50 protein-coding genes and 4 pseudogenes (2 of these 54 running past the window's edge) are annotated in these 57671 nt (G+C 66.3%); 28 read left to right on the top strand and 26 right to left on the bottom strand.

Annotated features, from left to right (window positions below; all coding sequences use genetic code 11):
* The 12 genes and pseudogenes from HWX03_RS20750 to HWX03_RS37355 all read right to left on the bottom strand — a co-directional run.
* A protein-coding gene (locus HWX03_RS20750) for an AMP-binding protein (protein ID WP_175872500.1) crosses the window boundary here: on the bottom strand, window positions 1-1541 show its 5' portion. Its footprint begins 13 nt before the window's first position; only the first 1541 of its 1554 coding nucleotides appear in the window; its start codon is at window positions 1539-1541; its stop codon lies off the left edge, out of view.
* Window positions 1542-1583: 42 nt separating this feature from the next.
* The gene (locus tag HWX03_RS20745) at window positions 1584-2714 is read right to left on the bottom strand and encodes a DUF5938 domain-containing protein (protein WP_175872499.1); all 1131 of its coding nucleotides are present in this window, start codon (window positions 2712-2714) and stop codon (window positions 1584-1586) included.
* A 173-nt stretch (window positions 2715-2887) separates the two neighbouring features.
* Window positions 2888-3565: a c-type cytochrome gene (locus tag HWX03_RS20740; RefSeq protein ID WP_175872498.1), complete on the bottom strand. Its 678-nt coding sequence runs from the start codon at window positions 3563-3565 to the stop codon at window positions 2888-2890.
* On the bottom strand, window positions 3566-5047 hold the full coding sequence (locus tag HWX03_RS20735; RefSeq protein WP_175872497.1) for an FAD-dependent oxidoreductase: 1482 nt from the start codon (window positions 5045-5047) through the stop codon (window positions 3566-3568).
* 43 nt (window positions 5048-5090) lie between these two features.
* On the bottom strand, window positions 5091-6059 hold the full coding sequence (locus HWX03_RS20730) for a YCF48-related protein (protein ID WP_175872496.1): 969 nt from the start codon (window positions 6057-6059) through the stop codon (window positions 5091-5093).
* A 30-nt stretch (window positions 6060-6089) separates the two neighbouring features.
* Window positions 6090-6386: a hypothetical protein gene (locus HWX03_RS20725; RefSeq protein WP_175872495.1), complete on the bottom strand. Its 297-nt coding sequence runs from the start codon at window positions 6384-6386 to the stop codon at window positions 6090-6092.
* Window positions 6387-6417: 31 nt separating this feature from the next.
* Window positions 6418-8778, bottom strand: a complete 2361-nt coding sequence (locus HWX03_RS20720) for an efflux RND transporter permease subunit (RefSeq protein ID WP_175872494.1) — start codon at window positions 8776-8778, stop codon at window positions 6418-6420.
* A 62-nt stretch (window positions 8779-8840) separates the two neighbouring features.
* On the bottom strand, window positions 8841-10685 hold the full coding sequence (locus HWX03_RS20715; protein WP_175872493.1) for a DUF1302 domain-containing protein: 1845 nt from the start codon (window positions 10683-10685) through the stop codon (window positions 8841-8843).
* 78 nt (window positions 10686-10763) lie between these two features.
* Window positions 10764-11951: pseudogene (locus HWX03_RS20710) on the bottom strand (DUF1329 domain-containing protein); the annotation flags it as partial.
* A 1-nt stretch (window position 11952) separates the two neighbouring features.
* Window positions 11953-12111, bottom strand: a pseudogene (locus HWX03_RS36975) (RidA family protein); the annotation flags it as partial.
* A gap of 643 nt (window positions 12112-12754) precedes the next feature.
* A complete protein-coding gene (locus tag HWX03_RS20705) occupies window positions 12755-13585 on the bottom strand; it encodes a phytanoyl-CoA dioxygenase family protein (protein ID WP_175872492.1) in 831 nt (276 codons plus the stop codon).
* 220 nt (window positions 13586-13805) lie between these two features.
* Window positions 13806-13937: a hypothetical protein gene (locus HWX03_RS37355; RefSeq protein ID WP_347879531.1), complete on the bottom strand. Its 132-nt coding sequence runs from the start codon at window positions 13935-13937 to the stop codon at window positions 13806-13808.
* Window positions 13938-14779: 842 nt separating this feature from the next.
* Between HWX03_RS37355 and HWX03_RS20700 the strand changes: the two are divergent.
* A pseudogene (locus tag HWX03_RS20700) lies at window positions 14780-15229 on the top strand (transposase); the annotation flags it as partial.
* 108 nt (window positions 15230-15337) lie between these two features.
* On the opposite strand, the gene HWX03_RS20695 reads toward HWX03_RS20700, so the two are convergent.
* Window positions 15338-16066, bottom strand: a complete 729-nt coding sequence (locus HWX03_RS20695) for a TetR/AcrR family transcriptional regulator (RefSeq protein ID WP_244132731.1) — start codon at window positions 16064-16066, stop codon at window positions 15338-15340.
* Window positions 16067-16597: 531 nt separating this feature from the next.
* Between HWX03_RS20695 and HWX03_RS20690 the strand changes: the two genes are divergently transcribed.
* From HWX03_RS20690 to HWX03_RS20660, 7 genes are all read left to right on the top strand, one after another.
* On the top strand, window positions 16598-17608 hold the full coding sequence (locus tag HWX03_RS20690) for an efflux RND transporter periplasmic adaptor subunit (protein ID WP_347879530.1): 1011 nt from the start codon (window positions 16598-16600) through the stop codon (window positions 17606-17608).
* Window positions 17605-20772 carry an efflux RND transporter permease subunit gene (locus HWX03_RS20685; RefSeq protein ID WP_175872491.1) on the top strand — a complete coding sequence of 1056 codons (3168 nt, stop codon included), beginning with the start codon at window positions 17605-17607 and terminating at the stop codon, window positions 20770-20772. Before HWX03_RS20690 ends, HWX03_RS20685 begins: the two co-directional genes overlap by 4 nt.
* Window positions 20772-22238, top strand: coding sequence for an efflux transporter outer membrane subunit (locus HWX03_RS20680; protein WP_175872490.1), 1467 nt, complete (start codon window positions 20772-20774; stop codon window positions 22236-22238). Before HWX03_RS20685 ends, HWX03_RS20680 begins: the two co-directional genes overlap by 1 nt.
* A 134-nt stretch (window positions 22239-22372) precedes the next feature.
* Window positions 22373-23722: a PqiA/YebS family transporter subunit gene (locus HWX03_RS20675; RefSeq protein ID WP_175872489.1), complete on the top strand. Its 1350-nt coding sequence runs from the start codon at window positions 22373-22375 to the stop codon at window positions 23720-23722.
* 40 nt (window positions 23723-23762) lie between these two features.
* Window positions 23763-25358, top strand: coding sequence for an MlaD family protein (locus HWX03_RS20670; protein WP_175872488.1), 1596 nt, complete (start codon window positions 23763-23765; stop codon window positions 25356-25358).
* Entirely contained in the window at window positions 25355-26053 is a 699-nt protein-coding gene (locus HWX03_RS20665; protein WP_175872487.1) for a PqiC family protein, read from the top strand. The genes HWX03_RS20670 and HWX03_RS20665 overlap by 4 nt, the downstream gene beginning before the upstream one ends.
* Window positions 26054-26251: 198 nt before the next feature.
* Entirely contained in the window at window positions 26252-26773 is a 522-nt protein-coding gene (locus HWX03_RS20660) for a TetR family transcriptional regulator (protein WP_175872486.1), read from the top strand.
* Between the two features lie 143 nt (window positions 26774-26916).
* Here the strand turns inward: HWX03_RS20660 and HWX03_RS20655 are convergent, their stop codons facing one another.
* The gene (locus HWX03_RS20655; protein ID WP_175872485.1) at window positions 26917-27666 is read right to left on the bottom strand and encodes a TetR/AcrR family transcriptional regulator; all 750 of its coding nucleotides are present in this window, start codon (window positions 27664-27666) and stop codon (window positions 26917-26919) included.
* 135 nt (window positions 27667-27801) lie between these two features.
* Here HWX03_RS20655 and HWX03_RS20650 point away from each other — a divergent pair, with 135 nt between their 5' ends.
* The 7 genes from HWX03_RS20650 to HWX03_RS20620 all read left to right on the top strand — a co-directional run bounded on the left by HWX03_RS20650 (window position 27802) and on the right by HWX03_RS20620 (window position 37042).
* Window positions 27802-28212 carry a hypothetical protein gene (locus tag HWX03_RS20650; protein WP_244132705.1) on the top strand — a complete coding sequence of 137 codons (411 nt, stop codon included), beginning with the start codon at window positions 27802-27804 and terminating at the stop codon, window positions 28210-28212.
* Window positions 28213-28224: 12 nt separating this feature from the next.
* On the top strand, window positions 28225-29295 hold the full coding sequence (locus HWX03_RS20645) for a VOC family protein (protein ID WP_175872484.1): 1071 nt from the start codon (window positions 28225-28227) through the stop codon (window positions 29293-29295).
* A 37-nt stretch (window positions 29296-29332) separates the two neighbouring features.
* A complete protein-coding gene (locus HWX03_RS20640; protein WP_175823794.1) occupies window positions 29333-30289 on the top strand; it encodes a fumarylacetoacetate hydrolase family protein in 957 nt (318 codons plus the stop codon).
* A complete protein-coding gene (locus HWX03_RS20635; protein WP_175872483.1) occupies window positions 30286-32259 on the top strand; it encodes an acyl-CoA synthetase in 1974 nt (657 codons plus the stop codon). The genes HWX03_RS20640 and HWX03_RS20635 overlap by 4 nt, the downstream gene beginning before the upstream one ends.
* Before the next feature lie 135 nt (window positions 32260-32394).
* Window positions 32395-33132, top strand: coding sequence for an OmpW family outer membrane protein (locus HWX03_RS20630; RefSeq protein WP_175872482.1), 738 nt, complete (start codon window positions 32395-32397; stop codon window positions 33130-33132).
* A gap of 54 nt (window positions 33133-33186) precedes the next feature.
* Window positions 33187-36165, top strand: coding sequence for a molybdopterin-dependent oxidoreductase (locus HWX03_RS20625; protein WP_175872481.1), 2979 nt, complete (start codon window positions 33187-33189; stop codon window positions 36163-36165).
* Window positions 36166-36175: 10 nt separating this feature from the next.
* Window positions 36176-37042, top strand: a complete 867-nt coding sequence (locus HWX03_RS20620) for a 4Fe-4S dicluster domain-containing protein (protein WP_175872480.1) — start codon at window positions 36176-36178, stop codon at window positions 37040-37042.
* A 332-nt stretch (window positions 37043-37374) separates the two neighbouring features.
* Here HWX03_RS20620 and HWX03_RS20615 read toward each other — a convergent pair whose 3' ends face one another.
* Entirely contained in the window at window positions 37375-37773 is a 399-nt protein-coding gene (locus tag HWX03_RS20615; RefSeq protein WP_174433227.1) for a RidA family protein, read from the bottom strand.
* Window positions 37774-37883: 110 nt separating this feature from the next.
* Here HWX03_RS20615 and HWX03_RS20610 point away from each other — a divergent pair, with 110 nt between their 5' ends.
* A complete protein-coding gene (locus tag HWX03_RS20610; protein ID WP_175872479.1) occupies window positions 37884-38843 on the top strand; it encodes a LysR substrate-binding domain-containing protein in 960 nt (319 codons plus the stop codon).
* A gap of 38 nt (window positions 38844-38881) precedes the next feature.
* On the opposite strand, the gene HWX03_RS20605 is transcribed toward HWX03_RS20610, so the two are convergent.
* Entirely contained in the window at window positions 38882-39679 is a 798-nt protein-coding gene (locus tag HWX03_RS20605) for a hypothetical protein (protein WP_175872315.1), read from the bottom strand.
* 78 nt (window positions 39680-39757) lie between these two features.
* Window positions 39758-39934, bottom strand: coding sequence for a hypothetical protein (locus tag HWX03_RS20600; RefSeq protein ID WP_279612236.1), 177 nt, complete (start codon window positions 39932-39934; stop codon window positions 39758-39760).
* Window positions 39935-40094: 160 nt separating this feature from the next.
* On the opposite strand from HWX03_RS20600, the gene HWX03_RS20595 reads away from it, so the two are divergent.
* The 3 genes and pseudogenes from HWX03_RS20595 to HWX03_RS20585 form a co-directional block, all read left to right on the top strand.
* Window positions 40095-40490 (top strand): hypothetical protein, encoded by a 396-nt coding sequence (locus HWX03_RS20595; RefSeq protein ID WP_175872478.1) that lies wholly within the window; start codon window positions 40095-40097, stop codon window positions 40488-40490.
* 60 nt (window positions 40491-40550) lie between these two features.
* The gene (locus HWX03_RS20590) at window positions 40551-41420 is read left to right on the top strand and encodes an LD-carboxypeptidase (protein WP_175872477.1); all 870 of its coding nucleotides are present in this window, start codon (window positions 40551-40553) and stop codon (window positions 41418-41420) included.
* A 29-nt stretch (window positions 41421-41449) separates the two neighbouring features.
* Window positions 41450-41734, top strand: a pseudogene (locus tag HWX03_RS20585) (DDE-type integrase/transposase/recombinase); the annotation flags it as partial.
* A 79-nt stretch (window positions 41735-41813) separates the two neighbouring features.
* On the opposite strand, the gene HWX03_RS20580 reads toward HWX03_RS20585, so the two are convergent.
* The 9 genes from HWX03_RS20580 to HWX03_RS20540 all read right to left on the bottom strand — a co-directional run bounded on the left by HWX03_RS20580 (window position 41814) and on the right by HWX03_RS20540 (window position 49081).
* On the bottom strand, window positions 41814-42779 hold the full coding sequence (locus tag HWX03_RS20580) for an alpha/beta hydrolase (RefSeq protein WP_175872590.1): 966 nt from the start codon (window positions 42777-42779) through the stop codon (window positions 41814-41816).
* Window positions 42780-42849: 70 nt separating this feature from the next.
* Window positions 42850-43659 (bottom strand): type III secretion system export apparatus subunit SctT, encoded by an 810-nt coding sequence (sctT, locus tag HWX03_RS20575; RefSeq protein WP_175872476.1) that lies wholly within the window; start codon window positions 43657-43659, stop codon window positions 42850-42852.
* On the bottom strand, window positions 43656-44192 hold the full coding sequence (locus HWX03_RS20570; protein WP_175872475.1) for a hypothetical protein: 537 nt from the start codon (window positions 44190-44192) through the stop codon (window positions 43656-43658). The genes sctT and HWX03_RS20570 overlap by 4 nt, the downstream gene beginning before the upstream one ends.
* Window positions 44193-44229: 37 nt before the next feature.
* Complete coding sequence (sctN, locus tag HWX03_RS20565) at window positions 44230-45579, bottom strand: type III secretion system ATPase SctN (RefSeq protein WP_175872474.1); 1350 nt, start codon at window positions 45577-45579, stop codon at window positions 44230-44232.
* Window positions 45576-46445, bottom strand: a complete 870-nt coding sequence (sctL, locus tag HWX03_RS20560) for a type III secretion system stator protein SctL (protein WP_175872473.1) — start codon at window positions 46443-46445, stop codon at window positions 45576-45578. The genes sctN and sctL overlap by 4 nt, the downstream gene beginning before the upstream one ends.
* Window positions 46442-47131 (bottom strand): type III secretion protein HrpB4, encoded by a 690-nt coding sequence (locus tag HWX03_RS20555; RefSeq protein WP_175872472.1) that lies wholly within the window; start codon window positions 47129-47131, stop codon window positions 46442-46444. Before HWX03_RS20555 ends, sctL begins: the two co-directional genes overlap by 4 nt.
* Window positions 47132-47157: 26 nt before the next feature.
* Window positions 47158-48012: a type III secretion inner membrane ring lipoprotein SctJ gene (gene sctJ / locus HWX03_RS20550; protein WP_175872471.1), complete on the bottom strand. Its 855-nt coding sequence runs from the start codon at window positions 48010-48012 to the stop codon at window positions 47158-47160.
* A 2-nt stretch (window positions 48013-48014) separates the two neighbouring features.
* On the bottom strand, window positions 48015-48440 hold the full coding sequence (locus HWX03_RS20545; RefSeq protein ID WP_175872470.1) for a hypothetical protein: 426 nt from the start codon (window positions 48438-48440) through the stop codon (window positions 48015-48017).
* A 35-nt stretch (window positions 48441-48475) separates the two neighbouring features.
* Complete coding sequence (locus HWX03_RS20540; RefSeq protein WP_175872469.1) at window positions 48476-49081, bottom strand: HrpB1 family type III secretion system apparatus protein; 606 nt, start codon at window positions 49079-49081, stop codon at window positions 48476-48478.
* A 260-nt stretch (window positions 49082-49341) separates the two neighbouring features.
* Between HWX03_RS20540 and sctU the strand changes: the two genes are divergently transcribed.
* The 9 genes from sctU to HWX03_RS20495 form a co-directional block, all read left to right on the top strand.
* Complete coding sequence (gene sctU / locus HWX03_RS20535) at window positions 49342-50415, top strand: type III secretion system export apparatus subunit SctU (RefSeq protein WP_175872468.1); 1074 nt, start codon at window positions 49342-49344, stop codon at window positions 50413-50415.
* Between the two features lie 19 nt (window positions 50416-50434).
* Window positions 50435-52489 (top strand): type III secretion system export apparatus subunit SctV, encoded by a 2055-nt coding sequence (gene sctV / locus HWX03_RS20530; RefSeq protein ID WP_175872467.1) that lies wholly within the window; start codon window positions 50435-50437, stop codon window positions 52487-52489.
* 21 nt (window positions 52490-52510) lie between these two features.
* Window positions 52511-53194 carry a type III secretion system protein SctP gene (gene sctP, locus HWX03_RS20525; RefSeq protein WP_175872466.1) on the top strand — a complete coding sequence of 228 codons (684 nt, stop codon included), beginning with the start codon at window positions 52511-52513 and terminating at the stop codon, window positions 53192-53194.
* A gap of 70 nt (window positions 53195-53264) precedes the next feature.
* Entirely contained in the window at window positions 53265-54359 is a 1095-nt protein-coding gene (sctQ, locus tag HWX03_RS20520; protein ID WP_175872465.1) for a type III secretion system cytoplasmic ring protein SctQ, read from the top strand.
* The gene (gene sctR / locus HWX03_RS20515; RefSeq protein ID WP_174433243.1) at window positions 54346-54996 is read left to right on the top strand and encodes a type III secretion system export apparatus subunit SctR; all 651 of its coding nucleotides are present in this window, start codon (window positions 54346-54348) and stop codon (window positions 54994-54996) included. The genes sctQ and sctR overlap by 14 nt, the downstream gene beginning before the upstream one ends.
* A 15-nt stretch (window positions 54997-55011) precedes the next feature.
* A complete protein-coding gene (gene sctS / locus HWX03_RS20510) occupies window positions 55012-55275 on the top strand; it encodes a type III secretion system export apparatus subunit SctS (protein WP_012339994.1) in 264 nt (87 codons plus the stop codon).
* Complete coding sequence (locus HWX03_RS20505) at window positions 55272-56201, top strand: hypothetical protein (RefSeq protein ID WP_175872464.1); 930 nt, start codon at window positions 55272-55274, stop codon at window positions 56199-56201. The genes sctS and HWX03_RS20505 overlap by 4 nt, the downstream gene beginning before the upstream one ends.
* Window positions 56202-56359: 158 nt before the next feature.
* On the top strand, window positions 56360-57382 hold the full coding sequence (gene hrpD5, locus HWX03_RS20500) for an HrpD5 family protein (protein ID WP_175872463.1): 1023 nt from the start codon (window positions 56360-56362) through the stop codon (window positions 57380-57382).
* Between the two features lie 44 nt (window positions 57383-57426).
* Window positions 57427-57671 carry the 5' portion of a type III secretion system protein gene (locus HWX03_RS20495; RefSeq protein WP_174433246.1) on the top strand. Its footprint extends 19 nt past the window's final position, so 245 of the gene's 264 nt are visible here — the first part of the coding sequence; its start codon is at window positions 57427-57429; the stop codon falls past the right edge of the window.

The following is a 57671-nucleotide window of genomic DNA, read 5'->3' as shown; positions in this document are numbered from 1 at the left end:
TGCTGGCCTTGCCAGTACTGTTCGCGCAGGTCCTTCTTCAGCACCTTGCCGGCCGTGCTGCGCGGCAGCGCGGCGACGAAGTCCACGCTCTTGGGCGCCTTCACCGAGCCGAGCTTCTCCTTGCACAGCGCGACGAGCTCTTCCGCGCTCACCTGCTGCCCGGCATTCAGCTCGACGACCGCCTTCACGGCCTCGCCCCATTTGTCGTCGGGCACGCCGATCACCGCGCAGTCCTGCACGGCCGAATGCGCCCAGATTACCTGCTCGACTTCGCTCGGATAGACGTTGAAGCCGCCGCTGATGATCATGTCCTTCTTGCGGTCGGTGATGTGCAGATAGCCGTCGCGATCGAGATGGCCGATGTCGCCGGTGTGCAGCCAGCCGTCGACGATCGTCTCGGCCGTCTTGTCCGGCGCGCGGTAGTAGCCCTTCATCACGAGATCGCCGCGTACGCAGATCTCGCCGGTCTCGCCCTGCTTCAACACGTCGCCGCGCTCGCCGACGATCTCGACGCGCACCAGCGGGTTCGGGCGGCCGACCGACGCGAGCCGCGTGTCGGATGCCAGCTTGCCGTCGACGAAATGCTCGGCCGGCGTCAGGTACGAGATCGACGCGGGCGCCTCGGTCTGCCCGTAGCCGCCCGTCATCACCGGGCCGAACACGTCGATCGCGCGCTTGAGCTTCTCGACCGACATCGGCGCGGCGCCGTACAGGAAGTAGCGCAGCGACGAAAAATCGACCTGCTCGATGCCGGGGATGTCGAGCAACCGGTAGATCACGGTCGGCGGCAGGAAGAACTCGGTCACGCGGTGCTTGACGATCGCGCCGAGCAGCAACGCGGGGTCGGGCTTCGGCAGCACGACCACCGTGCCGCCGCGCGCGGTGCACGGCAGCGACAGCATGCCGGCCGTGTGCGTCATCGGCGCAGCAGCCAGATTCACCGGACGCGCACCGTCGTACGTCATCGCGATCATGAATTGCGCGAAGTACGTCTGCAGCGAACGGTGCGTGTTCATCACGCCCTTCGGCGCGCCCGTCGTGCCGCCGGTGGCCGACAGCGCGACGACGTCGTCCATCGCGTAATCGACGACCGGCGGCGTCGCCGGCTGGCGCTCGCTCCATGAAGCCAGCGACGGCGCCCACGGCAGGTCGGCGTCGAGGCACACCCACAGCCGGATCTTCGGCAGGCTCGGCCGCAGCGCGTCGATCGCGGCCGCGAACGCCTGATGGAAAAACAGCACTTCGCAGTCGAACGCATCGAGCACGTACTGGTTCTCGGCCACCGCGTTGCGGCCGTTCACCGGGATGTACGCGAGCCCGGCGCGCCACATCCCGAGCGCGCAGCTCCAGCCGATCACGTCGTTGTCGGCCCACACCGCCGCCTTCGCCTCCTTCGCGAAGCCGGCGGCGAGCAAGCCGTTGGCGATGCGGCACGACAGCTCGCCGATCTCCTGGAACGTGTAGTTGCGATCGCCCTGGATGTAGGCGATGCCGTCGGGATTGAGGCGCCACCCGCGGTCGTAGAAATCGATAATGGCCATGTCACAAGTTCCGTTGGGTCTGGTCCGGTGCGGCGGCGGCCGTCACAGTTGCGTGACCGTGGCGCGCGCGAGCCCGCGCTGTTCGAGGAAGCCGAGCAGGTAGCGATGGCCGAATGCCTTCGAGCCCGACGCGAAGCCCGTGCGCGCGATATCGCCGTCGAGCAGCTTGAGCACGCCGGCCGCGTGAATCGCGCCCGTCGAGATGTACGGCGTGACGCCGTGCACGGTCGCACGCACCGACGCGAGCTGGCCGCGGCCGATCGCGAAATCGACGCTGCGCTGGATCGTCGTGCGCTCGCGCGGCGGCATCGTCGGCGTGGTCGATGCGACGACCTGCTTCAGCACTTCGTCCTGCTGCTCGCGCGGCAGGTGCTTGTATTCGGCTTCCCACTTCTGCCCGAACTGGTGCACCAGCTTCATCACGTTGTTGTCGTAAAAGCCCACGCACGAGATGCAGCTGCGCACGCGCGAATCGTGCTCGAAGTAGACCGGCAGCGACGTGCCGCCCCACGGCAGGCAGAACACCGGCTGCATCAGCTCGGGCGTCGCGACGGTGAACGATGCGTCCGCGGCGTGCGGCACGAGCGCCTTCTCCCACAGGTAGCAGGACTCGTGGCGCGCGCCGTCGAAGATCGTCGCGGTCGAGCCGATGCTCACGCCGGCCGCGTTGCGCGGGCCGCGCGTCAGCGTGGCCGTCTCCAGCGCGTCGATGCCCGGCGTTTCGAGCGCGAGCTCGGCGGCGATCTCGGCGAACGTGTACATGTACGCGTTCGACGACGACACCAGCAGGCCGGCCTGGCGGTACTGCTCGCCGAACTGGTCGCGCACTGCGCGGATATACGACTGTTCGCCGGTCGTATCGAGGTGGTGACAGCCGGCCTTCAGCGCGGCCTCGACGCCGACGAGCCCGAAGCTGGAGAACGGCCCGACCGTGTTGCACACCACCTTCGCACCGCTGAACGCCTTCACGAGCGCATCGACGTCGTGCTCCGCTTCGATGATTTCGTATTGCGCCGATTCGAGGCGCACGACGCGCTGCGCCATCATTTCCTTCGCGCGGCCCGCGTTGCGCGCGACCGCCGTGAACGGGATGTTCTGGTCGATCAGCCAGTCCATGATCAACATGCCGGTGTAACCGCTTGCGCCATAAACGACGACGGGGTGCTTAGCCATGGTTGTCTCCTGAAACGTGAATTGTCGAGAACCGGTTCGGTTCACAGTCGGGTACTGCTGCTTCGTATCCGGTGCGCTCTTTTGTAGAACACATTACCAATCTTAGGTCACTATGACAAAGTAAAGCGTAAAGAAAAAGGCAGGGTATTCCCGGGCCTGACGCATTGCGCGCATCATTTCGCTGCGCCGTCCGGCGACAGGCCGGCCAGATAGTGCGCAACGGCACGCGTGTCGTCGCCCGACAACGTCGCGGCCAACGCGTTCATCGCACCGGTCGGATCGTGCCGCTCGCCCGAGCGGAACGCCGCCAGTTGCGTCTCCAGGTATAGCTGCCCCTGGCCGGCGAGGCGCGGCGCCGGGTCTTTGCCCGTCAGCGCCGCGCCGTGACACGCGCGGCAGCTTCGTGCCTCCACGAGCGCCATTCCCCGCTTGTCGAGCGCCGCGTCGGCCGGTACGGCCTCGTTGCGCGCCGGCGCCTGTCGCGCGAAATAGGTCGCCAGCGCGGCGATCTTCGCGTCGTCGAGTTCGCGCGAAAGCGGCCCCATGTACGCGTTGCGGCGCCGGTCCGTGGCGAACGCGCGCAGTTGCGCGGCGATATACGGGGCCGGCTGGCCGGACAACGACGGATACCACGCGTTCTGCGACTGCCCGTGCGCGCCGTGGCAGAAGAAGCACGTCTCCTGCGGCTGCGGCCATGCGCCGCCGTTGGCCTTGTCGGCTTCGCCGATCGCGGCCATCGCTTTCTGGTAATGCATGCCGTCGACGAGATCCGGCCCGTACAGCACGCCTGCCGCCACCCCGCCCGCCAACACCAGCCCCAGCGCGGCGCCAATCATCCAGGTTCGTTTCACTCAGGCCTCCTTGCCGCGGCCGGCCAGTTTGCCGAGCGCCTGCAGCGCCGCACGGTGTCCCGAGCGCACCGCGCCATCCATCGCGCCGGCCCACAGGTCGGCCGTCTCGGTGCCCGACCAGATCAGCCGGCCGGCCTCCGGGCGCAGGAACTTGCCCCATTTCGTCCAGAAGCCGGGCGGCAGCGGGTGGATGCACTGCAGCGTCCACGGATCGACGCGGCCCCAGTCGTAGTCGTGGAACTGCGTCGGATGCAGCGCCTTGTCGCCGAGCGCACGCGCAAAGATGGCCGACAGCGTCCGTTCAGCGGCCTTCGGTTCGGCCGGCAGCGCGCCCGGCGCGACGAACGCGGCGAGCACGCCGGCCGAGCCGTCCGGCGGCGAGTTGTCGTACGCCATGAACACCGGGCCGCCGACTTCGAAGATCTGTCCGTTGTAGCCGTCGTCGCGCCAGAACGGCCGGTCGTACACGTGCACCGTCTTGCGCATCGGCGCATTCGCCGGCCAGTTCCGCTGCAACTGCGCACGGCCGTCCGGCAGCGGCGGATCGAACACGATCTGCTGGCACAGCGCCGGATTGAGCGCGACGATCACGCGCCGCGCGCGCAGCACGCCGCGATCGGTCTGCACGTCGACCACGTCGCGATCCCAGCCCGAGATCTTGCGCACCGGGCAGGACAGTTGCACCTTCGATGCGCCGAGTTCGCTCGCCATCCGGATGCTCAACACCTGCGAGCCGCCGACGAAGCGCGTTTCCTGTGCGCCGCCCTTGGTCGATTCGAGCTTCGCGTAGTCGCAATCGGCGCTGTTGATCATCGACAGGTAGTGCAGCAGCCCGAGCTGTGCCGGCGCGCCGCCGAGCGACAGCTTCGCCGCGAGGCCGAGAAAGTAGCCGTCTTCATAAGTCACGCCCTGCTTGCGCAGCCAGTCGCCGTAGGTCAGCTTGTCGAGTTCCGCCGCGTGCTGCGCGGTCCACGGCTCGCGCGACGGCACGCCGCGTGCGAGTGCGCCGAGCTTCGCGCCGAGCGCATCGTCGCCGCCCGAGCCGCCGTGGAAATCCTGGGCGACGCGCGCGTCGCCGGCAAGCACGACGGTCTTGCCCGCGTAATACGTCGGGAACGTATCGACCCCGAGTTCGCGTGCGAGATCGGCAATCGCCGTCTGCCCCGGGCCGATCCATTGGCCGCCGGCCTCGGACACCACGCCATGGCCGAGGTCGTGGTTGTAGGTTCGCCCGCCGACGCGATCGCGCGCCTCGACCACGACGAACGATTCGCATCCGGCGCGCTTCAGGTCGCGCGCGGCGGTCAGCCCCGCGAGCCCGGCGCCGACGATCACGACATCGAACACGCCGCGATCGGCGGATGCCGGCGCGGCGCCTTCCGCGAACGAGACTTCTCCGGCCGCGAGCGATGCGGCGCCCGCCACCGCGACGCGCAATATCTGACGCCGGGCCGGCATGTCCGGCTTGTGCTTGCACTTCATTTCAGGTGCTCCATGCTTCCTCGTATTTCTCGATGAATTCAACTCACGGTGCGGCCAGCACACCGTCCTGCGAAAACAGCACCGGCTTGCCGTGCGCGTCGATCAGTGCGGCGGTGAGCGTCGCGCGATCCGCGCGCTGCACGACGTCGAACGGGCCGCCGGCCACGCGCTGCGTGAGCACGAGGCCGTCCAGCCCGACGCCGGTCAGCCCGCCGCCGGTCGCGACGAGATCGGTGATCGAGCTGCGCGTGCCGGTATGCTGCGCGGTCCACGTCGTGCCGCCGTCACGGCTCTCGAACAGGCTGCCGAGCAGCCCGCCGACCACGATCCGGCCGTCCGGCATCGCGACGCCCGACCACAACGTGCCTTTGCCGCCGGTCGGCAGATAGGTCCAGTTCGCACCGGCGTCGGCCGACTTGAGCACCATCCCTTGTTCGGACACGACGTAGAGCGCATGGACGGAGTCGGCAAACACGTGATAGAGATTGCGGTCGGCCTTGCCGCCGCCCGGCGGTTTCGGCAGCGTCGTACGCGCCCACGTCTTGCCGCCGTCATGCGTCTGCAACATCAGCGACCACAGGCCGACCGCAATGCCGTCCTGCGCATTCGTGAACAACACCGAGAACAGCGGCTGGTCGACCGACGTATCGAGCCGCTGCGTGACCCACGTGTCGCCGCCGTCGTCGGTCGCGAGAATCGCGCCCCACTGGCCGACGGCCCAGCCGTGCTTCGCATCCGCGAACGACACCGCCGACAGCGTCGCCGAGATCGGCACACGCCGCGCCTGCCGCCAGGTCTTGCCGTCGTCGTCGGACAGCAGCACGATGCCGTGCTCGCCGACCGCGACGATCCGCGAACCGGCGCGCGTCGCATCCATCAGCATCCGGTGCGCCGGCTCGGCCCATGCATGTGCGGGCTTCGCGGCCCAGGCCACTACCGTTCCGTCCTGCGGTTGCGCGAGGGCCGCCGCGGCGGCGCAGAGCGCGGTACAGGCAACTAGGGTCTTGATCATGGTAAGTCTCTGAAGTGGTGTGCTCATGCATCAGTGATTGAACAGATGCGACCAGCCGGCAGTCGCTGCGTCGAGCGCAACGATCGATGGCTTGTCGGTCCCCTGCCCGGCCGCCGCCTGCCACCCGGCGTTGCCGTCGTTCGACGATGGAGCGAGTCCCGGTACGGCGACCGGTTCGGCGACCGTGGCGTGACGCTTATCGACGCGCCCGGCATCGGTCGCGGGCGCATGAGCCGGCGCGTTCCCGTCAGCGCTTGCTTCATGAAATCGCGGGAAGGCAACCGCCACGATGCAAAGTGCGGCGCAGGCAGCGAGAGTCTTGACCATGGCTGAATCTCCGTCGGAATGTTCGTGCGCGTCAGTGACTGAACAGGCCCGGCGCGCGGGCAGGCTTGCGACGCGGGAACCAGCGTTCGAGCAGCGACGCGAGCGCGGGCAGCGCGGTCATCGCCATCACCAGGTTCACGATGAACATGAACGCGAGCAGCTTGCCCATGTCGGCCTGGAACTTGAGCGCCGAGAAGCTCCACGTCGCGACGCCGATCGCCAGCGTGATCGCGGTGAAGATCGTGGCCACGCCCACTTCGAGCATCGCGTGCTGCACCGCCTTCACGATGTCCTGCCCGCCCGCGAGATGCACCTGCAGCCGGTTGTAGATGTAGAACGCGTAATCGACGCCGATGCCCACCGCCAGCACCATCACCGGCAACGTCGCGACCGTCAGCCCGATCTGCAGCTCCTTCATGAACCAGTAGCCGATGAAGGTCGCGACCGACAGCGGCACGCAACAGGCGAGCATCGCGCGCCAGTCCCGATAGGCGAGGAACACGAGCACCAGGATCGCCGCATACACGTAGAGCATCATCGGCAGCTCGCTCTTCTCGACCTCGTCGTTCGTCGCGGCGAGCACGCCCGCGTTGCCGGCGGCCAGCCGCACCGTGACGCCGGGGAACGGATGCGACGCACGGTATTGCTTCACGTCGTCGAGGATGCGGTTGATCGTCGTCGCCTTGTGATCGGTCAGGAACAGGTGCACGGCCGTCATCCCGCAGTCGCGGCTCATGAAACCCTTCACGCGCGATACGTCCACCGACACCGCGCCGTAGTTCTCGCCAGCGATCGGCACGACGTTCATCTTCGGGTAATCCTCGTTGTAGCCCTGGTTGTAGGTACGCAGCATCGCCGAGTACGACTGCACCGACACGACGCCCGGCTCGGTCTTCATCGCGGCCGAGAAGTCGTCCTCGTACAGCCCGACCGCCGGGTTGTCGCAGGCCTTGCCGTTCGATTCGATCGCCACCGTCAGCCAGTCGAGGCCCATGTCGTAGTTGCCGGCGATCGACGTCGCGTCGCGGTTGAAGCGCGCATCCGCGCGCAGCTCCGGCGCGCCCGGCTGCAGCGTGCCGATCACGCGATCGCGGCTTTGCCATGCGGCGAGCGCGAAGATCGCCACCGTCAGCGCGACGGTGACGCCTGCGTACTTCGGCTCCGCCACGCGGGCGAGCACGCGCAGCGGCTTCGCACGCTGCTGCGCGCGCTTCAGTGAAGCGTCCGCATAGGTTTTCGTGAAGTTGAAGCACGATGCCGCGACGGGCAGCAGGATCAGGTTCGTCACGATCTTGTACGCGACGCCGAGCGACGCGGTGATCGCCAGCTCGCGCACCATCGGGATCGGGATCAGCAACAGCGTGATGAACGACACGAACGCGGTGATCAGCGCGAGCACGCCGGGGATCAGCAGGCCGCTGAAGCTGTGGCGCGCCGCATCGAACGAACTCTGCCCGTGCGCGATCTCGCGGACGATGAAGTTCACCTGCTGCACGCCATGCGACACGCCGATCGCGAACACGAGGAACGGCACCAGCACCGCGAGCGGATCGAGGCCGAAGCCGAGCAGCTTCAAGGTGCCGAACTGCCATACGAGCGACGTGAGCGAGCACGCGACCAGCAGCACCGTGAAGCGCACCGAATGGCAGTACCAGTACACCGCGAGCGTGGTCAGCAGCAGCGCGACCGCGCAGAAGCCGAGCACGGCCGTCGCGCCGTCGGCGATATCGCCGATCTGTTTCGCGAAGCCGATGACCTGGATCTCGTAGCCGGCATCCTCGAACGGCTTGCGGATCTTGTCTTCGAGCAGGTGATTGAACGCGACGTAGTCGAGCACCTTGCCGGCGCTGTCGCGCTCGTTCAGCTCGGCCGTGATCATCGCGCTGTCCTCGCCGTGCGACACGAGCGTGCCGACGTAGCCGCCGAGCGTCGTTGCGCGGCGAATGCCCTGCACGCGATCCGGTGTCAACTGGTCGGGCGTGATGGTGCCGGGAATGATCGGCTCCGCGCGAAACCCTTCCTCGGTCACCTCGTTGACGAACGCGTTCGGCGTCCACAACGAGCGCACGCCGATCCGGTCGACGTTCGGCAGGTACGTGACGGCCTGCGTGACGTCATACAGCCGCGTCAGCCCCGGCTTCGACCAGATCGACCCATGCTTTGCGCGCACCACTACCGTGATCCGGTTCGCGCCGAGCAGGTCGTTCCGGTATTGCTGGAACGTGCGGATGTACTCGTGCCCGATCGGCATCTGCTTTTCGAAACCGGCATCCATGCGCAGTTGCACGGCGAACACGGCCATCGCGACGGTGAACAACGCGATCGCCGCGAGCACGATCGCGCGATGACCGAAAAAGAACCTTTCCAGGCGACTGACCAGACGATTGAGCACGACGTTACCCCTTCATGATTGGCGGCGGCGCACCGCGCGCGCCGCCCGTAAGCGCATCACCGTCAGAAATTCCGGGTGACGAACAGCCCGACGAAATTCCGGTCTGCGTAGGGCTGCCCGACCGTGTTGTGACCGCCCCAGAATGCGGTGAAATTGATGCCGGCCTGCCAGTTCGGCGGGTTCTGGTTGAACAGCACGTAGACGTTCAGCGACTTCGCACCCTGCATGTAGTTCGCGGTGAAGGTCGGCGTGTAGCCGTACAGGCCGGTCGAGAACGTCGCGCCCGGCGTGACCTGCCAGCCGGGAATCAGCGTGCCGTCATAGGTCCAGTTGAAGTCGATCGTCGCGCCGACCGAGCTCGATGTGCCCTGGCTCATCCCGATCGGATAGCCGGCCGCCGACCCGTTGTTCAGCCACGGCAAGTAGCCGGTCTGCGGCACCTGCGTGACTGTCTGCCCGTCGATCGTGCGCGTCACGCCGCTTGACCTCAGCCCCGGGTAGTAGATCCACGTCAGCTCCCACGTCAGCGCGGCCGAATCGGCGCCGAGCAGCTTCAGGAACGGGTACTCGCTGCGCGTGAGTGCCAGCAGTCCGTTGATGTCGTACTGGAACTTCTTCTTGTCGACCCATTGCGGGCAGTCCAGGCCAACCACGCCGTTCGTGTTCAGGTCGAGCGGGCCGCCCGCGCCGTAGCAGCTCGACAGCGCGACCGCATCGCGCGGCCGGTACGACAGTTCGGTGCCGATCGCCCAAGGACCCAGCCCGAAGTTCGCGCTGACGCCGAACAGCTGGCGCCGGCCGGGATACGACCATTGCACGTTGCCGTTCGCGAGCGACGCGAGCACCGGTGACTTGTCGGTGTAGTTCAGGTAGTAGAACGCGAAGTTCGCGTCGAACGAGCGCGGCGAGTAGTTGAATTTCACGCCGAACTGCGGCCGGTATTTCGCCGGCAGGTTCGTGACCGACGGCAGCCCGATGTCGTTGAACGGCGGCCCGGCGTAGGTGCCGTTCACGAGCCCGTTCTTGATCGCGTTGAGCGTGTCCTGGTTGCCGGCCGCGCCCGGTCCGCCGATCGCGTTGGCGATCGTGCCCGCGCTCGGGCCGATCACGTTCAGGTTATTCGTGTTGATCGTGAACGGCTCGGCACCGCGGCCGAAACCGTTCGTCACCGACCAGTACGAGCCGACCGGCGGATAGCGGTTGCCATTCCACTGGAACTGGTAGTAGGCCTCGGTGCTGAACCCGTGCGACAGGTCGGCCGCCAGGCTCACCATCGGCGCCGGCAGCAGCGCCTGCTTGAGCTGTGAGCCGGGGATCAGCAGCTTCTGCACGTCGATCGAGTTCGTCGCGTTGATGCCGCTCTGCGCGAACATGCTCTCGCCCCAGTTGATCACCTGGTTGCCGAGCCGCACGTGCGCGTTGCGCCCGCCGATCGTGAAATCCTTCTGCGCCCACAGATCGAGCAACTGCGCGTTGTAGACGACCTGCGCGGCCGCGGTGCTCGACAACGGCGTGCGGTTCGTGTTCTTGGCCATGAAGTCGTACATGCCCGTGCCGCGCACCATGAACTTCAGCCCTTCGCTCGGCATCTTCAGCAGCAGCTCGCTGGTCGCGCTGATGTAGGTGCTGAACGGCTGGCCCTTGCGGTAGTTCAGGTCACCGTTGTCCGCGTAGCCCCACTGGTTGGTGTTCGCGGCCGCGCCGCAGCCGAAGGCGTTCGGGTCGCCCGTGAGCGAGCAGCTCGGATTTTTGGTCCGGATGCCCGCGCCAGCCGTCAGGTTCGACACCCACGAGCCTTGCAGGGCCCCGCCGTTCAACGTGAAGTCATACGCGTACGCGCTCGACGTCGCGGCACCCGCCATCGCCACCGATACGGTAGCATTCCTGAACAATCTTGCCGGTTCCATGATCCACCTCCGCCCCTGTTCGATGCCGGCGCACGATCGTTGCGCGCGCCGGTCCTTTTATCCGTCAGCCTGCTGCCGTCAGCGTTCGCTGACCGAGCGCAGCGATTCCGCCGTGTAGAAATCCGACTTGAAGCGCGGATCGTCGGCCTGCTCGAGCCAGTGGAGGTCCTTGCCCTGCCCGATTGACGACGCATCGAGCACGTAGCGGCCGTTGATCATGTCGTACTGCGCAAACGGTTCGTTGTCGCAGGTGCCGCCGAGCTCCCAGACCGGAATCGGGTAGCTTTCCCGCACCTTCCACAGCTTGCCCTGCGCGTCGTAGTCCTCGCCCACCAGCGCGAGCCAGCTATCCTCGTCGAGATAGAACACCTTCTTCGACGCGACGTGCCGCGCGCTCGGCTTCAGCGTCGCCTCCACCACCCACACGCGGTGGGTCTCATAGCGCCGGTTCGCAGCCGCGACGCCGTCGGGCGTCGCGACGTCGTGCAGCTTGCTCTTGAACTTGTACATGCCGAACGCGTTGTACGGGACGAGCATGTCCTTCTTGCCGACCAGCTTCCAGTTGAAGCGGTCGAGCGCGCCGTTGATCATGTTGCTTTCGTCGATCAAGTACTGATTCTCGAAACCGATCAGTGGCGCGTCGTGCGTATAGGCCGGCATGCGCCGTACGCGGCGCTGGCCCGGGAAGTAGTAGTACGTCTCCGATGCCTTGTCGAAGTACTGGCGCTGCACGAAGGCCTGGCCGGCCAGCGCGGCCGGCGAATTCATCTGGAAGTATATGGCCGTGCTCAGCTGGTCCACGTCCTGCGGCGAATGCTTGCCGAGCTTGCCGGACGGGAAATAGAACGTCTGTGGACCGACCGCGTCGATCCATTCGCTGCTGCCCGGTCGCGGCGACACAGACGTCACGACTTGCGCCCATTCGACACCTTCGCCGCGATAGCGCATCTCGTAGTTCAGAATCGCTTCGACGCCGCTCTTCGGCTGCGGGAACGGCACGCCCGGCAATACGGCCGACGCGAGGCTCTCGCCGCTCGAATTGAGCTTCGCGGCGGTGAGGTTCGCCTTCGAGTTCTGCTCGGCGGCGTCCGGCAACTGGCATTCGCGATGGGGCGGATAAACATCCATCCGGTAGCCCTTCTTCTGCTTGATCAGCGCGATCTGGCCGGGCGACAGCTTGTCCGCATACTTGTCGACGTTCGCGGCATCGATCGAGTACAGCGGTTTCTCGTTGCGATGCTTCCAGAAATCGCCGCGAACCTTGCCCCTCTATGCCGCCGGCCGGTTGCATCTGCGCATCGAGACCGACCTGGCCCGATACCCAGATCGTGTCGCCAACGCGCGTGGCTGGTGAGAAGTGATACGCGTCGTACCACGGCTGGAACGGAGGCGGAACAATCGATTGACGCTTGGCGGTCACTGACATGATGCGAACCTCTCTACTCAGATGAATGGACGGAAACAGGATGTGCGTAACGGATCGCCGGCTTTCAATGTGAAATCCCGTCAAGAAACAGAGCGCCAGCAGTGCCGTATCCCAAATGACTGTATTCGGCTGCGGTTTGAAGATCGCGTCGTCGCAAAGAAGGGCACGAGCGTGTGGCAATGGTTGCTGCTGGACTATGTAGAGCGCCCCCTGCCCTTCCAAACCATCAGCCTTTTCAAACCTCGCCAGAACTACGTTACACCGGCCTAAAAATAATGTCTATGTGGCCAAATATTAGCGGTGATGCGGCCCACAATCAAGATGGCGGAGATAGGGGAAACACCGACTGAACCACGCTTAAGAAGTTTGTTTAGGGAAACGAAGAACACGCGCTAGCGCGCGAGTAGTCAACCAAAACTGGAAGACCTGGCGAAATTTCTCGGCACCTCGCCACACATGCTGGAGCGCCGATTGAAGAAGGGAGGCAGCAGCCTTCATGCCCCCTCCGGTCGAGGTACGCAACGACCGCGCCTTAGCAGAGAAAATTTGAATGCCGTGCGAACACGGCATCAAAAGACGCCGGAGGAAACGACAAGGCGGCATCGAAAAAATAACCGCCGCGCCAATTTCGATGTCTCGTCGGTCATCGCAACTGCGTGCAAGAAGGCGACCGGTACGGTTCGCCTGGTTCCAGCGACGGATCGTTGAGCTCACTGATGTCGTAAGGGAAGTTGCACCCGGTAGTCGGCAGAGGCCGGTAATACACCTTGTCGCCGTAGAACCGGTAGACCAGCGTGTGGCGATCGGGGCAATCCGGGGTCACTGGAGCGCCGCCGTGCAGCATGCCGGAATGAAACACCAGCGCATCGCCTGGCTCCAGATCCCAGGTAAAGACATCCCACGACGCGGGGTCCTTGGCGCGGTCGGCCTCGATATCGGGGAGCCGGGGCCACTCGCTATCGATCCACAGCGGCGCGGTGTGGTCATTCGCATCGTTGTAGGAAGTGCCGTTGTACTGAACGCCGGCGTGGGAACCGCGGACGAATTCGAGTGCGTTATACCGGGGAATCTTTTCGAAGCTGGTCCAGATGTTGAGCATCTGCGGCCCGCTCACCGGCATGTACGAGTTGTCCTGGTGCCAAGGCGACCGGCCGGCGTTGCCGCCCTTCTTGATAAACAGTTCTTCTCCGACAAACCACAGGTGCTCGGTGTCCCACAGAGACGCCACGAATTCATCGAGTGCCAATTCCTTGACCGTCGCGACGTGCACATCGCGGTTCTCGAAATTGCCGTAGTCGTTAAAGGTCTCGTAGGGCGTCCCTTCATAGGCGAAGCCGTGCAACGGGCTCGGGTGGGCGATCCCGTAGTCGAAAGCCTCCCGCATCCGCTTGAGCCGCTCCGGTGAGAACAGACCTCGGACGACGATGGCACCGTCACGCGCCAAGTCTTGCTTCATTTGCTCTGTCACTTGCATGGAAATTTCCTCCTTCCTTTTTGACCACAACGTTTGCAATACATCGGGTGACGATGTCCGATCTGTCCTGATGGGAACCACGCACATGCTCAACGCCCGATAAGTGCACCAGGTCGCAGCGCAGGCTTCCGCATGATCGCCATCCAGCTCGTGGCCACGTACCTGAACTCAAGCGCGTGATCCACGACCGTGAGGATCGGATCTCCTCGTAATTTCATCTCTACTCGGTGGCCGCGCCGGACTCAGCCACCATCCTGATCTCGACGCGCAGACCGGGACCGGCCAACTGGGCCACACCCACTGCCGTCCTAGACGGATAGCAGCTCGGAAAATACCGATCCTCGACGGTCATGAACGCTTCGATTTCGCCGCGAAGATCGGTCTGGAGCGTGCGACAAGGTTGCGGCGCCAACATGCGAAGCGGCCGCTATCCTTTCAAATTATCCCTGTCAACATTACGTATTCATGGCCCATAAATAACGTATCCATGGCCAAATATTAGCGGCGTGACGGCCTACAATCAAGGTGAACAAATTAGGGAAAACACCGACTGAACAGCGCCCGAACGATTGGGGTCGATCACCGAATCGCAGGTGCTAGTGCGAGCGTTCCCGAGGCGCTGTGTGCGGAACACGCCGAGCGAGACGCAACGCCGAGTGCGGAAGTCGACAGGGCACCCTCGTGACTCCCGGGGGAATGCAGAGGCGCCTCATGCTGGAGACGGAGGGAGCCCGCGACGCTCAACGCCGCTCAGAGGCCGTACTAGCCAAGGTCCAACACAGAAACGAGTTGCTTGTCGGTAACGGGCAACGGCCGCACTGAATTCAGGACGCGATGGGGGACTGGCAAGAAGGCATGTCGATTCCGTTTGAAGAACACTCGCGTGTTACATCGCGCTTGGCCTCACGTGGCACCACGGAAAAGTTCAGGTTGCACCCAAAGCTATCTCAGACAAGGCGATGTTTTCCGGCGAAGGACTTCTGCTGCTCAGTAAGCCAAAACGAATAGCGAGGCTGGCGAGCGAGTCGCGCGGAGCATGTCAGAATTTTAGTGTGCGGAGGTCATGAGACGTCTTGAGACGGGGGCCTCCTTCGCCAGTTTCCTGATAGCGACGCCGCCAAGTGAGAAGTGTCGGCCGAGTACGCCACACTTTGCGCACACGAGGCGGGCATTGCCGGTCCCGTGATGCATACGCATCTGATCCGCAACAGCCTCGAATACGCCAGCTACAAGGACCGTAAGGTGCTCGCCGCCGCGCTGCGCCCGATCTACGCCGCCGCCAGCGAAGAGGCGGCAAGGCAAGCGCTGCAAGACTTCGCCGACGGACCGTGGGGCGCGAAGTACCCGACGATCGTGCAGTCGTGGCAACGCGCGTGGGAGCACGTCGTGCCGTTCTACGTGTTTCCGCCGGAGATTCGACGGGTCGTGTACACCACGAACGCCATAGAAAGTTTGAACATGCAGTTGCGCAAGATCATCAAGACCCGTGGTCACTTCCCGAACGACGAGGCGGCCATCAAGCTGCTCTGGCTGGCGCTGCGCAACGTGCTGGCCAAGACGGTACGCGCTGCCTTCGACTGGAAATCAGCAATGAACCAGTTTGCTATCCTGTTCGGCGAGCGATTTATGCAGGCGCGTGGATAACCCGCTGTTCAACCGCCTCGCCCACAAAAATGCGGACAGGTTCTGATAGTGGTACCACCTTCGTTGCCCAACTGGATCGCCCGGGCCTGCGTCGGCGGCAACCAACCGTCAACTGCTCTCCACAGCGGTGAAGTCGCCGGGCGGCAATGGTCGGTTCGCCACGTCCTTTGCCTCGGTGCGCGTCAGGCCGAGCGTCTGCAATACCATTGCCGCGGCCCGCTCGGGTAGCTGGCCCTCGTCTCCCACCGGCTTCCTCACCTCGCCCGCAGCCGCGTCGGCCGCGTAGCACTCTGCCGCGATCGCCGCCAGGATCGTCCCCGTCATCGCGAGCACGCTCATGAACGGATCATCGACCACGAAGCGGCGTGCCGCGATTCCGCGCTCGCTGTCCCGCCGCAAACGCCGGCCCAGCCCGTGGTCGAGCGCGCGCGCCGAAAAACCCTCCCGCATCAGAAACCGTCCCCAAAGCCGCTCGCGGCGCGCGCGCATCAGCGTGTGACGCACGCAGACGGAAACGACCTCGGCCGGATCCGATAATCCGCTCGCCAGCCGCTCGAGCCCGTCCGCGAAATCGTCGAACACCCACTCCGTCAGCGCGGCGAAGATGCCGTCCTTCGATTCGAAGTGGTAGTAAAACGAGCCGAACCCCACATCCGCCGCCTCGGTGATTTCGCTGATCGCCACGTTGTCCCTGCCCTTTGTCGCCATCAGGCTGAACGCCGCCTGCAGCAAGCGCATACGCGTCACCTGTTTGCGCCGCGCGCCGCGCGGCTGGCGCTGCTCCGCTTCGCCCGCTGACGCGTTCGCGCGGCCGCGCCGGGCCGGTGTGTCGTCCATGAGCGCGCCTCCGTTGTCCGAAAGATTCTTCTGCATGGCGCAATTCTAGATTACTCACTCATACTTGACAACGTTATCAGTTATGAGTCTAATCTCGAAAATCGCAGAACCGGTTCCGGTCCGCACCCTGGGTCCGACTCCCGCCGGCAACCTTGGCGACGTGCGGACGACCGTGCAGGTACAGGCGCGGCCATCGCAGGGGGCGAGCCGCGCCATGTTGGCAAGCGGAATGGTCTGCGCCATGAATATCGGAGTACTGATTGATCATCAGGCGCACCGTCGCGAAGACGCTCGCACACGCCTGCATGAACCGTGGCGACCCGCCGTGGTCGCCAAACTCTTTTAAGTTGACCCCTCATTTGTCTTGGAAACATCGTGAAATCACCCGGTCTTGACGCGCGGACTTCAACGCGCCCGTTTCTGACACGCATCGCACCGCCGGTTCGGCGAGCCCCGATCGCGTTCGCGTGCTGTGCGATTCTCCTCACGGCCTGCCATTCGCACGAAGCCGCTGCGCCCGAACCGCAACCCGTGGTCGCGCTGGCCGTTCATGCGGCCGACGGCGCAGCGCAGCGCGTGCTGCCCGCACAGGTTCAGGCGCGCTATTCGACGCCGCTGTCGTTTCGGGTCGGCGGCAAGATCGTCGAGCGGCGCGTGCGGATCGGCGACACCGTCAAGGCCGGCCAGACCGTTGCGACGCTCGATCCGGCGGATCTGCGCAACACGCTGCTGAACGCGCGCGCCCAGCTCGATGCCGCCGAGCATCGCGTGGCCTATGCGAAGCAGCAGTTGGATCGCGACCGGGCCCAGGCTCAGGCCAACCTGATCGCACCCGCGCAACTCGAGACGACACAGGACGCGTATGCATCGGCGGTCGCGCAACGCGATTCCGCGCTCGCGCAAATGGCGCTCGCGAGCGATCAGCTGCGCTACGCGACGCTGGTCGCGGATCACGACGGCGTCATCACGTCGGAGGATGCCGATACCGGGCAGAACGTGCAGCCCGGCCAGGCGGTGTTTCATCTGGACTGGAGCGGCGACCTCGACATCGTCTGCGACGTCGCGGAGCGCGACCTGCGCGATCTCGCGGTCGGCCGCACCGCGCACGTCAACCTGACCGCACTACCCGGCAAGGTGCTCGACGCACGCGTGCGCGAAGTCGCGGCGGCCGCCGATCCGCAGAGCCGTACCTGGCGCGTGAAGCTGACGCTGCTCGCGCCGGGGCCGGACGTGCGCTCCGGGATGACCGCCAGCATCACGTTCGACGGCGCCGCCGACACCGCTGCGGACCACGCGGTCACGCTGCCGGCCACCGCGCTCTTTCATCGCGGCGACGCGCCGGCCGTCTGGGTCGTCCGCAAGGGCAGCGACACGCTGGAGCTGCGCCCTGTGACGGTCGGACGCTACGACGAACGGACGATCACCGTCACGTCGGGTCTCGCGGGCGACGAACGCGTCGTGATGCAAGGCGTTCATACGATCAGCGCCGGCCAGCACGTGCGCGTCGTGCCGCCGCTGCATGCGGAGGACTTCGCGTCATGAATGCGCCTGAACACCGGCCGTCGACCGACGGCAACCGCGCACGAACCGGTGCGGCATCGTACGACGACGGCGGATTCAATCTCTCCGCATGGGCGCTGAAACACCAGCAACTGGTGATCTTCCTGATCGGCCTCGCGACGATCTTCGGCGTGATCGGCTATACGCGCCTCGCACAATCGGAGGATCCGCCGTTCACGTTCCGCACCATGGTGATCCAGACCTACTGGCCGGGCGCCACGGCGCGCGAGGTGCAGGAACAGGTCACCGACCGGATCGGCCGCCAGCTCCAGGCCGCGCCGTACGTCGACAACATCAAGAGTTATTCGCGGCCCGGCGAGTCGATGATCTTCTTCGCGATGAAGGATTCGGCGCCGGTCGACCAGGTGCCGGAAACCTGGTATCAGGTGCGCAAGAAGGTCGGCGATATCCGCTCGACCCTGCCGAAGGGCGTCGTCGGCCCGTTCTTCAACGACGAATTCGGCGATGTCTATACCAACGTCTATGCGCTCGAAGGCGACGGCTACTCGCCCGCGCAACTGCACGATTACGCGGACAAGCTGCGCACCGCGCTGTTGCGCGTGCCGGGCGTCGCGAAGGTCGACTACTTCGGCGACCCGGCCCAGCACGTGTTCGTCGAGATCTCGAACGCGCAGCTGACGCGGCTCGCGATCACGCCGCAGCAGCTCGCGCAGGCGATCGATGCGCAAAACGCGGTCGCGCCGGTCGGCACGATCACGACGGCGGACGATCGCGTGTTCGTGCGCCCGAGCGGCGCGTTCAAGGACACGCAGGCGCTCGCCGACATGCTGATCACGGTGAACGGCCGGACGTTCCGGCTCGGCGACGTCGCGAAGGTCACGCGCGGCTACGACGATCCGCCGGCCACGCAGATGCGAACGAACGGTCATGCGGTGCTCGGCATCGGCGTCACGATGCAAAAAGGCGGCGACGTGATCGATCTCGGCAAGGCGCTCGACGCGAAGGCAGCCGAGCTGCAGCGCGGTTTGCCGGCCGGTCTGAAGCTGGCGGCGGTATCCAGCATGCCGCATGCCGTGAAGCACTCGGTGGACGACTTCGTCGAAGCGGTCGGAGAAGCCGTCGCGATCGTGCTCGTCGTCAGCCTCGTGTCGCTCGGCCTGCGCACCGGCATGGTCGTCGTCATCACGATTCCGATCGTGCTCGCCGTGACGGCACTGTGCATGCACGCGTTCGGCATCGGCCTCGACAAGGTGTCGCTCGGCACGCTGGTGCTCGCGCTCGGGCTGCTGGTGGACGATGCGATCATCGCCGTCGAGATGATGGCGGTGAAGCTCGAGCAAGGGTGGAGCCGGACCCGCGCCGCGGCATTCGCGTACACGAGCACAGCGTTCCCGATGCTGACGGGCACGCTCGTCACGGTATCGGGCTTCCTGCCGATCGCGCTCGCGAAATCGAGCACCGGCGAATACACGCGATCGATCTTCGAGGTATCGGCGATCGCGCTGATCGTGTCGTGGTTCGCGGCCGTCGTGCTGGTGCCGCTGCTCGGCTACCACATGCTGCCCGAGCACGCGCATCGCGACGGTCACGCGCATGGCGACGCGGTGTACGACACGGGCTTCTACCGCCGGCTGTCCGGCTGGATCTCGGCTTGCATCGAGCGCCGCTGGCTGGTGCTCGGCGTCACTGCCGCGCTGTTCGCGATCGCGATGGCCGCGTTCACGCGCGTGCCGCAGCAGTTTTTCCCGAATTCGGAGCGGCCCGAACTGCTCGTCGACATGCGCTTGCCGGAAGGCGCGTCGTTCGATGCGACGCTGCGAGAAGCAAAACGGCTCGAAAAGGTGCTCGACGGCCGGCCTGAAATCGACCATGTCGTCGACTTCGTCGGCACCGGCGCGCCGCGTTTCTATCTGCCGCTCGATCAACAGCTTCAGCAGCCGAACTTCGCGCAATTCGTGATCACGGCCAAGGACGTCGAGACGCGCGACCGGCTGTCGCACTGGCTCGAAGCGACGCTCGCCAGCCGCTTCCCGACCGTGCGCACACGCGTCGCGCGGCTCGAGAACGGGCCGCCCGTCGGCTTCCCGATCAAGTTCCGGGTGAGCGGCGACGACATCGCCACCGTGCGCGGCATTGCCGAAAAAGTGGCGGACAAGGTCCGCGCCGACGCCCGCACCCGCAACGTGCAATTCGACTGGGATGAACCGGCCGAGCGGTCGGTCTCGTTCGAGATCGACCAGATCAAGGCACGCCAGCTCGGCGCGACGTCGGAAGACGTGTCGGGTTTTCTCGCGATGACGCTGTCCGGCTATACCGTCACGCAGTATCGCGAGCGCGACAAGCTCATCGACGTCGACCTGCGCGCGCCGAAGAGCGAACGCATCGATCCGTCGAAGCTCGCCGGCCTGGCGATCCCGACGCCGCACGGCCCGGTGCCGCTCGGCACGATCGGCCACGTGCGCGACACGCTCGAATACGGCGTGATCTGGGAACGCGATCGTCAGCCGACCGTCACCGTGCAGGCCGACGTGCGCGGCGAAGCGCCGAGCATCGGCGTGACGCGCGACATCGACGCCGCGCTCGCGACGGTGCGCGCGACGCTGCCGGCCGGTTACCGGATCGAGATCGGCGGTGCGGCCGAGGAAAGCGTGAAGGGCCAGACGTCGATCAATGCGCAGATGCCGCTGATGATCATCGTGGTGCTGACGCTGCTGATGATCCAGCTCAAGCGCTTCTCGCGCACCTTCATCGTCGTGCTGACGGCGCCGCTCGGCCTGATCGGCGTGGTCGCCGCGCTGCTGCTGTTCGGCAAGCCGTTCGGCTTCGTCGCGCTGCTCGGCGTGATCGCGATGTTCGGGATCATCATGCGCAACTCCGTGATCCTGGTCGACCAGATCGACCAGGACATCGCGGCCGGGCAGCCACGCTTCGCCGCGATCGTCGGCGCGACCGTGCGCCGCTTCAGGCCGATCATGCTGACCGCTGCCGCCGCCGTGTTGGCGCTGATCCCGCTGTTGCGCTCCGGCTTCTTCGGTCCGATGGCGACCGCGCTGATGGGCGGCATCACGGTCGCGACGGTCCTGACCATCTTCTTCCTGCCGGCCCTGTATGCGACGTGCTTCAAGGTGCGCCGCGACGAGAGCGAGCCGCGCGCAATGAACGTCGCGTCCTCGGAGATCTCCTGATGAAATTCCCTCTTCTCACCTCGGTGCTCGCCGTGAGCGCGGCGCTGGGCTTCAGCGGCTGCGCGATGGCGCCGAGCGGCACGCCGCCCGCGATGCCGTCGCCCGCGCACTACGGCGCCGAGCCGCAAGTGCAACAGACCGTGGCCGCGCAAGGCGTCGCGCAGCAATTCGACGTCGGCGCCGCGCCCGTTCCGCAATGGTGGCGCCTGTATCGCTCCAGCGCGCTCGACGCACTGGTCGACGAAGGCCTGCGCGCGAATCCGACACTCGCCGCGACGGAGAAAACGCTCGCCGCCGCGCAGCAGGAACTGCGTGCGCAGATCGGTGCATCGACGCTGCCGTCGCTCGATGCGAACGCACAGGTTGCCCGCACCCGCACGCCGGACATCTCCGGCACCGGCACGCAAAACCTGCGCTACAACGTATTCGTCGGACAGCTGCAGGCGCATTACACGTTCGACCTGTTCGGCGCCACGCGGTATGCGAATGCGGCGAGCGCCGCGCGTGTCGACGTGCGCGGTTGCGAACTCGAAGCGGCTCGGCGCGCGCTGGCGGCCAACATCGTCGGCACCGCGATCAGCGCAGCCGCGCTCGGCCGCCAGATCATGCTGACCGAGCGCCTGATCGCCGTCGCCGAGGCCTCCGCGCTGGAAGATCAGCAGCGTTACGCGCTCGGCGCGATGTCCCACGTGCAGGCGCTGACGACGACGCAAGCTTTCGCGACGCTTGCCGCGTCGCTGCCGCCGCTGCGCCAGCAACGCGCGAGCGCCGTTCACGCGCTCGCGATCCTGCTCGGCCGCACGCCCGACGCGCCGCCGCCGATCCCGGCTTTCGCCGGGCTGTCGCTGCCGGAACACGTGCCCGTGGCCGTGCCGTCCGACCTGCTGAAGGCGCGCCCCGACATCCGCGCGGCCGAAGCCGCCGTGCGGGCCGCGGCGGCGGACGTCGGCGAGGCGACCGCGCAGCTGTTCCCGAGCCTGTCGCTCACCGCGACGATGGGGCGCGGCGGCTTCAGCTGGCCCGCGCTGCTGTCGGGCGCGGGCGGGCTGTGGGCGATCGGCGCCGGACTGTCGCAGCCGCTCTTCCACGGCGGCGCACTGCTGGCTCACCGACGCGCCACGCGCGACTCGTACGACGCGGCGGTGCTGCAGTACAAGGCGGCGGTGCTGTCCGCGTTCGGCGACGTCGCCGATTCGCTGGCGGCGCTGGACAACGACGCGCAAGCGCTGGCCGCGAACGAACTCGCGGCACGCGCGGCGGGCGAGGCTTTCGACGAAACGGTGCAACGCCGCACGCTGGGCGCCGTGCCGATGTCCGCGCAACAGGCGAGCGAGCAGCGCTATCTGGGCGCGGAACTGGATGCGACGCGTGCCGCGAGCCGCCGGATGACGGATACGGCCGCGCTGCTGCAGGCCATGGGCGAACTGCCGCCCGACGCTCACGCGACGGTCGCTGCCCGGCAATAGTCGATGCGTGCCCGGACGCCCGGTCGCGCCGCCTTGCGGCCGCCCCGGGCGGATTCCGGGTTTCGACGCCCGATGCGTGCGTGTCGTGCGCGCCGCGGCGCCGAGCTTCCGTTACGCCACACGATGGATTCCCGATGAAACCCGACAACCTGATCGCCTGCCACGAATGCGATCTGCTGCTTCAGCGTCCGCCGCGCCTGCGCGCGCTGGTTCCACACTGCCCGCGATGCGGCGCTCGCGTGAGCGGCGCGGCGCACGGCCGCCGGACGCTCGACCGGATGTGCGCAATGGCGCTCGCCGCGCTGCTGACGTATTGCGTCGCGCAGGCCTTTCCGATCGTCGCGCTCGATGCGGCCGGCATCGCGTCGCACGCGACGCTCGGCGACGCCGTGCGCGCGCTGGGGTCGCACGGCCAGCCGGTGGTGGCGGTGCTCGTGTTCTGCACGACGATACTGTTCCCGCTGCTGGAACTAGCCGCATGGCTGTACCTGCTCGTACCGTTGCGCGCAGGACGCGTGCCCCGGCGCTTCGCGCCGATCCTGCATGGCGTTCAGCGGTTGCGGCCGTGGAGCATGGTGGAAGTGCTGATGCTCGGCGTACTGATCACGATCGTCAAGATGACGAGCCTGGCGCACGTGATCGCCGGGCCCGCACTGTTCGCGTTCGCCGGCCTCGCCGTGATGCTCGCGTTCCTGTCGTCGATCGAGCCGGCCGGCCTGTGGGATGCGCGCGACGAACTCGTCGCGCTGCATCCGGCCGGCGCAGATCACCCGAGGCCGTCCGGAGCCCGCGTGACGCAACCCGCCGCGCTCCCGGCAACCGGCGGCGGCCGATCGTCGGGCATGACGGCCCGCGCCGCGGGATTGATCGCCTGTCACCACTGCGCGCGCTTGCAGCCGGCGCATGCGGGCGGCCAGCGCTGCACGCGTTGTGGTGCGACGCTGCACGCACGGCGCCCGCGCAGCGTCGCGCGCACCGGCGCGCTGGCCGCCGCCGCCGCCCTGCTCTACATCCCGGCGAACCTGCTGCCCGTCATGCATGCGACGTCGCTCGGCCGGGCCGAGGACGACACGATCCTCGGCGGCGTCGCGTACTTCTGGATGTCGGGCGACTGGGCGCTCGCCGTCGTCGTGTTCGTCGCCAGCGTGCTCGTGCCGATGCTCAAGCTCGCGATCCTCGCGTTGCAGGCGCTGGCCGCGCATCGCGGCGCGCGATGGCGCCCGCTCGAACGCACGCGGCTCCACCGGCTGGTCGAGCGCGTGGGCCGCTGGTCGATGCTGGACGTGTTCGTCGTCGCACTGACGATCGCGCTCGTGCATTTCGGCACGTTCGCCGACATCACGCCCGGCCCCGGCGCGCTCGCGTTCGGCGCCGTGGTCGTGCTCACCATGTGCGCGTCGATGCAGTTCGATCCGCGGCTCATCTGGGACGGCACGTCCCGCACGGGCATGTCCCGCCCCGCGGCCGCCCGTCGTCCATCCTGAACGGGCGCAGGCCCGCCGATTTCTTTCGAATTCCAAAACGATGCATCCGTTCGATTTACCTCAACCCGAGATCCGGCCGCGCAGCCGCTGGATTCCGTCGCTCGTCTGGATCGTGCCGCTCGTATGCGCACTGATCGGGCTGTCGCTCGTGATCCGGACCATCGCCGCGACCGGCCCGACGATCACGGTCACATTCGCCAACGCCGAAGGGCTCGAAGCCGGCAAGACCAAGGTCCGCTTCAAGGACGTCGATATCGGCTCCGTCCAGACCATCACGCTCACGCCCGACTTCAAGCGCGTGGTCGTAGCCATTCAACTGACCCGCGACGCAGCGCGGTTCGCGAACCGCGGTACGCGCTTCTGGGTCGTTCGGCCGCGCGTCGGCGCCACCGGGATTTCCGGGCTCGGCACGCTGCTCTCCGGCGCGTACATCGGTGCGGACCTCGGCCGCTCGCCGCAGAAGGAAACCGGCTTCACCGGCCTCGAGGCGCCGCCCGTCGTCACCGCGGATCAGCAGGGCCGGCGCTATCGGCTGCACGGCGACTCGCTCGGCTCGGTCGACATCGGCTCGCCGGTGTTCTACCGGCATCTGCAGGTCGGTCAGGTCGTCGGCTTCGCGCTCGACGAGCACGGTAGCGGGGTCGACGTGCAGGTGTTCGTCAACGCCCCCTACGACAAGTACGTCGGCACCAATACGCGCTGGTGGCACGCGAGCGGCGTGGACCTGCGGCTGGACTCGAACGGCCTGAAACTGAACACGCAATCGCTCGCGACGGTGGTCGTCGGCGGTCTCGCGTTCCAGTCTCCGCCCGGGCAGACAGACGCGCCGCAGGCCGCCGACAACGCACCGTTCCGGCTCGCGCCGGACGAAGCCGACGCGATGCGCGATCCGGACGGCACGCCGCTGATGGTCGTCATGCGCTTCGACCAGTCGCTGCGCGGGCTATCCGTCGGCGCGCCGGTCGACCTGCGTGGCATCGCGCTCGGCCAGGTCACGAACATCGGCATCGAATACAACGAGCACTCGCACAATTTCAGCATGAAGGTCGCGATGGCGCTGTATCCGTCGCGACTGAGCCGGCACAGCGACACGGCGCTCCCCGCGCCGGATTCGGCCGGCGGGCATGAGCTGCTCGAGCACTTGGTGGTCCAGGGGCTGCGCGGACAGTTGCGCACCGGCAGCCTGCTGACCGGTCAGCTTTATGTCGCGCTCGACATGTTCCCGAAGGCGCCGCGCGCGAGCGTGGACGTGCGCCGCACGCCGGTGGAGCTTCCGACCGTGCCGAACACGCTCGATGAACTCCAGGTGCAGATCGCCGAAATCGCGCGCAAGCTCGACCAGGTTCCGTTCGACCGCATCGGCAACAATCTGAACGGCGCGCTGGCGCATGCGAACCAGTTGTTCGGCCATCTCGACGAGCAGGTCGTGCCGCAGGCGCGCGACACGCTGGCCGCCGCGCAACGCACGTTCGACGCGGCCGAGTCCACGTTGCGGCAGAATTCGCCGATGCAGTCCGACGTGCACGACGCGATGCAGTCGCTCACGCATACGCTCCAGTCTTTGAACACGCTCGCCGACTATCTGGAGCGTCATCCCGAAGCGCTGCTGTTCGGGAAGAAGGGAGACCGGCAATGAACGCGCGCCCGTTTCGCCGCCTTCGCATGACCGCGCGCATCGCGACGTGCGTCGCGCTGGCCGTGCTGAGCGCGTGCACGTCGCCGCCCGTGCACTTCCATACCCTGGCGGCGCCCACCGGTGCCGGCGACGATGCCGCCGCGCATCCCGCATGGCTGATCGACATCCAGGCCGTGCACGTCGCGGCGCCGGCGGACGGCAACCGGCTCGTCGTGCAGCGCGGCCCCGAGCGGGCCGACATCCTGGAGCAGGAGCGCTGGGGCGCGCCGCTCGGCGACGAAATGCGCGGCGGGCTGTCGACGCGCGTCGCGTCCGAGCTAGGCGCGATCGACGTTCACCGCGTGGCCTATCCGGACGGCACGGCCGTCTACCGGGTCGCGGTGGACATCCAGCGAATCGAATCGTGGCCGGCGTCGCACGTGCTGCTCGACGCGACCTGGAGCGTGAGCGCCGGGGCCGGGCAACGGGCACTGACGTGCCGCAGCATCGTTCGGTCCGGCGCGTCGACCGGCTACGACGCACTCGTCGATGCGCATCGCCACGCGCTCGATGCGCTCGCGCTTGAGATCGCTGCGGGAATTCGTGCGGAAGTCACGCACGCTGCACCGCCCGCCGGATGTCGCGCGGGAACACTCGACCGTCGGCGCGCGCCACCGGTCGTCGATCGCGGCGCGCCGGACCCGCTCATCGATTGAATTGGGCCCCGAAGACGCGGCCAGCCGGGTCGGGCGATCAGCTTGGCTCCGGTAGCGGCTGTGGGGCCGGTGCCCTCGCACGATCAAGTCTCATCGTTATAACAGCGGACCGACGTACCGCCCTTTCCCGTGTCGATCCGACGTTCGCGCGATGCGGTGTTGCGCCGCTTCAATCAATTTCGCCCACATGGACAACACATGACAAAACGCGCGCGCCTGACCCGCGAGCAACGCAGGCTTGACACCCGCGAACGGCTGATCGCCACCGCTCGTGCGCTATTCATCGCGAAAGGCTTTGCCGATACGAGTGTCGAACATATCGCAGAGGGCGCCGGCTACACGCGCGGCGCGTTCTACGCGCACTTCGAACACAAGCGTGAACCGTTGATCGAGATCCTTCGCCGTGACCATGATCGACTGATCAAGAGGCTTCGGCTGGCGGCGCCGAAGGGCGACGGTTGCTGCACCGTCACCGACGCCGCGGACGTCGCCGCCGGCTGGGAATGTTTCCCGCTGTGGGTCGAGGTGTATCTGTACGCCCTGCGCGATGCCGGATTCCGGCAGATCATCGACAGCATGCACACCCAACTGGCCGCGCCACCGAACGCGGCAAACGGCGCGGCGGGCCCCTCTGACCACATGTCATCGTCGGCCGAACTGGCGGCGGTGCTCGGCGTCGCGTTGTTGCGTACTGGCGCACGGCGCGACGAGCCGACGTAGTACGCCGCGATGCGCATGCCCTGCTGTCCGTCTTCGACACGCGCCGGCTGGACGGTGCCCGACAGGCTAATCGATCCAGTCAGCTGACGGGTACCGCTCGAGCACTCTGGATGGCTTGGCCGGCGCCTGCGCACCCAGTTGCGTCACTGTGCGGTCTCGGCCGCTTCCACGACCGGCAGCGGCCGGCTTGCGATCTTCTCGGCTTCCGTGCGCTTGAGCCCCAGGGTACATAGGAGCGTCGCCGCGGTGCGTTCCGGAAAATGCTCTCCGCTGAAGCCGAGTTCCTTGAGAACACCGGCCGCCGGCGCACCCGGAGCAACGAAGTTGAGCTCGGCGGCAATTGCGGTCAGCACTGTACCGCCAACTGAAAGGAAGCCGATGAATGGGTCGGCGACCACGAAGCGCTTCTCGGCGATACCGCGCTCGATGTCCCGCAGCAGGCGTTGACCCAGGCCAAGCGTCAGGACGCGCGCCGAAAAGCCCTCGCGTATCAGGAAGTGTCCCCACACCGGCTCGCGCCGCGCGCGCATCAGCGTATGTCGCACCGAGACGGAAATGATTTCCGCCGGGTCGGACAAGCCGCTGGCCACGCGATCGAGCGAATCCGCGAACTCCTCGAATACCGATTCCACGAGGGTCGCGTAGATCGCCTCCTTCGATTCGAAGTGGTTGTAGAACGAGCCAAAGCCGACGTCGGCGGCCTCGGTGATTTCATTGATGGCGACGCCTTCCATGCCCTTCTCCGCCATCAGTCCAAGCGCGGCGTCCAACAGGCGGGCACGGGTTTCTCGCTTGCGGCGCGCGCCGCGTGGCTCACGCTCTTCGGCGACCGCTGGACTGGATGCTTCCGGAGCGGAGCGTTTTGATGTCCGGCGACTCGGTGTATTCGTCATGACGTTTCCGATGCTTGTTTGTACCCGAGTATAGATTCAAATGTCTACATTGACAAAATTATCATCTATGACTTTAATGTCACCAAGGTGACTAACAAACCCTCAAGAACCGATCGAACGACGAATGGAGATACGGTGGAGACACAACTGCACACGGGCGCCCGCGCGTCCATTAACAACAACTCGCGCTCGTCGGCGGAGCGTGCGCTGCCTTTGGCGCTCGGCATACTGATTGCAGGATTCGAGGCAGTCGGCGCCACAGTGGCCAATCGGCGGACACGTCACGAAGTCGACGTCTTGATCGTCGACGAGGCTGCCGAGATACGCGTCGCCCCACGCGCGATCGCACTCGGCGACGAAGCGCTGCGGACTCCCGGCACCTGTGACGAGCAGCATCGCCTCCATGCGAAATCGACGACCGACTTCGCAATATTCACGGGCCGGCCAGTCACGTCGTGCCGCGATTCGATTGCATGCCTGCCGTTGCGCGGCAAGCCCCTCGATGCGACGGCGCCTGTCGTCGCGATTGCCATTCGATCTGCCTGAGCGTCATCCGCCATGAAACTGACCACCACCCAGCCGGCTCGCCACCCTCACCCCACGACGAAGGCATCGGCGCTCGCCTATCTGATCTTCGATCGTCCCGACATCGGCGAGGCGGAGCACTTTCTCAACGACTTCGGTCTTCGAACCGTACTGCGGGATGACACCCAAGTGCTGCTGCGCGGAACGGGCACCGCACACTTCTGTTATGTGGTTCGCCAGGCGCCGAAGGCCCGCTTCGTCGGCTTCGGATTGCGGGTCGACAGCCGAGCCGATCTGGAGGCGCTCGCCGAAGTCCCGGGCGCGTCGAAGGTCGAGGCATCGGATTGGCCCGGTGGCGGCTACCGGGTGCGGCTCACCGATCCGTCGGGTTTTCGGGTCGACGCGATTGCGGGCCAGGCACTGGCCCGCACGTTGCCGCATCGCGCTCCGCTCTCGTTCAACTCGATCGACACGCCCGTGCGGATCAACGAGACGCAGCGGCCGCCGGTGAGCGCGCCCGAGGTCATTCGGGTCGGGCACGTCGTGCTCGAGCTCGCCGATTACCAGGAAACCTGCGCGTGGTACACGCAGCATTTCGGGTTCATCCCCAGCGATGTCCAGGTGCTGCCGGACGGCTCCCCTGCGGTTGCGTTCATGCGGCTCGATCTCGGCGACAGGCCGGCCGATCACCATACGCTCGCGCTCGCCCAAGGGTTCGTGCCGACTTATAGCCATAGCGCGTACGAACTGGTCGACGCCGATGCCGTCGGCATGGGCCAGCGCATGCTCCGCGATAACGGGTGGACGCACGCGTGGGGCATCGGCCGGCACATTCTGGGCAGCCAGATCTTCGACTACTGGCAGGACCCGTGGGGCGACAAGCACGAACACTATTGCGACGGCGACCTGTTCACGGCCGATGAGCCGACGGGCGTGCACGCGGTCAGCCGCGAAGCGATGGCCCAGTGGGGCCCGACGATGCCGCGCAGCTTCACGAAGCCCCGGTTCACGCCGTCGAGCCTCGCGGCGCTGTTTCGCAACCTGCGCCGCAGTCCCGATCTGACGCTGAGCAAGCTGCTGACCCTGGCGAAGCTGTTCGCCTGATTCCCAACCGCCTATTCGACTCACGAGAGACCCATTCATGTCACTGCTTGTCCTGCACTTCCGGCATAACGGCCGCGCCCAATGGGGGGTGGTCGCCAACGGTGCCGTCACGCCGATTCCCGGCGACTTCGAGACAACCGCGCACTTTCTCGCGGCAAATCCGGTTGAACGACTCGTCACGCTCGATGGAGCGACGATTCCGGAGTCGGACGTGGAGTGGCTGCCCCCGGTGACAGCCAACCAGCAATTCGTTTGCCAGGGCGCGAATTATCGTCGGCACATGATCGAATCGGGCATGGATCCGGACGCGAAAAAGTTCAACATGATCTTCACGAAGGCGACGAGTTGCATCGTCGCCGCCGACTCACAGGTCGTGAAACCGCGGCACGTCCGGTTTCTCGACTACGAAATCGAACTCGGCCTCATCCTCAAGCGCGACATCACGTCTCACCAGCAGATCACGGACGCGAACCTGTCCGACTATGTCGCCGGCACCGTGATCGTCAACGATTATTCCGCGCGCGATGTCCAGATCCCGCAGATGCAGTTCTACAAGGGCAAGAGCTTCCGGACGTTTGGCCCGGTCGGCCCCTATCTGTGCCTGCTCGAGCGGCGCGACTTCCCGAAGCTGAAGTCGCTCGACCTGACATTGACCGTCAACGGCGCGGTGCGTCAGCGAGACTCGACAGCGAACCTCGTCTATGGTCCGGCGGAAACGTTGACCGAGTTGTCGAGCGTGCACGACCTACGCGCCGGCGACCTGCTCGCGACCGGCACGCCGGCCGGCTGCGCACTCAGCATTCCGTCGCCGCTCAAGCAGCGGGCCGTCGCGCTTTTTCCCGAATCCGTGAAGTGGAAGATGTTCATGAAGGTGCAGGCGGGGCGAGCGCAGTATCTGAAGGCCGGAGACATCGTCGAAGCCCGGATCGCGAGCCGCGACGGAACGATCGATCTGGGCGTGCAACGTAACGAGATCGTGGACGAAGCAGCATGAACGGCATCGCAACCCAGGACGACGTGCTGGCGATCGAAGCACAGGGCCTTCCGCCGGACCTCCCGGCCAGCACGTACGAGATGATCTGCGCCGGTGCGGCCCTCGATCCGTCCGCCCCCGCGCTCTCCTTTTTTCTGACCGCCGACGGGCACCGCGACGTCGAGCGCTGGACCTATCGCGAGCTGGTCCATGACATCACCCGCACGGCCAACATGTTCACGCATCTCGGCGTGAGTTCGCATTCGGTGATCGCTTACGTCCTGCCCAATCTTCCCGAAACACACTTCGTGATCTGGGGCGGGCAGGCGGCCGGCATCGTATGTGCCATCAATCCGCTGCTCGAAGGCGAAGCGATAGGCAATCTGCTCAAGGCGTCCGGCGCCAGCGTACTCGTGACGCTCGCGCCATTTCCCGGGGCCGATCTCTGGCAAAAAGTAGCGGATCTCCTTCACCAGGTCGAGCCGCTGCGGCATCTCGTGCTGGTCGATCTGGCCGATCGCGTGCCGGGCACGGCGCAGTCGGCGGCCCGCACGCTCCAGCACGACGCCGGTGCGAAGCCGTACGGCGATGGCGGTTTGCGCAGCGCGGTGCCTGCGCACATCCAGATCCACGACTTCGGTACGGCAATCGCAAGGGAATCCGGTACGGCGCTAGACAATGTGCGCCGCTTTCAACCCGGCGACATGTCCTCCTTCTTCTGTACCGGGGGAACCACCGGGTTGCCGAAAATCGCGATGCGCAGCCATGGCAACGAAGTGGCGAATGCATGGAGCGCCGGGCGGTTCTTCGGCGACAGCATCGGCCCCGGCAAAACGACTTTCTGCGGATTGCCGCTCTTTCACGTCAATGCCGCGATGGTGACCGGCCTTCTGCCTTTCTCGCGCGGCGCCCATGTCGTGCTCGGCACACCGCAGGGTTATCGGGGCGACGGTGTCGTCAAACGTTTCTGGGAAATCGTCGAGCATCATCACATCAATTTCTTCAGTGGCGTCCCGACACTTTATGCTTCGCTGCTCGATATTCCGGCCAACGATCATGTTATCGACTCGCTCGAATACGGCCTGTGCGGCGCCGCGCCGATGCCGGTCGGCGTCTTCAGGGCCTTCCAGGAAAAGACGGGCATCCGGATTCTCGAAGGCTACGGCCTGACCGAAGGAACCTGCGTGAGCAGCGTCAACCCGACGGCCGGCGAACGCCGGCTGGGATCGATCGGGCTACGCATCCCTTTCCAGGCGATGAAAGCAGTCGTCGTGGACAACGCGGGACGGTATCTGCGCGATTGCGCAGCTGACGAGGCGGGGCTGCTCGTCATCTCCGGGCCGAACGTTTTCACCGGCTACACGCGTGCCGATCAGAACGAGGCCCTGTGGCTCGATCTCGGCGACGGCAAGCGCTGGCTCAACACCGGCGACCTCGGCCGCTGCGACGTCAACGGTTACTTTTGGCTGACCGGCCGCAGGAAGGATTTGATCATCCGCGGTGGACACAATATCGACCCGGCAACGATCGAGGAACCGCTGCATCGACATCCGGCGGTCCAGATTGCCGCGGCAATCGGGCGTCCCGATGCATATGCCGGCGAGTTGCCGGTCGCGTATGTTCAGCTCAAGCCCGGTATGACCGCTACCGAGCGCGATCTGGAAGTGTTCATGCAGCAGGAGATCGCCGAACGCGCCGCCCTGCCCAAGCATGTTCGAATCGTCGCAGCGATCCCGCTCACGGGCGTCGGCAAGATATTCAAACCGGAACTCAAGCGCCGCGAGACGGTTGACGCGCTCCGCGCGGCATTGGACCAGGGTGGAGCCCCCGGAGCATCAGTCAACGTCACGACCAATGATTCGGGCGGAATGTCGATCCTGGTCGAGCTGAGCGATCCCGGGCTCGAGACTGCGGCGCGCTTCGTGCTCGGGCGTTTTCCGTTTGCATTCTCGATTTCGATCGGCGCGAGGTCGATACGGTTACCTGACTGACAACGACGGAACCGCGGCGATGGAGGAGCACGGCTAGCCGGGAAAACAAAAACTTTGAAATCGGCTCGCCGCACTCAATAAGGTATCCAAATTAGTTTTTACTCGTGAATCGGATCGAGACAGAGGAGACAAAAGATGAATTTCACGCGAACGATGCGTTTCGCAGGCGTGGCGGTTTGTATCTGCTCGGCTGCACTTGCCGATAGTGCATGTGCACAGACGGCCGGAAGCATCACCACATCGGTGGGATGGCTACACATCTCGCCACAGGGCGACGCAACACCGCTGACCGTGCAAAGTGTTGGCGGCGTAACGGTGAATCAGCAACTGGCCGGTACCGGGGCGCATGCCAGCTCGACGGATACGATGGGCATCACCACCGAGTACTACGTCACCGACAACGTGGGTGTCGCCATGCTTTTCGGACTGCCACTGAAAGTCAATCTGATTGGCGATGGGACGTTACAGAAGTACGGCACCCTCGGCACGACCAGGCCGATGCCGCCCGCCCTCGAACTTCGATATCACCTGTTTTCAGCCGCATCGAAATTCCGTCCATACGCAGGACTTGGCGTGAACTATACGTGGTTCACTCAGGTTCGAGCGACCAACCGCCAGTTTGTCTCCGATAGCTTCGGGCCGGGCGGCTCGGTGCACGCGACCCTCAGCTCATCGTGGAACCCCGTATTCGAGCTGGGGGCAAGTTACGCGATTACACAACACTGGTCTGTCGGCACCTCCGTCAACTACATGCCGGTGAAGACCCGCCTCACGTTATACGGACAGACCGCCACTGGAACGCAGATCGTTTCCAGATCGACGCTCCGGCTCCATCCCGTTAGCGTTTTCTTGAACGCCGCCTATACGTTCTAGCGGGTGCGCCCGGATGCCAGCGCCCCGCATCAACGCAACACACTGGATCGAACGATGAAACGACAGTCTCTCAAGACCATTCTCTTTGCCTTGCCCAAGGTTCTGGACCTGACGGCACGCCGCTTCCCCGCTTATCGTGATCGCCTCAAGGAGCGCAATCTCGTCGCGTGGATCGGGCTCATGGATCAAAGCATCGGTCGCGCCATCGAGTTCAAGAATGGCCGTATTCGGTCGCGCGCCGGCAAGCATCCGCGGCCCGACGTGCGCATGGCCTTCAAGGATGTCGCCACCGCCCTGAAGTTCCTTTCCCCCAGCCCGGACCAGGGCGAAATCGTCCACGCCGCCAAGAACTTCAAGGTGGTCACCGAGGGCGAGGACGACCTGTTGGTCTGGCTCATGCAAACCCTGAGCATGATGCGCACCGTCGGCCTGCCGATGGGCACGCCCATGCGCGACGGCACCCGACGCTACACCACCTGTACCAATGGCGGGCCCCTGTTCGTCTACGTCAAGGATGGCCGCATCGTCCGCGTGACCCCCATCGACCTGGATGATACGGATGCGCCAAGTTGGGTGATCGAGGCACGTGGGCGCCGCTTCAGCCCGCCACGGCGGGGATTGGTCGCCCCCCACGCGTTGACGCTCAAGTCGCTGGTCTACTCCGACAAGCGGATCCTTCACCCGATGAAGCGCGTCGACTTCGACCCCGACGGCGAGCGCAATCCGCAGAACCGCGGCAAGTCCGGCTATGTGCGTATCAGCTGGGATGAAGCCCTGGACATCGTCGCCAAGGAGATCAACCGGCAGAAGCGCGTTCACGGTCCCGGCTCCATCACTTTCCCGATGTCGTCCCACCACCAATGGGGCAACGTGGGCTACTACCTCAGCGCGCTGACGCGCTTCGCCAACCTGATCGGCTTCACCCGTGTCGCCGCGAATCCGGACAGCTGGGAAGGCTGGTACTGGGGCGCCATGCATCATTTCGGCAACTCGATGCGCGTCGGCGTGCCCGCCGGCTATGGCGGCCTGGAGGATGGTCTCAAGGAAGCCGACATGATCGTCTTCTGGTCCTGCGACCCCGAAAGCACCAACGGAGCCTACGCAGGATTCGAGGGAACGCCACGCCGCCTGTGGGCCAAGGAGCTTGGCATCGAGTTTGTTCACATCGACCCGCACTGCAATCCCACCGCCCAGCTGCTGGGCGGCCGCTGGATTCCGATCCGGCCGCAAACCGATGCCGCCCTCGCTGCCGCCATCATGTACGTATGGACCGTGGAGAACTTGTACGACAAGGACTACGTCGCGACGCGCACGACCGGATTCGACGACTGGAAGGCCTATCTTCTGGGTGAAACCGACGGTACGCCCAAGACTCCCGAGTGGCAGGAGAGCGAGACCGGCGTGCCGGCCAAGGACGTCCGCGCACTGGCGCGCCTATGGGGAAAGAAAAAGGTTCATCTCGCCGTCGGGATGACCGGCGCGGGATTCGGCGGCGCGGGCCGCGGGGCGACCGGCGCGCAATGGGCGCGCTGCATGATCATGATGATGGCCATGCAGGGCTGGGGCAAGCCGGGCGTGAATTTCGGCTGTCTCGAAATCGGCGTCCCGCACGATCTCCAGTTCTACTTCCCGGGCTACGCGGACGGCGGCATTTCGGGCGACCTGGCGTGGACGGCCAATGCGGTGGACAACTATCAGCGCATGCCACACATTCTGACCATGAATCCGGTCAAGCAGATGGTGCCGCGACAGCAGATGCCCGATGCGATTCTCAACGGCCACGCCACCGGCTATCTCTGGGACGGCATGTCCCAGGAAGCCCAGTTTGCGCCGTTCACCTACCCGATGCCCGGCTATTCGCCGATCCACATGATCTATCGCTACGGCGGATCCGCGTTCAGTACCGTGACGAATTCCGGACGCTGGACGGAGGCCTACCGGCACTCGAGCATCGAGTTCGTCGTCAATCAGTCAATCTGGATGGAGGGCGAGGCCCAGTTCGCCGACATCATCCTGCCCGCATGCACTTCGCTGGAGCGTTGGGACATTGGGGAATGGGCGAATTCGGGTGGCTACGCCCACCATGGGTATGGCACGGTCAACCATCGCATGCTGACGCTGCAGCACAAGTGCATCGAGCCTTTGGGCGAGTCCCGCTCCGACTACGACATTTTCACCGCCATCCTGACCCGGTTGGGCCTGGGTGGCGTGTTCACCGAAGGCTGTGGCGATCTTGACTGGGTCAAGCGCGTCTTCGACTCGTCGGATCTGCCCGATCACATTTCGTGGCGCGAATTCTGCCGCAAGGGCTACTTCGTCGTGCCGCCAGAAAAGCCCGAGCTGCGGCATCCCGTGGACATGCGTTGGTACGCGGACGGCAGGAAGAAGGATCTGCCCGAACCCCATCCGCTGCCCTCGCAGTTCTCGGAAAAGTTCGGCGAGGGCCTGCAGACGCCGAGCGGCAAGCTGGAGTTCGTGCCCGAGTTGCTGAAGCGGCACACTGCGGACAACCCCGAGCGGCCACCGCTCAACCGATATATCCCCTCCTGGGAGGGCCTGCGCTCGGACCTGGCTCAGCGCTACCCGCTGCAGTTGATCGCCACCCACAGCCGCTACAGCTTTCATACCCATTGCGACGGCAAGAATTCCGCGGTGAACAGCGTCGAGGATCATCGTGCCCTGATCGCGGGGCACCGGTTCTGGCTGCTGAGGCTCAATCCGGCTGACGCCGCCATTCGACGCATTGCCCATCGCGATCTCGTCAAAGTGCACAACGAACGCGGCGCCGTGATCTGCGCGGCCGATGTCTCGCCGCTGGTGAACGCTGGCGTAGTGAAATCCTACGAAGCTAGCGCTGAATTTCAGCTGATCGAAATCGACGGCGAGCAAGTCGAGATTGGCGGTTGCATGAACATGCTGACCCCGGACCGGCCGCAGACCTCCGGCACCAGCAGCATGAGCCCGAATTCCTGCCTGGTGCAGGTCGAGAAATGGCGCGGTGCCGAGGCGTTCATGCTCGGTCGCGCAGCGTGAGGAATTTCAAATGAGCAAGTGGAACCTGATTATCAAAGTCGGGCGTTGCGAGAACTGCCAGAACTGCGTGATCGCAGCGCGGGACGAGCACGTCGGCAACGACTTCCCCGGTTACGCCGCACCCGCCGCGGCCGACGCCGAGAGCCCCATCCGCATCCTGCGTCGTGTCCAGGGCGCTTCGCATATGGTCGAGACCACTTATCTGCCGGTCATGTGCAACCACTGCGACGACGCACCCTGCATGCGCGTGGGCGGCAGCGCCATTCGCAAGCGTGCCGACGGCATCGTCATCATCGATCCGGACAAGGCGCGAGGCCGAAAGGACATCGTCAAGGCCTGTCCTTACAAGGCGATCGTCTGGAACGAAGCGCTGCAACTGCCCCAGATCTGGATCTTCGATGCGCATTTGCTCGACCAGGGTTGGCCCCGCCCGCGTTGTCAGCAGTCGTGCCCCACCGATGTCTTCGAGACGGTCAAGCTCGATGACGCAGCGATGGCCGAGAAGGCCCGACGCGAAGGACTCAAGGTATTGCGACCCAACCTGAGCACGAAGCCCCGCGTGTGGTATGCCGGCCTTGAGCGCTGGGAAACGTGCTTCGTCGGCGGAAGTGTCAGTGTCCAGGCAGGAGACGGAGTCGAGTGTGTCACGGATGCGGCCGTCGCCTTGTACGTCGGTAATCAGCAGGTCGCCGAAACCGTCTCGGACGGCTTCGGCGATTTCCGGTTCGACGGCCTGGCCAAGGGCAGCGGCCCCTACAGAGTCAACATCCGACATGCACTCGGCAACGCCTGGCGCGAGTGCGAATTGGGCGACAGCGCCTACCTGGGCGAGATCAGGCTCAGTCAGTCGACAAACGCCGTGGCGATCGAGTGCTGACGATCCGAGCAAGGCTGGCCGCTGCGGCAATCGCACCGATCTCCGTAGCACCGCCTTGTCGTTTCATCAGAACTTCGCCAACCACAACCAGACGGCCCACATCATCACGGACTCTGCAAGTTCGGGTACCGCTGGCCCCACTGTATCGTATAGTCAGCAAGTCATTGATTACGTTTATTATTAAATTGGGGCCCAAGCGAAAGACGCCGCCAAGCTGAGGTGGATCTAACCGGAAAATTGCACGGAAATCCAAGGGCCCCCTTGGACCTCGGTAAGCTGACCGGCCGCCGGTTTTCCGGCGCCGACGACGCCTCAGCGCACGGCCAACGCTTCTACGACGCCGCATCCGATACGACCGCGATCGCTTCCACCTCGATCAGCGCGTCCGGCGAATACAGGGCCGAGACTTCGACAAGACTTTCCGCCGGATACGGTGCGGAAAACCATTCGCGACGCACGTCGACCATTCTGTCGAGGTACGACATCGACTTCAGGAAGATCGTCGTCTTGACGACTTGATTCATTCCCGAACCGGCCGCTTTCAACGCACGTTCCAGGTTGCCGAACGCGCGTCGGGCCTGACGATCGAAGTCGCCGGGCCCTTCGATTTCACCGTCATCACCGATGGCCGGCTGCCCTGAAACGAAGACGAAACCGCCCGCCCGAATTGCTTGAGATAATGCAAACGGCGCATAGGGATCGGGATTCGTGTGCACCTGTTCGATTTTCATGGAAGGCTCTCCGTCGAGTTCCGGGTGATTGTCAAGGATCGGAGTATCGGGGGAGCTTTCGAGCGCAACAAATGGTCAATTCTCACCTTACAGATGAGCTTTTCTAATCCATGCGCAAACTGCCTCCGTTGAGCGCGCTACGTGCATTCGAAGCCGCGGCGCGGCGCGCCGGCTTCAAAGCGGCGGCTGAAGAACTCAATGTCACCCCTACCGCCATCAGCCACCAGATACGTCAACTCGAGGAATGGCTCGACGTCAAACTGTTCGAGCGCCAGACACGCGGAGTCCGCTTGACGGAAAACGGCAAGGCGCTGTTCCCGGCGCTTCGTGACGGCTTCGACAGCTTCGAGCGCGCAATCGAGGCAGCGCGAAACGTCGACGAAACCAAGGTCGCAACGCTCACGTCCACGGTGGCATTCACCGCAAAATGCCTCGCCGCTCGAGCAGGCGGATTTCGTGCCGCGTATCCCGATTGGACCCTGCGGCTCGATGCCACCAATGCCATCGTGGACCTCGACCAGTCCGCGCATGCATCGATCCGTTACGGTTCGGGCTACTATCCCGGGCTCATGTCGGAACCGCTTTTCAGGGACCGTTTTACCCCGGTGTGTCGTCCGCATTTGTCGATCGCACACGAGAAAGACCTGCAGCGCGCGACGCTGATTCACTTCGATTGGGGTCCCGCCGTTCGCGACGATCAACGAGCGATTACATGGGCGCGCTGGCTGGAAGCAGCCCAAATACGCGGCACCGATCCGAACGAAGGCCTCCGGTTCAACGACGAAGTCCATGCGATGCAGGCGACCCTTGCCGGACAGGGAATCGGCCTGATAAGCCTGGCCCTGGTCTCCGACGAATTGGCCAACGGCACCTTGGTACAGCCGTTCGACCTGGCGCTGGATAGCTTCCAGTACGATCTCGTTTATAGCCCTCGCTCCGCGACGAGACAGGCAACCGAAATATTGCGAGACTGGGTGCTTCGGGAATTTGCCGGGCATTGCTGTGCAGAAACCGCCAAAACAAATGCGAGCGCGCTGCCCACTCAGGCACCCGCCTTCGATACGACGTAACCGTTATCGAGAGATCGTCCCCCGTCGAGCGCCCTGCCTCAGCACGGAACCCGACCGCCCACACCATTACCCATCATCGTGCACCAGCGCTGCGTGTCTTGTTGCGGTGACGGATACGGCAAGCCGGTCCGCGGATTGATCGAGTCCAGCGGATTCGGTCCCGGGGGATGGTTTGCCGCGTGCATCGCGGCGTTCTCCGCCATCTGTTTCGCGGTCGCCGCGTTCTGTCGAGCCAGGTCCGCCTTCTGCGCGTCGTCCACCTTCTTCGTCAGGGTCACCAGCCGCGCGAACTGCGGATCGCGAACATCCTGCAATGGCGGCAAAGGCGGCGCGAACGGCATGAAAAGCAGCGGCCCGTCATATCTCGGCACCGCTAGTTTTGACGGCTTGCCGAAATCCGCGGCCATGCTGATCTCCCACATGCCGGCGTTCATGCCGAGCGCGTGTTCGTAGCGTCGGTTCACGTCCGCCACGCTGAGCGGCCCGGACGGCGCGGGCAACGGTTGCAGGGATGGCGGCAGCGTCTGCCGGGCGGCAGGATAGATTGCGCGAACCCAGCTCACCGCGGCGACCGAGTATTGATAGAGAAGCGCGTCGTACTTTTCCAGCACTTGCGCTCGACTATAGTTGCCGGGATTCTGGAAAACGGGCTTGTACGCCGCGAGGCTGTCGATGTACCGCATGTTCGCATTTCGCTGCTCCGCAACGAACTGCTGCTGAGGGTCGACCGGCGCAGATGAAGACAGCGCAGCACAGCCGGATAGCAGGCTGACGACGAATGCAACGCCGGCCGTCGTTCGGGAGGCTGACCGGATGGGACGCAAGATGTTGGGCATCGGAAACGCTGTGGAGACTTGACGGGTTTTGATGAATCGGCGCGCGGCCGACAACGGCCGGCATGCGCGACACTCGCCCTATTCTGCCCCGCTCCATGACGCGCCCGGTGGAATTGCGTCTGATCCTGGTGGATTCCAGTCTCGGGATTTCGTCCGGCGACAGCGGCCCCGGACATCCGCCCACATCCTCACCAGGTTGTGACAAACCGCCGTCGACTGCAGCAACGGCTCGCCATCCGCGTCCTGTTGCGTCAATCGCTGAATCGCGATTGAACACGCTGCTTAGGGCGGCATTGCCGCACGTTTCCTGGTCAGCTACGCAGGGCCGGACGGCGATCGTTGCGAACAACTGCGCATCGACGGCACTCGCCTGACCGGGCGCGGCTTCGCTCTCGACTGGGAGCCGGCGTCACTCGTGGCGGCGCTGCGCGCGCGAGTTCTGTGCCCGGGCTTGTTCCCGGTATTCGCATCGATCGCGTTCGCAAACCAGTTTCAGTGCTTCGGCAGCTTCAACCAGGTTCAGTATCTGACGCAGATGAAGCGTGTGCTGTCGTCGTTTCGCGGATTCGACAGCGATGCAATCGCTGCGGTACCGACCGACGCGTTGACGCTGGGAAGGGCCCGCAACGCGGACGGCTCCGAGGTGCATCCGCTCGACGTGCTGCTTGGTTCGTCGATCGAATGGGATCCGCATCGATCGGTCGGCGATTTTGCATCGACTGTGATTCTCAAGCGGCGCTGGAAGCGAATCGGATTCGCGGACGACGGAGAATGGCATCTCCCCGCGTTCAATGTCGCCTCGCAAGTGTGAGCGGCTCGCGAGTGGTATCAGGTATATTCAGCGGGTTCTTATCCTCTCAGCATCCATTCAATGGAATCAAGACGCAAGACAGTGGGCGTCGTCGCGCCCGCAGGTGTGCCTGATCCGCAAGGAATCGAGCGCGGCATCGCGCTCGTCGAAAGCTGGGGCTTCAAGGTCACGACGAGCGCACATCTCGGCAGCCGGTACCGCTATTTCGCCGGTACCGCCGAGGAGCGCGCGGACGATCTGCGGCACGCCTTGATGGATCCGTCAATCGATATCGTCTGGCTCGCGCGAGGGGGATTCGGTTGCGCGCATCTGCTCGAGCACCTGCCCGACGAGATCGCGACGCCGAAGACGATCGTCGGTTTTTCCGACGCGACGTCGCTATTCTGCGCGCTTGCGGACCGACCCGGCGTGCGCTTGTTGCATGGTCCGACATTCCACAGCCTGGCGACCAAGGTCGACGACGCGACGCGTGCCGACATGCGCGCCGTGCTGACCGGTGGCAAACGCGCCCCGCTGAGCCTGCGGCATTTGTCCGGCGCCCCTGGTGCGGTGCGGGGACGTCTGTGCGGCGGCAACGTGACGGTGCTCGCGAGCGTCGCGGGTACACGCTGGTCGCTTCGCTCACGCGACGCGATCGTACTGCTGGAGGACGTGACGGAATTCGGCTACCGGCTCGACCGCAGCCTGACGCAACTGCGTCTGAGCGGCGCGTTCGACGGGGCCCGCGCGTTCGTGCTCGGGCAATTCACGCGCTGCCCGATCCCGGACGGCGCGGATTTCACGCTCGAGCAGATGCTTGTCGACGTGCTGGGCGGCTTCGGCCTGCCGATCTACTCGGGTCTGCCGATCGGACATGAACACCGCAACATCACTTGGCAATACGGCAACCAGGCTGCCATCGAGAACAGCGCGATCCGGTTCGTCGCGTAACGTCGAATCTAGAACGTGTTCAAAAGAAGACGATCGACAAGCGCGGCGCGAATCTGGCCGCCTTGAAAGACATCAACGCCGAACGCGAGGAGCCGATCAAGGTTCGTCAAAGTAAGTACCTGCACAACATCGTCGAGCAGGACCACCGAGCGATCAAACGCCGAACTCGCCCGATGATGGGCTTCAAGAATTTTCGATGTGCGAGGATAGTGCTCGGCGGCATCGAAGTAATGCATATGATCCGAAAAGGGCAAATGAAGTCGACTCGCAAGAATCAGACAGCTGCAGAGCAACTCTATTCGTTGGCGTTCTAAGGAATCCTGGGGATCCCAGGGACGTCTGTCGACCTTCGTCCTTATCGCGACAGAACCGGCGCGTATGCCATCCACGCGTTCAATCCGTGCTGCCCAGCGCTTCCCGCAGCGCAGCAGCGGCCTCTCGGTGTGCGTGCGCGGCTTCGGGAATCACGCGCCCCATCGAAAAAAATCCGTGGATCATTCCCCGGTAGCACCGCGCCTCCACGCGATTTCCCGCGCGGCGCAACTTGTCGGCATAGCCGGCATGCTCGTCGCGCAACGGGTCGTATTCGGCGGAAACCAGCCACGCCGGGGCGACGCCATGCAGATCGGCCGGCGCGTGACGCTCGCCGTCGAGCGGCGCAAAGCGCCAGTCCGCCGCATCGGCCGTGTCCCGCAGATAGTTGCGATGAATCCAGCGGATCACGTCGTGCGTCAGGAAATGATCTTCGCCGTAGCGCCGGTGCGCCGCGCTGCCCAGCGACGCCGACAGCGCCGGATAGATCAGCAACTGCATCGCCAGCGCAATGCCCATCTCGCGCGCCCGAACGGCGACCACCGCCGCCAGCGTGGCCCCCGAGCTTTCGCCGCCGACGGCCAGCCTCGACGCATCCAGACCATAGGTCAGCGCCTTGCGGTGCAGCCACCGCAGCGCATCCAGCGCGTCGTCCACCGCACACGGAAACTTGTGCTCGGGCGCGAGCCGGTAAGACACCGACACGACCGCGCACCGTGCGTCGGCTGCCAGCATCCGGCAGACGGCGTCGGCCGTCTCGAGCGAGCCGACGACATAGCCGCCCGAATGAAAGTAAAGCAACGCCGGCTGCGGCGCGCTCCAGTCCGCGGCACGCGGATAGTAGATGCGCGCGGCGATGTGCGCGCCGTCGCGCATCTCGATCAGGCATTCGTCGATGCCGTCGACGCCGCGCGGCGCGAGGTCGGCAAGCGGCACGTAGTACGCGAAATAGCGGCGCGCCTCTTCCAGCGGCAAGCGGTCGAGCGACACCGCGCCGGGCCTCGCGCGACGCTCGAGAAACTGTCTGACACTCGGTGCGACGGGCATGGGATGTCTCCTCGACGGGTACTTTGCGCCGCGTGTCGTCCCGCGCGGCGCATCGGGCGCTAATCGGGCCTTACCTCGGCAGCGCGAGCGCGCGCAACTGGTCGCCGACATGCAGCAACGCAACCTGGTCCTTCACCTGTCCGATGAACATGCCGATCATCAGCGCGAGCAACAGGACGGCCAGCGCGCCCTTGACGGGCTGCGCGAGCGAGACGAGATCGAGTTTCGACGCAATCCGCGACAGCAGCCCCACCCCGACGTCGATGAGCAGCAACAGCAGCACCGCCGGCCCGGCGAGCTTCGCGATCGTGACCATCAGCGAATCCGTCTGCTGCATCACGAACGCCTCGATGAACGCGCGCGGCACCGGCGTCAGGCTGCCGAGCGGCCACCACACGTAGGTCTGGAACACCGCGCCGAGCAGGAACGTCATGCCGCCGAGGGTCCAGAACGCGACCGTCGCGCACTGCATCAGCAGCGTGGAGGTCAGCGTCGTCTGCTGTCCGAGGCTCGGGTTCGTAATCTGCACGTTGTTGTAGCCGGTGAGATCGTCGATATAGGTGCCGACGGCTTCCGCGACCCAGAACACCGGCGACGCGACGAACGCGATCACCAGCCCAATGATGGCCTCCTTGACGACGACGGCCAGCAGGAAGCCGCCATGCAGTTGCGTCATCAACGCCTGCTGCCCGTAAGCGACGTAGATCGACCACAGCACGACCATCGCATTGCGGATGCGCTTCGTGATCAGCTCGCCGCCCGTGGGCGGAAAGATCGTCAGCAGCACGAGCAGACGCACGCCGCAGACGGCGACCAGGATCATGAACGACAGCAGCGCGCGCCCGAGCTGCGGAATACCGGTCGAGAACGGATCGATCATCGCGTGCGCTCCGTGGCGCCCCGGCGCGGCCCGTGTGCGGCCGGCGCGGCACGGCGACGCGCGACGAACGTTTCCTCGCTCTCCTCGTCCTGCAGATCGTCCGCGCGGGCCTCGGCGAGACGGCCCAGGCGATCCAGCCGCGCGCTGCACAGGTCGATCCGCACGTCGTGGCGGAGAATCGCGGTACGGGTCGTACCGATCGCCTGTTCGATCGCGGCCACGCTTTCTCGCAACCGCTCCAGCGTGTCGAGTTCCCGCGCGCGCCGTGCGTGCGCGTCGGCCAGCAGCTTCTCCCAGTCGAGCAGTTCGTCGATCCGCACCGGCCCGCGGCCGTCGAGCAGACGGTCGATGCGCGCGGTGCGCCGGTCGACCTCCGCCGCCGCTTGCGCGAGCACGCGCTGCTGCTCGGCCAGCCGCGCATCGGCCTCGTCGCGTTCGCGCTGCTGCTCGGTCAGCGTGTCGCGCAGCGCGGCCCGGGCACGCGTGAGGCGACTCCGGATCGTCGAGAATGCAATCACGCGCCTGTCTTTCATCGTCGTCGCCTTTCTCCTTTGGCAGCGGCGGCCGCGCTCACGCACGCAGGCCGCGCAGCGCGTCGCGTGTCGCGTCGCGCGTGCTGAATTCGTCGGTGCGCTGACAGAGGAATTGCCGGATGGCCTCGATCTTGCGCACGGCTTCGTCGGCGACCGGATCGCCGCCCGCCCGGTACTCGCCGAGTTGCAGCAGCGTTTCGATGTCCCGATGCTTGGCCAGCAGCCGGCGTACATGACTGGCCGCGTCGCGATGCGCGTCGTCCGTCACCTGCGGCATCACGCGCGACAGGCTCGCCAGCACGTCGATGGCCGGATACTGGTTGCGTGCGGCAATCTCGCGCGACAGGATCATGTGCCCGTCGAGAATGCCGCGCACCTCCTCGGCCACCGGATCGCTGCCCGATTCGTCCTCGGCGAGCACGGTGTAGAGCGCAGTGATCGAGCCGTGCTCCGACAGCCCCGCGCGTTCCAGCAGGCGCGGCAGCTCGGCGAAGATCGACGGCGGAAAACCGCGCCGTGCGGGCGGCTCGCCCGCGGCCAGCCCGATCTCGCGCTGGGCGCGCGCAAAGCGCGTCAGCGAATCCATCATCAGCAGCACCCGCTTGCCGCGATCGCGAAAATATTCCGCGATGGCCGTGGCCGAATAGGCCGCCTTCACGCGCTCGATCGACGAGCGGTCGGAGGTCGCGCACACCACGATGGACCGCGCGATGCCTTCCGGGCCGAGGATCTGTTCGATGAACTCGCGCACTTCACGGCCCCGCTCGCCGATCAGCGCGATCACGTTGAGGTCGCAGCGCGTGCCGCGCGCGAACATGCCCATCAGCGTGCTCTTGCCGACGCCGGCCGGCGCGAAAATGCCGACGCGCTGGCCTTCGCCGAGCGTCATCAGCCCGTCGACGACCCGCACGCCGGTATCGAGCGAACGCTCGAGCAGCGGGCGGCTCATCGCGTCCGGCGGCGCCGCGTAGAGCGCGGCGGTTTCCGTCGTGTCGATCGGGCCGCGGCCGTCGATCGGGCGGCCCATGCTGTCGACCACGCGGCCGAACAGCGCGGGACCGACCGGAATCGCGAGCGGCCGACCCAGCGCGACCACCTGGGTGTCACGCGACAGGCCGTCGAGGCGCCCGAACGGCGACAGCAGCGCCGTGTCGCGGGAGAAGCCGACCACCTCGGCGCATTGCATCAGTTCGCCCTGCCCGGTCCTGAGTTCGCACAGCTCGCCGTAGCGGACGTCGATGCCGCTCACGCGGATCAGCGTGCCCAGCGCGTCCATCACCTTGCCGCGGGTCGACAGGTGCGCCGCACGGTCGAACTCCTGTTCGAGCGTGTCGGTCAGCCGGATCAGCGCATCGATGCCGGCGGCGTCTCGCGACACGTCGCTCATGCCGGCACCCCGACATCCTCGGCCGGGCGCGGGCCGCTTGCGGGTTCCCGTTCCTGTTCCGGCGGTTCCGGCAACCCGGCCGCTGCCGCATGCGTCCTGACTTCGGCGAACGCGTCCGGTGCGAGCGTATCCGGCACGTCCGGCGCGTTCGCATCGCGCCGCAGCGCGGCGTCGGCCGCCATGCGGACCGCGTCGATCTGCACCTTGAGGCTCGCGTCGACCGAACCGATGTCGGTGTCGCACACGCATGCGCCCGGGTCGAGCGCGCGGTCCGCATGAACCGTCAGCTGGACCGGCTGGCCGCGCGCGCGCCACTGCGCCACCGCACGCGAGAAGGTCTCGACGGCCGCGTCGTGCTCGTCCGGATGCACGCGAACCTGCAGGGTCCGGCTGCCTTCGATGATGCGTTCGACCACCTCGCCGGCGCGGGCGAACAGCGCCGCCGGCTGTTCGTTGGCGACGATCTTCTCGACCGCGGATACCACCAGCCCGGCGATGCGCTGCTTCAACGACATCTGCAGTTCGTAGCGCTGCTCGAGCAGTTGCGCGGTGCGCGCATACCACTGCGAAAGCGCATCGCGGCTGCCTGCGTCGTAACCGCGCTGCTGCGCGGTGTCGTACTCGCCGCGGGCTTCGGCGCGCAGCGCGTCCGCGTCCGCGCGGGCCGCCGCGAGCATGCTGTCGGCATCGCGCGCCGCTTGCGCGAGGACTTCCGCGTGCTGGCGCTGCAACGCGAGATAGCCCGCGTCGAGCTGCACCAGCGACGCCAGCGCTTCGCGCGGCACGACGTCCGCGTGCACGCCGACGCCCGTGTTGCACGCGCGTGCCGCCTGTTCGGTGCCCGGTTGCCTGAGCCAGATGATCATCGCGTTTCCTCCTCCGCAAAAAAATCGTCGAGCCGCATCAGCACGCGCCGGCTGTCGTCGCGCGTCGCGTCCGCGTCATTCGCATGCAGCCACGGCGGCGCCACCGCATCGCGCGCCCATGCCAGGCGCAACAATCCTGCCGGCGCGTCGGGTTCGCACATGCCGCTCGCCCGGAACAGGCAAAAACCTTCCCAGCTCAACGCGTACTCGTCGAGATGATCGAGCGGATGCATGCCGAAGTCGCGGATCCAGCGGTCGACCGGTTGCACGCGCGGCTCGGCCATCAACCAGCGCAACGCCGCGGCGCCATGCCGGCCGAGCCAGCCGCAGACCTTGTCGCGGCTCTCGCGGTCGACCCAGTAACGCAGTTCGGCGCGCCGGCCGTAAAGGGCGCGCAGGCACAGCACGGCGAGCGCATCGTCCAGCGCCAGCGCGCCCAGCCGCCCGGCGTCGCCGCGAAACGTCCGATAGGCCGGCACCGGCAGCCCCTCCCGCGCGAGCCAACCCTCCAGCGCGCCGGCCCGCAGCCGGGTGAGCTGCGCGCCGCCCGTGCCGGCCGCCCGGCGCCACGCGTCCGGAAACCAGCCCGGCCCGATCCAGTCGGGCAGCCCGATACGGTTCGCCTGGTACTGCACGAGACGCCGTGCGAGCCCGAAGGCGACGCTGCCGTGTTTGTCGATATCCATGATCGTCCGCCGCGTCCGCGCGCCGGTCAGCGCCCGGCGCCGTCGGCGGCCGGCTTGCCTCGGAACGGGCCCACCGGCAGCTTCGCCGCCAGGCCGTCCGCCGCATGTCCAGCGGGCGCGCCCGGCGCGTCGGGCGCGTCGGCGTCATGCGCGCGCCGGCCTCGCTTGAGCGCCGCGACGACGAGCAGCGCGAGCGCCGCGAGTACGCCCCCGACGATCGCGATCGTGCGCCACACCCCGCCGCCGGACGGCGCGCGCGGCATCACGTCGAGCGGACTGCCGGCGACGGCCGTCAGGCTGACCTTGTCGTACGACAGCCCTTCGACGCTGTGGACCACGAGGTTCTTGATCTGCGGCTCGATCGTCGCGAGATTCGCCGTCGGCAGGTACTTGATGAACACCGACGCGGACGACGGCTTCACGTGCATCGCGAGCGGATCGTTGTCCGGCAGCACGATATGCACGCGCGCGACCATCACGCCGTCGATCTGCGACAGCGTCTTCGACAACTCCTGCGACACGCCGTAGATGAAACGCACGCGCTCCTCGGTCGGCGTCGACACGAGACCGTCCTTCTTGAAGAGATCGCCGAGATCGTCGTACTTGTGCGCCGGCAGTCCGTGCTCGCGCAATACGTTCATCGCCTGCACGATGTGCGCATCGTCAACCTTGGCGCTCCACGTCTTGCCGCCGTCCGCGCTCTCCTTCTTCGCGTCGATGCCCGCCTGCAGCAGCGCCGCGACGATCTCGTTGCAGTCCTGCTCGCTGAGGTTTCCATAGAGTTCCTGTTTGCAGCCGGCCAGCGCGATGCACAGCGCGACGCACGACATCACGCACACGCGCATGCTCGCGCGGCCGACGATCCTGATCCGGGCGTTCATGATCATTGGTTCTTCATCAGGGTTTCCAGCGCGCCTTTCGACGATTCGACCACGCTGATCTTCATCGACATGTCGACCTGCAGGCTCGCCGTCTCGATCTGCATCTGCACGGAAGCCGCCGCGATCTGGTTGAACGACATGTCGCCCGCGTTGTGCAGCATGTAGAGCGCGTCGTTGGAGACGGTCTGCAGCGCCTCGTCCTCGCTGAGCACGAGGTGCGTGGCGAGCGATCCGGCCTCGGAACCCTGCGGCTTCGGCGGCGCCGTGACGCCGCTCGTCATCATCTGCTCGAAGCTCGCGACCTCGTGCGGCGGCGCGACGACCGGCAACGCCGGCACGCCCGGGTCGATCACGTCGGCCGGGCCGGCCGCACCGCCGCCGCGTGCGATCGCCAGTTGAAAATCGGGTACGGGAGGAATCGGATTCATCTGGAGTCCCTTTTTCGAAGAGGCGGGCGACGCGTTCAAAGACGCAGGTACTGGCTTTCTTCCGCGGTCGGCGCCGCGCCGGACGGCTGGCCGCCGTCGGCATTCGCATCCGGCCCGGTCGTATCGTGCAACGTCGGCGTCTTGATGCCGAGCCGGTCGCGCAGGCGCTTCATCATGTCGGTCATGTGGAACACGCCGGTGGCCTGGGCATCGCGATTCGCGCGCTCGAGTTCGTCTCGCAACTCGACCGAATCGAGCAACGCGCGCGCGTCGTCGGTCAGGCTGTCCTCGTCCTCGCGCATCTTGCCGGCCACGATGCGCCAGTCGGCATTGCCGCTCGCCGCCAGGCAATAGACGAGCATGGCCCGCGCGCCGGGCATACATTCGCCGCGCGACGCGAGCCCGTCGAACACCGCGATCGCGTCGATCCAGTTGCGATGCACGATGTGCACGTAGCCGTCGTACAGGATCAGCTCCGGCCGCGCGGGCCGCATCACGTGAAGCGCGTCGAGCAGATGTTCGGCTTCGTCGCTCGTCATGCGCGGATTCGGAAACTTGTCGACCAGCGCAAGACGCACGATCTCGCGCATTGCACTGACGAGCCTGTTGCTGCACTGCATGTATTCGGGTTTGCCGTCCATGTTCGAGTCCGCCTTCAGGTAACGGGAATGTCGGGACGCGGTTGCCGTCCACGCTCCCAAGTTAGCAAACCGCCGCCGCGGCAACGCCACGCGTGCGAAGGCATTTCCCGCGCCGCGAAGGCCGCATCGCGCACGCGGCACGCGGCCGGCCCGAACGCCGCGTGCTTCGGGCCGGCCGCGCCGCCTTCGCCTGCATGCGTGTTCCCGGGCGGCGGCCGCGCTACCGTGCGACGACGCATGACGACGCGAACGGAGCGTTCATGAGCGACGAGAAAACCGAACAGCCCACGCGACGCAAGCTCAAGGAGGCGCGCAAGAAAGGCACCGTGGCGAAGAGTGTCGATCTCGTCGCGGCGGTGCTCGTGCTCGTCTCGCTCGCACTCTTTACGTTCGGCTGGCATCCGCTGCTCGACGCCCTCCACCAGAACATCTCGCGCGCGATCGATTTCTGTGCGTCCGAACGCTCGATGCAGGCGCTCTGGTCCGTGCTGATGCACGAACTGGCCAACGGCGCGATCGCGTGCTGCGTGATCAGCGTGGCCGCGGCGCTCGCGGCCGCGCTGTCGATCGGTGCGCAGGTGGGCCTGCAGGTGTCGTTCGACCCGGTCATGCCGAAGATGGACCGGCTGTCGCCGGCGGCCGGGCTCAAGCAGATCTTCTCGAAGCGAGCACTGATCGACCTGCTGAAGATGAGCGTCAAGGCCGGGGTGATCGCCGCCGCGCTGTGGCACGTGATCGTGTCGCTGTTTCCGTTGATCACGTCTGCGATGGCCGAGCCGCTGGCCGCGCTCTCGCAGATTCTGTGGCACGCGCTGCTGAAGCTGCTGTTCGCGGCTGCCGTGCTGTTCCTCGTGGTCGGCGTGGTGGACTGGAAGATCCAGCACTGGCTGATGATGCGCGCGCAGCGCATGTCGAAGGACGAGGTCAAGCGCGAACTGAAGGAGCGCGAAGGCGAGCCGAAGCTCAAGCACGAGCGGCGCAAGCGCGCGAAGGAACTCGTCAACGGCGGCGGCGAAAGCGTGGCGGGGGCGGTCGGCCGCGCGAACGTGGTGGTCGTCAATCCGACGCATTACGCGGTCGCGCTGCGTTACGTGCGCGGCGAAACGCCGTTGCCCGTCGTGCTGGCCAAGGGCGCCGACGACGCGGCGCTCGAGATTCGTGCGCTGGCGACGCAACGCGGCATACCGATCGTCGCCAACCCGCCCGTCGCGCGTGCGCTTTACAAGGTGGCCGAGCACCGGCCGATTCCGTCCGAACTGTTCGAAGTCGTCGCGGCGATCCTGCGCTGGGTCGAAGCGGTCGGCCCCGGCACGCCCGCTGCCGAACCCCGTTGATTCGCCCCTGGAGCGCGACATGTTCAAGAACCTGAAGTTACCCGCGAGCGGCGAAGTCGGCATCGCGGCCCTCGTCACCGCCATCGTTTCGCTGATGATCCTGCCGCTGCCGCCGGTCGTGATCGACATGCTGCTGTCGGTCAACATCTGCATCAGCGTCGTGCTGCTGATGGTGACGCTGTACGTGCCGTCGATCACGCAGCTGTCGGCGTTTCCGTCGGTGCTGCTGTTCACGACGCTCTACCGGTTGTCGCTCAACATCGCGTCGACCAAGTCGATCCTGCTGCACGCGGACGCGGGACACATCATCGAAAGCTTCGGCGAGCTCGTGGTCGGCGGCAACCTCGTCGTGGGCCTCGTGGTGTTCCTGATCATCACGACCGTTCAGTTCATCGTGATCGCGAAGGGTTCGGAACGGGTGGCCGAAGTCGGCGCGCGGTTCACGCTCGACGCGTTGCCCGGCAAGCAGATGAGCATCGACGCGGACTTGCGCGCGAACCTGCTGACGCCCGACGAGGCACGCCGCAAGCGCGCGCGGCTCGCGGTCGAAAGCCAGCTCTACGGCGGCATGGACGGGGCGATGAAGTTCGTCAAGGGCGACGCGATCGCCGGGCTCATCATCACGCTCGTCAACATGACGGCCGGTATCGCGGTCGGCGTCGCCTATCACGACATGACGGCCGGCGATGCGGCGAACCGCTTTTCGATCCTGTCGATCGGCGATGCGATGGTGTCGCAGATCCCGTCGCTGCTGATCGCGGTCGCCGCGGGCGTGATGATCACGCGGGTATCCGACGAGTCGGCCAAGCAAGGCAGCTCGCTCGGCGAGGACATGTTGCGCCAGCTCGGCGGCAACGCGCGCGCGATGTGGTTCGCTTCGGTGCTGCTCCTCGGCTTTGCGATGGTGCCCGGCTTTCCGTGGGAGCTGTTCCTGCTGCTGTCCGCGCTGCTCGCGTTCGCGGGTTACCGGCTCGGGCGGCGCGGCGACGGCACGTCGTCGGCCGCGCCGGGCAAGACGGTCTCGGCGCTGCAGCGCGCGGGATCGAAAGGCGACGCGCCGACGATCCTCCGGCACGCACCGCAGTTCACCAGCGCGCTCGGCGTGCGGCTCGCCCCCGATCTCGCCGAGCGCCTGTCGGCCGCCGCGCTGAACGACGCATTCGAGGCGCAGCGCATGCTGCTCCAGGAGCAGGTCGGCCTGCCGTTCCCGGGCATCACGATGTGGACCGCGTCCGACCTGGCGGCCGGCACGTTCGAGATTCTCGTGCTGGACGTCCCGTCGCTGACCGTGACGATTCCGCCCGGCAAGGTCATGGTGCCCGGCGCGGCGGCCGACCCGGCGCTGGCCGCGCAATGCGAGCAGGCCGGCGCGGCGGGCGGCCAGGCGAACAGCTACTGGGCGCCGGAACGCCAGCCGCTCGGCGGCGCGACGGTGTGGCGGGCGGAACAGGTGATCGCCAACGACACGATCGCGCTGCTGCGCGCTCGCGCGAAGCTGTTCGTCGGCATCCAGGAAACCCAATGGGTGCTGGAGCAGCTCGGCGCCGAATTCCCCGGGCTCGTCGCCGAGGTGCAGAAGGCGTTGCCGCTGCAACGGATCGCCGACGTGCTGCGGCGCCTGCTGGAAGAGAACGTTCCGATCCGCAACGCGCGCAGCATCATGGAGAGCCTCGTGAACTGGGGGCCCAAGGAGAAGGACATGCTGCTGCTGACGGAATACGTGCGCGGCGATCTCTCCCGCTATATCGCGTACAGCGCGACGGGCGGCGCCGCGTCGCTGCAGGCCGTCCTGTTCACGAGCGACCTGGAGCAGCATATTCGCCAGTCGATCAAGCAGACGCCGACCGGCAACTATCTCGCGCTGTCGCCCGATGAAGTCCGCACGCTCGCGGAGCGGATCGGCACTTACGTGGGCGACGTGCCGCACGACGAAGTCGCGCTCGTCACGTCGATGGACATCCGCCGCTACGTGCGGCGCATGGTCGAGGCGCACCTGCCCTGGCTGCGCGTGTACTCGTACCAGGAGCTCGGCGATTACGTCGAACTGCGCCCGCTCGGCCGCGTCACGACATGACGGCCGCGCGCCGGGACAGCCATGACGACCCACCCGATCACGCCGCGCATCCACGTGCCGGACGACGACCCGGACGACGCCGCGCACCGCACGCCGCGCCCGGCGCGGAGCCGGCGCGGCATCGACTATGCGGAACTGATACGCGATGCGCGCGAACGCGGCGAGCGCGCGGCGCTGCACGACGCGTTGCGCGCGCACGGCCGGCGCACGCGCGGCGATCCGCTCCGCAGGCCGGCTGACGCGGCCTCGTCCGACGACACCGCTGCCGACGCAGCGGGTCAACCGGACGCCGGCGAAAACGGCGCAGACGACGATCTCGACGCCGATGCCGACGCTCCGCCGGCCGAGCGCGCACGGCGGCTCGACGCACAGGTCCAGCCGTTCGTCGCGGCGCTCGGCGTCGAACAGTTGCGCGTGGTGGAGCTGATGCGCTTCGTCGCCGCGCACGTGGCCGATTTCTGCAGCGACGCGGCCGTGCTCGAGAACGGCAACTGGACCATCCGGCTCAGGCTCGATCCGGACCTGCTGCCCGGCTGTATGCTCGAACTGCATCTTTCGTATTTCGACCTCGCGCTTCGGTTCGACGCCGATGCGCCCGACACGCGTCAACTAGTGTGTCGTCATGTGCACGTGCTGCGCGAACAACTGGCGAATCTGCTGCATCGCCTCGCCGTCGCGCGCCACGTGTCGATCGAAGTCGCGTGACCGCCAGCCGATACGAACGGTTGCGCGCGCACCTACCGCCACGTCGAACGAACCGCTCACACACGACACGATGAACGCCACCGGCCAACCTGCTCGCCATGCCGTCCGCGCGCTGCGCGACGCCCCGACCGGGCTGCCGCGCATCGATGCGGAACTCGCGAGCGTTGCCCGTCTGCTCGGCGATGCGCGTCTGGCTGCGTGCGTCGCCGCGATCGACGGCGCCGCGGGCTGGCGGCTCGCGCCCGGCGACGTGGCGGACGGCAACCTGTGCTGGGTCGCGCTGCAATACGACGGTGCGCTGGCCTGGGTCGGGCTGAACGCCGACGCGCACCCGGCACTGGCGGCACTCGCGGACGACGACAGCGCGCCGCTGCCGTGCGCGATCGCGGGCCTGCTGCTCACGCCGCTGATCGACCTGCTCGACTCGTTCGGCGCCGTCAACGTCAGCGTCGCGGCGATCGGGCGTCATGCCCCCGCGCACGCCGACGGCCGCCGCGCGGCGACCGTCGGCATGTATTGCGTGCGTGATGGGCACCGCCATGCGTGCCGGATCGGGCCGGTCGATCCCGGCTGGATCGACCTGATCGAACGCCGGCTGGCCCGGTATCCGTCGCCGCTGCCCGCGCGGCTCGGCCGGATTCGCATGCCCGGCTACCTGGTCGTCGGCAAGAAGGCGTTGCCGATCGCGACGCTCAAGCGCCTGCGTGCCGGCGACGTCGTATTGCGCTTCGCCGATCCGGCATTCGCCGATTCGGACGGCACCGCGCCGGTCCACGCGCTTGCGCTGCGCTGGGGCGTGGCGGGCGCGCATCGGTACATCGCGCACGCCACGCTCGACGGCCCCCGACTCATCCTCGATACGGAACCCGCCATGACCGACCGCAACGACCACCCGGCGCCCGGCGCCCCCGACGCCGAGACCCAGACCTCGCTCGACGAACTCGAGCTGCCCGTCAGTTTCGAAATCGAAACGGTCACGCTTCCACTCGCGCAGTTGTCCGCGCTGCGGCCGGGCTACGTGATCGAGTTGCGGGGCACGCTGCGCGACGCGCGCATCCGGCTCGTCGCATACGGGCAACTGATCGGCATCGGCGAACTCGTCACGGTCGGCGAGCAGCTCGGCGTACGGGTCATCGACGTGTTCGGCAGCCATGACGCAGATTAACGAACTGACCGCGCTGCTGGTCGCGGTCATCGCGATCGGCCTGATCCCGTTCGTCGCGATGGTCGTGACCTCGTACGCGAAGATCGTCGTCGTGCTCGGACTGCTGCGCAACGCGCTCGGCGTGCAGCAGGTGCCGCCGAACATGGTGCTCAACGGCATCGCGATCCTGGTGACGCTCTACGTGATGGCGCCGATCGGGATGAGCGCGGCCGACACGATGCGCCACGAACAACTGGCGAATTCGCCGGCCGAGATCATGGTCCAGGCGTTCGGCGCATCGCAGGCGCCGTTCCGGACCTTCCTCAAGAAGCATTCGCGCGAACGCGAGCGCCTGTTCTTCATGCGCTCGGCGCACGTGATCTGGCCGGAGAGCCTCGCGAATGCGCTGCACGAAGACGACCTGATCGTGCTCGCACCCGCGTTCACGCTGACCGAGCTCGCCGACGCGTTCAGGATCGGCTTCCTGCTGTACATCGCGTTCATCATCGTCGATTTCGTGATCGCCAACGTGCTGCTGGCGATGGGCCTCAACCAGATCCAGCCGACCAACGTCGCGATCCCGTTCAAGCTGCTGCTGTTCGTGGCGATGGACGGCTGGTCGGCGCTGATTCACGGCCTGATCCTCACTTACAAGTAGACAAGCAGGCGCGCGATGAACACGGACACCCTGATCGGACTGACCTCGCAAGGCTTGCTGCTCTGCCTCTACATCTCGCTGCCGGCGATCATCGTGTCGGCGCTGTCGGGATTGATCGTCGCGTTCCTGCAGGCGATCACGTCGCTGCAGGACCAGACCATCTCGCACAGCGTCAAGCTGTTCGCGGTCATCGGGACGTTGCTGCTCACGGCCGGCTGGGGCGGCACCACCATCCTGCGCTTCGCCCTCCGGCTCCTGAGCGCGGCGGTGCCGACATGACGACCGTCCATCACGACCCCGGCGCGTCCGGCCCGCACGAGGTGGCGCCAGCCACGGCGGGCACGGCCGCGCAAGCGCGTGCACGCATCGACCTGCGTGCGCGGCTGTACCGGAACAGCATCTTCCGCCACGCGGCGCGCGCCTGGCATCCGTCGCACGGCGCCGCGCATGCGCGGCAGGCCGCGGCCGATCACCTGCGTCACCTGCTCGCCGCGCACGGCGGCGTGCCGCACCAGCCGGGCCGTCACGAAGGCCACGGCGCGCCGCGGCCACGACAACCGAATGCGCGCCCCGACCCGCAGCAGAAGCATCGGCAACAACAGCAGCAGTCACGGCATCCGAAGAGTCCGCCGCAAACGCCGAAGCACGACCGTCGCCCGCCCCGCCATCCGGCGCACGGCAGCTGGGCGCCGCGCCGGGACGCGACACCCGCCGCGCGCATGCCGTCGTTCAACGACGGCGGATCGCAATCGAACGGCGGTCGCCGCGACACGCCGGAGGACGGCAAGCGGCGCATCGATTCGATCCGGCGCGTGGCCGCCGCCGCCCGCACCGAACTCCAGGCGCTTGCCGCACGGACCGCCGACCAGCCGCTCGTCTACCCGGGCGCGATGCGCGAAGCGGTCATCCTGCAGCGTTGCGCGGGACACGACGCGTTCGCGGTCGCGGCCGACGTCCTGAAAGCCCGGCAGCTGGCGGGCGACGACGCGTCCAGCAGCTACGACGACCTGCTGAACTTCCTCGTCGACTTCAAGCGGCTGAGCGCCAGGACCGGCGCACGCGGCGCACTCACGCCGCTGCTGGCCTTCCACGACCTGCGCCGGTCGACCGCCGCGCTGCGCATGCGCTCGCTGGTCCGGCTCGACGCGATCGCGCGCGTCCGCCACGGCGTACCCGGCAGCGGACCCGGCGGCGAGGAGCCGTGAACGCACGCCGGTTCGCGGCACGCGCGATGCGTTCGCGATCGCGGCCGGATCGCGGCGCGCCGCTGCCTACACTCGCAAACATGCGGTAAGCGGTGGTGCCGTGCATCTGCGGCGCCGATCACCGAATCCCTGCCTGCCAACGGACCTGCCCTCCTCCCATGAAGACACTGCGCATCCTGACCGGCACCCATGCGGGGATTCAGGCGCGCCTGACGCCCGGTCGCTACCGGATCGGCGCAGCCGACGACACCGATATCTGCATTACCGACTGGGACGAGGACGACGTGTTCGTCGAACTCGACGAACACGGCGCGGTCAGCGCGCGGCGCGCGGATGCGGCCGCGCCCGATCAGTCGGTCGTGTGGATTCCCGATTTCGTCGCCTTCCCGTTCGGGACGACCGTGCTGTGCTTCGGCGACGAAGACGCCGCGTGGCCGCCCGACATCGAATTGCTCGCCGGCCTGTACCACGGCACCGGCGACAAGCCGGCCGCCGGCGAACGCGCGCCCGCTGCGAAGCGCCGCTCCCGGCTGCTGCTCGCGGCGGGGGCCGTCGTCGCGTTGCTGGCGGCAGGCGGTTCCGTGATCGCCAACGTCTGGCCCGATCGCGGCAGCGCACCGCCGCCGCCCGATGCGCGCTCGGTGGCGGCCCGGCTGGAGCGCCAGTTCCGCGACGCACGCATCGCCGGGCTGCGGGTCCGCGCGCAAGGCGACACGGTCGTCGTCGACGGCATCGTCGACGAAACCTCGCAGGACATCGCCGCGCGCGCCCTGCTCGCCCGCGCGGACTACCACGCGATCGCGCGCCAGTACGACGTCGCGCACGACGACGTCGCGAGCATCGAGGAATCGATCGGCATCGACGGCGTGCGCGTGCGCTATGCGGGCGACGGCGTGTTCGACGTGACGGGCGTCGCGCCGTCGATCGCGCGCGTCGAGGAAGCGCTGGGCCAGTTGCGCGCGGACCTCAACGCCAACATCCGGCGCCTCGACGTGAACGTCACCGAGGCGCCCGCGGCCAGCAGCGTGCTGTACAGCGCGATGCTCGACGTGGGCGCCACGCGTTACGTCCAGACGACCGACGGCGTCAAGCACGTGTTCACGTCGAGTACCGGCGACGCCGCCGGCGGTCCGCGGATATTGCGCGAATCGATCGTGCCCGGGCGCGACGCGATCCGCTAGTTCCCCGTCAACCCGGCCCGTTGCGGGCCATCGAAGGAGTTGCCATGTACGACGCACTGGAAGCCATGATCGACGAAATGAAGGGCCTCGAGCAGACGCTCGCGGGCGGCCATGCCGGCGCGCGGATCACCGCGATCGCGGCCGCGTTCGAGGACTGCGCGCAGCGCGTATCGGACGCGACCGCCGCCTGCGCCGATGCCGACGAGCGCGCGGCGCTGCAGAAGATCTACCGCGGGATGATCGCGGGCCAGCGCCTCGTGCATCGGCTGAACGAACTGGCCGCGGACGA

It is taken from the genome of Burkholderia sp. BCC0397 (genome assembly GCF_902832865.1).
Lineage (GTDB): Bacteria > Pseudomonadota > Gammaproteobacteria > Burkholderiales > Burkholderiaceae > Burkholderia.
Note: the sequence above shows the minus strand (reverse complement) of the source record. Positions and strands in the feature narration are given on the sequence as shown.

Excerpts from the sequence above, each read along its gene's own strand:
- HWX03_RS20675 (WP_175872489.1), top strand. The coding sequence starts at position 22,373 with ATGAAACCCGACAACCTGATCGCCTGCCACGAATGCGATCTGCTGCTT.
- HWX03_RS20655 (WP_175872485.1), bottom strand. The coding sequence starts at position 27,666 with ATGACGAATACACCGAGTCGCCGGACATCAAAACGCTCCGCTCCGGAA.
- HWX03_RS20505 (WP_175872464.1), top strand. The coding sequence starts at position 55,272 with ATGACGACCGTCCATCACGACCCCGGCGCGTCCGGCCCGCACGAGGTG.
- HWX03_RS20680 (WP_175872490.1), top strand. The coding sequence starts at position 20,772 with ATGAAATTCCCTCTTCTCACCTCGGTGCTCGCCGTGAGCGCGGCGCTG.
- HWX03_RS20665 (WP_175872487.1), top strand. The coding sequence starts at position 25,355 with ATGAACGCGCGCCCGTTTCGCCGCCTTCGCATGACCGCGCGCATCGCG.
- hrpD5 (WP_175872463.1), top strand. The coding sequence starts at position 56,360 with ATGAAGACACTGCGCATCCTGACCGGCACCCATGCGGGGATTCAGGCG.
- HWX03_RS20590 (WP_175872477.1), top strand. The coding sequence starts at position 40,551 with ATGGAATCAAGACGCAAGACAGTGGGCGTCGTCGCGCCCGCAGGTGTG.
- HWX03_RS20730 (WP_175872496.1), bottom strand. The coding sequence starts at position 6,059 with ATGATCAAGACCCTAGTTGCCTGTACCGCGCTCTGCGCCGCCGCGGCG.
- sctT (WP_175872476.1), bottom strand. The coding sequence starts at position 43,659 with ATGATCGATCCGTTCTCGACCGGTATTCCGCAGCTCGGGCGCGCGCTG.
- HWX03_RS20620 (WP_175872480.1), top strand. The coding sequence starts at position 36,176 with ATGAGCAAGTGGAACCTGATTATCAAAGTCGGGCGTTGCGAGAACTGC.
- sctV (WP_175872467.1), top strand. The coding sequence starts at position 50,435 with ATGTTCAAGAACCTGAAGTTACCCGCGAGCGGCGAAGTCGGCATCGCG.
- HWX03_RS37355 (WP_347879531.1), bottom strand. The coding sequence starts at position 13,937 with ATGACCGTCGAGGATCGGTATTTTCCGAGCTGCTATCCGTCTAGGACG.
- HWX03_RS20735 (WP_175872497.1), bottom strand. The coding sequence starts at position 5,047 with ATGAAGTGCAAGCACAAGCCGGACATGCCGGCCCGGCGTCAGATATTG.
- sctS (WP_012339994.1), top strand. The coding sequence starts at position 55,012 with ATGAACACGGACACCCTGATCGGACTGACCTCGCAAGGCTTGCTGCTC.
- sctL (WP_175872473.1), bottom strand. The coding sequence starts at position 46,445 with ATGATCATCTGGCTCAGGCAACCGGGCACCGAACAGGCGGCACGCGCG.
- sctJ (WP_175872471.1), bottom strand. The coding sequence starts at position 48,012 with ATGAACGCCCGGATCAGGATCGTCGGCCGCGCGAGCATGCGCGTGTGC.
- HWX03_RS20540 (WP_175872469.1), bottom strand. The coding sequence starts at position 49,081 with ATGGACGGCAAACCCGAATACATGCAGTGCAGCAACAGGCTCGTCAGT.
- HWX03_RS20555 (WP_175872472.1), bottom strand. The coding sequence starts at position 47,131 with ATGGATATCGACAAACACGGCAGCGTCGCCTTCGGGCTCGCACGGCGT.
- HWX03_RS20580 (WP_175872590.1), bottom strand. The coding sequence starts at position 42,779 with ATGCCCGTCGCACCGAGTGTCAGACAGTTTCTCGAGCGTCGCGCGAGG.
- sctP (WP_175872466.1), top strand. The coding sequence starts at position 52,511 with ATGACGACCCACCCGATCACGCCGCGCATCCACGTGCCGGACGACGAC.
- HWX03_RS20605 (WP_175872315.1), bottom strand. The coding sequence starts at position 39,679 with ATGCCCAACATCTTGCGTCCCATCCGGTCAGCCTCCCGAACGACGGCC.
- HWX03_RS20745 (WP_175872499.1), bottom strand. The coding sequence starts at position 2,714 with ATGGCTAAGCACCCCGTCGTCGTTTATGGCGCAAGCGGTTACACCGGC.
- sctU (WP_175872468.1), top strand. The coding sequence starts at position 49,342 with ATGAGCGACGAGAAAACCGAACAGCCCACGCGACGCAAGCTCAAGGAG.
- HWX03_RS20685 (WP_175872491.1), top strand. The coding sequence starts at position 17,605 with ATGAATGCGCCTGAACACCGGCCGTCGACCGACGGCAACCGCGCACGA.
- HWX03_RS20545 (WP_175872470.1), bottom strand. The coding sequence starts at position 48,440 with ATGAATCCGATTCCTCCCGTACCCGATTTTCAACTGGCGATCGCACGC.
- HWX03_RS20670 (WP_175872488.1), top strand. The coding sequence starts at position 23,763 with ATGCATCCGTTCGATTTACCTCAACCCGAGATCCGGCCGCGCAGCCGC.
- HWX03_RS20725 (WP_175872495.1), bottom strand. The coding sequence starts at position 6,386 with ATGGTCAAGACTCTCGCTGCCTGCGCCGCACTTTGCATCGTGGCGGTT.
- HWX03_RS20695 (WP_244132731.1), bottom strand. The coding sequence starts at position 16,066 with ATGGACGACACACCGGCCCGGCGCGGCCGCGCGAACGCGTCAGCGGGC.
- HWX03_RS20610 (WP_175872479.1), top strand. The coding sequence starts at position 37,884 with ATGCGCAAACTGCCTCCGTTGAGCGCGCTACGTGCATTCGAAGCCGCG.
- HWX03_RS20640 (WP_175823794.1), top strand. The coding sequence starts at position 29,333 with ATGTCACTGCTTGTCCTGCACTTCCGGCATAACGGCCGCGCCCAATGG.
- HWX03_RS20635 (WP_175872483.1), top strand. The coding sequence starts at position 30,286 with ATGAACGGCATCGCAACCCAGGACGACGTGCTGGCGATCGAAGCACAG.
- HWX03_RS20615 (WP_174433227.1), bottom strand. The coding sequence starts at position 37,773 with ATGAAAATCGAACAGGTGCACACGAATCCCGATCCCTATGCGCCGTTT.
- HWX03_RS20625 (WP_175872481.1), top strand. The coding sequence starts at position 33,187 with ATGAAACGACAGTCTCTCAAGACCATTCTCTTTGCCTTGCCCAAGGTT.
- sctN (WP_175872474.1), bottom strand. The coding sequence starts at position 45,579 with ATGAGCGACGTGTCGCGAGACGCCGCCGGCATCGATGCGCTGATCCGG.
- HWX03_RS20645 (WP_175872484.1), top strand. The coding sequence starts at position 28,225 with ATGAAACTGACCACCACCCAGCCGGCTCGCCACCCTCACCCCACGACG.
- HWX03_RS20630 (WP_175872482.1), top strand. The coding sequence starts at position 32,395 with ATGAATTTCACGCGAACGATGCGTTTCGCAGGCGTGGCGGTTTGTATC.
- HWX03_RS20660 (WP_175872486.1), top strand. The coding sequence starts at position 26,252 with ATGACAAAACGCGCGCGCCTGACCCGCGAGCAACGCAGGCTTGACACC.
- sctR (WP_174433243.1), top strand. The coding sequence starts at position 54,346 with ATGACGCAGATTAACGAACTGACCGCGCTGCTGGTCGCGGTCATCGCG.
- HWX03_RS20715 (WP_175872493.1), bottom strand. The coding sequence starts at position 10,685 with ATGGAACCGGCAAGATTGTTCAGGAATGCTACCGTATCGGTGGCGATG.
- sctQ (WP_175872465.1), top strand. The coding sequence starts at position 53,265 with ATGAACGCCACCGGCCAACCTGCTCGCCATGCCGTCCGCGCGCTGCGC.
- HWX03_RS20570 (WP_175872475.1), bottom strand. The coding sequence starts at position 44,192 with ATGAAAGACAGGCGCGTGATTGCATTCTCGACGATCCGGAGTCGCCTC.
- HWX03_RS20705 (WP_175872492.1), bottom strand. The coding sequence starts at position 13,585 with ATGCAAGTGACAGAGCAAATGAAGCAAGACTTGGCGCGTGACGGTGCC.